The organism is Streptomyces sp. SID486, assembly GCF_009865385.1.
Classification (GTDB): Bacteria; Actinomycetota; Actinomycetes; order Streptomycetales; family Streptomycetaceae; genus Streptomyces.
The window spans coordinates 1-42,266 of sequence record NZ_WWJT01000143.1 but is presented as its reverse complement, the minus strand read 5'-3'; the positions used below and the strand labels follow the sequence as shown (position 1 = coordinate 42,266).

The 42,266-nt window shown below is 71.6% G+C and carries 34 protein-coding genes and 2 pseudogenes; 14 read left to right on the top strand and 22 right to left on the bottom strand.

The window, feature by feature from the left end:
* Positions 1 to 116 precede the first annotated feature (116 nt).
* Positions 117 to 617, top strand: a complete 501-nt coding sequence (locus tag GT045_RS07200; protein WP_161333650.1) for a ferritin-like domain-containing protein — start codon at positions 117 to 119, stop codon at positions 615 to 617.
* Between the two features lie 278 nt (positions 618 to 895).
* The gene (locus tag GT045_RS07195) at positions 896 to 1,798 is read left to right on the top strand and encodes an aminoglycoside phosphotransferase family protein (protein ID WP_161333649.1); all 903 of its coding nucleotides are present in this window, start codon (positions 896 to 898) and stop codon (positions 1,796 to 1,798) included.
* Positions 1,799 to 1,888: 90 nt separating this feature from the next.
* Here GT045_RS07195 and GT045_RS07190 read toward each other — a convergent pair whose 3' ends face one another.
* The 6 genes from GT045_RS07190 to dxr all read right to left on the bottom strand — a co-directional run bounded on the left by GT045_RS07190 (position 1,889) and on the right by dxr (position 9,306).
* Positions 1,889 to 3,592 carry a proline--tRNA ligase gene (locus GT045_RS07190; protein ID WP_161333648.1) on the bottom strand — a complete coding sequence of 568 codons (1,704 nt, stop codon included), beginning with the start codon at positions 3,590 to 3,592 and terminating at the stop codon, positions 1,889 to 1,891.
* Positions 3,593 to 3,701: 109 nt separating this feature from the next.
* A complete protein-coding gene (locus tag GT045_RS07185) occupies positions 3,702 to 4,232 on the bottom strand; it encodes a GNAT family N-acetyltransferase (RefSeq protein ID WP_161287616.1) in 531 nt (176 codons plus the stop codon).
* Positions 4,233 to 4,252: 20 nt separating this feature from the next.
* A complete protein-coding gene (locus tag GT045_RS07180; protein WP_161287617.1) occupies positions 4,253 to 5,101 on the bottom strand; it encodes a GNAT family N-acetyltransferase in 849 nt (282 codons plus the stop codon).
* A gap of 308 nt (positions 5,102 to 5,409) precedes the next feature.
* On the bottom strand, positions 5,410 to 6,567 hold the full coding sequence (gene ispG / locus GT045_RS07175; RefSeq protein WP_161333647.1) for a flavodoxin-dependent (E)-4-hydroxy-3-methylbut-2-enyl-diphosphate synthase: 1,158 nt from the start codon (positions 6,565 to 6,567) through the stop codon (positions 5,410 to 5,412).
* Positions 6,568 to 6,736: 169 nt separating this feature from the next.
* The gene (locus GT045_RS07170) at positions 6,737 to 8,038 is read right to left on the bottom strand and encodes a site-2 protease family protein (RefSeq protein ID WP_161294446.1); all 1,302 of its coding nucleotides are present in this window, start codon (positions 8,036 to 8,038) and stop codon (positions 6,737 to 6,739) included.
* Positions 8,035 to 9,306, bottom strand: coding sequence for a 1-deoxy-D-xylulose-5-phosphate reductoisomerase (gene dxr, locus GT045_RS07165; RefSeq protein ID WP_161294444.1), 1,272 nt, complete (start codon positions 9,304 to 9,306; stop codon positions 8,035 to 8,037). Before dxr ends, GT045_RS07170 begins: the two co-directional genes overlap by 4 nt.
* 187 nt (positions 9,307 to 9,493) lie before the next feature.
* Here dxr and GT045_RS07160 point away from each other — a divergent pair, with 187 nt between their 5' ends.
* Positions 9,494 to 9,952, top strand: a complete 459-nt coding sequence (locus tag GT045_RS07160; protein WP_161333646.1) for a lamin tail domain-containing protein — start codon at positions 9,494 to 9,496, stop codon at positions 9,950 to 9,952.
* Between the two features lie 16 nt (positions 9,953 to 9,968).
* Here the strand turns inward: GT045_RS07160 and GT045_RS07155 are convergent, their stop codons facing one another.
* From GT045_RS07155 to GT045_RS07140, 4 genes are all read right to left on the bottom strand, one after another.
* Entirely contained in the window at positions 9,969 to 11,906 is a 1,938-nt protein-coding gene (locus tag GT045_RS07155; protein WP_161333645.1) for an acyl-CoA dehydrogenase family protein, read from the bottom strand.
* Positions 11,907 to 12,266: 360 nt separating this feature from the next.
* Complete coding sequence (locus GT045_RS07150; RefSeq protein ID WP_161333644.1) at positions 12,267 to 13,712, bottom strand: aldehyde dehydrogenase family protein; 1,446 nt, start codon at positions 13,710 to 13,712, stop codon at positions 12,267 to 12,269.
* A 483-nt stretch (positions 13,713 to 14,195) separates the two neighbouring features.
* Positions 14,196 to 15,773 (bottom strand): PucR family transcriptional regulator, encoded by a 1,578-nt coding sequence (locus GT045_RS07145; RefSeq protein WP_161333643.1) that lies wholly within the window; start codon positions 15,771 to 15,773, stop codon positions 14,196 to 14,198.
* Positions 15,774 to 15,880: 107 nt separating this feature from the next.
* Entirely contained in the window at positions 15,881 to 18,355 is a 2,475-nt protein-coding gene (locus GT045_RS07140; protein ID WP_161333642.1) for an ATP/GTP-binding protein, read from the bottom strand.
* Between the two features lie 290 nt (positions 18,356 to 18,645).
* On the opposite strand from GT045_RS07140, the gene gabT reads away from it, so the two are divergent.
* The 3 genes and pseudogenes from gabT to GT045_RS40660 all read left to right on the top strand — a co-directional run.
* Complete coding sequence (gene gabT / locus GT045_RS07135) at positions 18,646 to 19,980, top strand: 4-aminobutyrate--2-oxoglutarate transaminase (protein WP_161291886.1); 1,335 nt, start codon at positions 18,646 to 18,648, stop codon at positions 19,978 to 19,980.
* Positions 19,981 to 20,103: 123 nt separating this feature from the next.
* A pseudogene (locus tag GT045_RS39525) lies at positions 20,104 to 20,302 on the top strand (phosphoesterase); the annotation flags it as partial.
* A gap of 504 nt (positions 20,303 to 20,806) precedes the next feature.
* A pseudogene (locus GT045_RS40660) lies at positions 20,807 to 21,049 on the top strand (hypothetical protein); the annotation flags it as partial.
* A gap of 79 nt (positions 21,050 to 21,128) precedes the next feature.
* Here GT045_RS40660 and GT045_RS07125 read toward each other — a convergent pair.
* From GT045_RS07125 to GT045_RS07090, 8 genes are all read right to left on the bottom strand, one after another.
* The gene (locus tag GT045_RS07125; protein ID WP_161333641.1) at positions 21,129 to 22,940 is read right to left on the bottom strand and encodes a glycoside hydrolase family 18 protein; all 1,812 of its coding nucleotides are present in this window, start codon (positions 22,938 to 22,940) and stop codon (positions 21,129 to 21,131) included.
* A gap of 85 nt (positions 22,941 to 23,025) precedes the next feature.
* Positions 23,026 to 23,484, bottom strand: coding sequence for a hypothetical protein (locus GT045_RS07120; protein WP_161291882.1), 459 nt, complete (start codon positions 23,482 to 23,484; stop codon positions 23,026 to 23,028).
* A 118-nt stretch (positions 23,485 to 23,602) separates the two neighbouring features.
* A complete protein-coding gene (locus tag GT045_RS07115; RefSeq protein ID WP_161333640.1) occupies positions 23,603 to 25,033 on the bottom strand; it encodes an FAD-dependent oxidoreductase in 1,431 nt (476 codons plus the stop codon).
* A gap of 35 nt (positions 25,034 to 25,068) precedes the next feature.
* Positions 25,069 to 25,869: an ABC transporter permease gene (locus GT045_RS07110; RefSeq protein WP_161291877.1), complete on the bottom strand. Its 801-nt coding sequence runs from the start codon at positions 25,867 to 25,869 to the stop codon at positions 25,069 to 25,071.
* Positions 25,870 to 26,799 carry an ABC transporter permease gene (locus GT045_RS07105; RefSeq protein WP_161291876.1) on the bottom strand — a complete coding sequence of 310 codons (930 nt, stop codon included), beginning with the start codon at positions 26,797 to 26,799 and terminating at the stop codon, positions 25,870 to 25,872. It lies immediately after the preceding gene.
* Entirely contained in the window at positions 26,799 to 27,953 is a 1,155-nt protein-coding gene (locus GT045_RS07100; protein ID WP_202527395.1) for an ABC transporter ATP-binding protein, read from the bottom strand. Before GT045_RS07100 ends, GT045_RS07105 begins: the two co-directional genes overlap by 1 nt.
* 5 nt (positions 27,954 to 27,958) lie before the next feature.
* On the bottom strand, positions 27,959 to 29,206 hold the full coding sequence (locus GT045_RS07095) for a spermidine/putrescine ABC transporter substrate-binding protein (RefSeq protein WP_161333638.1): 1,248 nt from the start codon (positions 29,204 to 29,206) through the stop codon (positions 27,959 to 27,961).
* Between the two features lie 34 nt (positions 29,207 to 29,240).
* Positions 29,241 to 30,794: a gamma-aminobutyraldehyde dehydrogenase gene (locus tag GT045_RS07090; protein WP_161333637.1), complete on the bottom strand. Its 1,554-nt coding sequence runs from the start codon at positions 30,792 to 30,794 to the stop codon at positions 29,241 to 29,243.
* 208 nt (positions 30,795 to 31,002) lie between these two features.
* Between GT045_RS07090 and GT045_RS07085 the strand changes: the two genes are divergently transcribed.
* Positions 31,003 to 31,572, top strand: coding sequence for an NADAR family protein (locus GT045_RS07085; protein ID WP_161333636.1), 570 nt, complete (start codon positions 31,003 to 31,005; stop codon positions 31,570 to 31,572).
* Between the two features lie 93 nt (positions 31,573 to 31,665).
* Here the strand turns inward: GT045_RS07085 and GT045_RS39520 are convergent, their stop codons facing one another.
* Entirely contained in the window at positions 31,666 to 32,733 is a 1,068-nt protein-coding gene (locus GT045_RS39520) for a DUF4190 domain-containing protein (protein WP_237538401.1), read from the bottom strand.
* A 98-nt stretch (positions 32,734 to 32,831) separates the two neighbouring features.
* Between GT045_RS39520 and GT045_RS07075 the strand changes: the two genes are divergently transcribed.
* The 3 genes from GT045_RS07075 (at position 32,832) to GT045_RS07065 (ending at position 34,991) form a co-directional block, all read left to right on the top strand.
* Positions 32,832 to 33,956 (top strand): adenosine deaminase, encoded by a 1,125-nt coding sequence (locus tag GT045_RS07075; protein ID WP_345942570.1) that lies wholly within the window; start codon positions 32,832 to 32,834, stop codon positions 33,954 to 33,956.
* A gap of 58 nt (positions 33,957 to 34,014) precedes the next feature.
* Complete coding sequence (locus GT045_RS07070) at positions 34,015 to 34,704, top strand: glycerophosphodiester phosphodiesterase (RefSeq protein ID WP_161298287.1); 690 nt, start codon at positions 34,015 to 34,017, stop codon at positions 34,702 to 34,704.
* Between the two features lie 98 nt (positions 34,705 to 34,802).
* Positions 34,803 to 34,991 carry a hypothetical protein gene (locus GT045_RS07065; RefSeq protein ID WP_237538399.1) on the top strand — a complete coding sequence of 63 codons (189 nt, stop codon included), beginning with the start codon at positions 34,803 to 34,805 and terminating at the stop codon, positions 34,989 to 34,991.
* On the opposite strand, the gene GT045_RS07060 is transcribed toward GT045_RS07065, so the two are convergent.
* Positions 34,981 to 35,493, bottom strand: coding sequence for a hypothetical protein (locus tag GT045_RS07060; RefSeq protein ID WP_161298288.1), 513 nt, complete (start codon positions 35,491 to 35,493; stop codon positions 34,981 to 34,983). The two genes, GT045_RS07065 and GT045_RS07060, sit on opposite strands and share 11 nt — an antisense overlap.
* Before the next feature lie 263 nt (positions 35,494 to 35,756).
* Between GT045_RS07060 and GT045_RS07055 the strand changes: the two genes are divergently transcribed.
* Entirely contained in the window at positions 35,757 to 36,209 is a 453-nt protein-coding gene (locus tag GT045_RS07055) for a hypothetical protein (protein ID WP_161333635.1), read from the top strand.
* Positions 36,210 to 36,331: 122 nt separating this feature from the next.
* On the opposite strand, the gene GT045_RS07050 is transcribed toward GT045_RS07055, so the two are convergent.
* A complete protein-coding gene (locus GT045_RS07050; protein ID WP_161298063.1) occupies positions 36,332 to 37,525 on the bottom strand; it encodes an extracellular solute-binding protein in 1,194 nt (397 codons plus the stop codon).
* Positions 37,526 to 37,696: 171 nt separating this feature from the next.
* Complete coding sequence (locus GT045_RS07045; protein WP_161298062.1) at positions 37,697 to 39,136, bottom strand: gamma-aminobutyraldehyde dehydrogenase; 1,440 nt, start codon at positions 39,134 to 39,136, stop codon at positions 37,697 to 37,699.
* A gap of 204 nt (positions 39,137 to 39,340) precedes the next feature.
* On the opposite strand from GT045_RS07045, the gene GT045_RS07040 reads away from it, so the two are divergent.
* From GT045_RS07040 to GT045_RS07030, 3 genes are all read left to right on the top strand, one after another.
* Positions 39,341 to 39,859 (top strand): Lrp/AsnC family transcriptional regulator, encoded by a 519-nt coding sequence (locus GT045_RS07040; RefSeq protein ID WP_161298061.1) that lies wholly within the window; start codon positions 39,341 to 39,343, stop codon positions 39,857 to 39,859.
* Entirely contained in the window at positions 39,844 to 41,226 is a 1,383-nt protein-coding gene (locus tag GT045_RS07035) for an aspartate aminotransferase family protein (protein WP_161298060.1), read from the top strand. Before GT045_RS07040 ends, GT045_RS07035 begins: the two co-directional genes overlap by 16 nt.
* A 209-nt stretch (positions 41,227 to 41,435) precedes the next feature.
* A complete protein-coding gene (locus tag GT045_RS07030; protein WP_161333634.1) occupies positions 41,436 to 42,176 on the top strand; it encodes an ATP-binding cassette domain-containing protein in 741 nt (246 codons plus the stop codon).
* Positions 42,177 to 42,266 lie beyond the last annotated feature (90 nt).

The window sequence follows — 42,266 nt, the reverse complement described above, 5'->3', positions numbered from 1 at the left end:
CTGGCCGACCGCCGCGCCGGGGAGCTGCTGACGGTGCCGGGCGAGCTGGCGCGGCTGCTGGCGTCGGTCGCGGCGGCCGGTGCCGCGCACGCGTACCTGCTGACGGAGGGTGCCAGGTGAGCGGGGGAACGGACCGGGCCGGGCAGTCCGAGGTCACCGCGCTGCAGGCGGCGCTGGCGGCCGAGCACGCGACGGTGTACGGCTACGGCGTCGTCGGCGGGCTGGTCGGCGCGCGGCACCGGGCCGAGGCGCGGGCGGCGTACGACGCCCACCGGGCCCGGCGGGACGCGCTGGTGCGGGCGGTGCGGGACCTGGGCGGCACACCGGTGGCCGCGAGCGCCGGGTACGCGCTGCCGTTCCCGGTCCAGGACGGTACGGCCGCGGTGCGGCTGGCCGCGCGGCTGGAGGAGCGGGTGGCCGGGGTGTACTCGGACCTGGTGCGGGCGACGGCCGGCGCGCGGCGGGCCGACGCGGCCGGGGCGCTGCGGGAGGCCGCGGTGCGGGCGGTGCGCTGGAGCGGGGAGAGCGTAGCCTTCCCTGGGCTCACCGAACGGTCCGGCGAGCACACGGGCGCCGCGGGCGCGACCCCGACGGCCACCGCCGCGGCGGACCGGTAGGCACGGGCACGGCGGACCGCCTAGGCAACGGCACGGCGGTCCGGGCCGGTGCGACAGGCGGGCCCGACAGGCCCGGACAGGCCGAAAGGCCCGTACAGGCCCGGACAGGTCAGTAGGCCCGGACAGGCGGACGCCCGGACAGACCGACAGGCCGACGCCCGGACAGGCCGACAGGCCCCGACAGGCGGAAGCCCGGACAGGCCCGACAGGCCCGACAGGCCCGACAGGCCGACGCCCGGACAGGCCGGCAGGCCCCGACAGGAGGGAACGACTCGCGCATGGCTTTCGAACCGCCGCCGCGTCTGGTGCGTGCGCTCGGTGAGACGGCGCCGGACGGGGACCACTGGCTGGCGCAGCTGCCCACGGCGGCCGAGCGGGCCGTCGCCGCGCGCGAGTTGACCGTGGAGCGGGTGCAGGTGCCCGGCGGGCGCAGCAGCCTGGTGGTGCTCGTGCGGCAGCCGGACGGCACCCCGGCCGTGCTGAAGCTGGCGCCGCCCCGTGCCCGCCCGGAGAGCGAGCGGGCGGCCCTGGCGCACTGGGCCGGACGCGGCGCCGTACTGCCGCTGGAGGCCGCCGCGGACGACGGGGCGCTGCTGCTGGAGCGGCTGCACCCGGACGTGTCCGTGCGCTCGCTGCCGGAGGCGAAGGCGCTGCTGGAAGCGGCGGGAACGCTGCGCAGGCTGTGGGTGGCGCCGCCGGCCGGGCACACCTTCGAGACCGTCGCCGAGCGCACCGGGCGGCAGGCCGTGGCCATGCAGGCGAGCGCCGGGACGGATCCGGAGACCGCCGCCCTGGTGGAGCCGGCGCTCGCCGCCCGCGAGGAGCTGCTGGCCGGGCCGCCCGAGCAGTTGCTGCTGCACGGCACGTTCCGGCAGAGCAAGGTGCTCGCGGGCGAGCGGATGCCATGGCTCGCCGTGGGCCCGGACCCGGTGGTCGGCGAGAGCGCCTTCGACCTGGCGCGACTGGTCCGGGACCGGGTGGAGGACCTCATCGCGACATCGTCCGGTCCGGCCACCACCCGGCGCCGGATCAAGCGGCTCGCGGAGTCCCTGGAGGTCGACCAGGAGCGGTTGCGGGGGTGGACGCTGTTCCGGGCTGTGGAGTCGGGTGTGCGTGCGCTTCGCGTGGGACGGCCGAAGGACGCGGAGCTGCTGCTGGAGTTCGCCGGCTGGCTCTCCTGACCCGCGGATCGCGCGCGGCGGCGGGCAGCAGCGCCGGTGGGCGGGACGGTGCACGGCCCGGTGGGCCGGGCCGTGCGGGGTGTGCGCGGATCAGGCCGTGAGGCGGGCGATCGCGTCCTCGACCGTGAGTTCCTCGCGCTCACCGGTCCTGCGGTCCTTCAGCTCCACCACGCCCTCGCCGGAGCGGCGGCCGGCGACCAGGATCTGCGGGACGCCGATCAGCTCGGCGTCGGTGAACTTCACGCCCGGGGAGACCCCGGCCCGGTCGTCCACCAGGACGCGGACGCCCGCGGCGGCGAGCTTCTCGGCGACGTCCAGCGCCAGTTCGGTCTGCAGGACCTTGCCGGCGGCGACGACGTGCACGTCGGCCGGGGCGACCTCCTTGGACCACACCAGGCCCTTGTCGTCGGCGGTCTGCTCGGCGAGCGCGGCGACGGCGCGGGAGACGCCGATGCCGTAGGAGCCCATGGTGACGCGGACGGGCTTGCCGTTCTGGCCGAGGACGTCGAGCTTGAGGGCGTCGGTGTACTTGCGGCCGAGCTGGAAGATGTGGCCGATCTCGATGGCGCGGTCCAGCTTCAGGCCGGTGCCGCACTTCGGGCAGGGGTCGCCGTCCTGCACGACCACGACGTCCACGTACTCGTCGACCTCGAAGTCGCGGCCGGCGACGACGTTCTTCGCGTGCGTGTGCTCCTTGTTGGCGCCGGTGATCCAGCCGGTGCCGGGCGCCACGCGCGGGTCGGCGATGTACTTCACCTTCTCGCCGAGGCCCTGCGGGCCGACGTAGCCGCGGACCAGGTCGGGGCGCTCGGCGAAGTCCGCCTCGGTGACCATCTCGACGGCGGCCGGGGCGAAGTGCGCCTCGACCTTGTCCAGGTCCACCTCGCGGTCGCCGGGCACGCCCACGGCGACGATCTCGCCGTCGACCTTGACCAGCAGGTTCTTCAGCGTGGCGGAGGCGGGGACGCCGAGCGAGGCGGCGAGCGTCTCGATGGTCGGGGTGTCCGGGGTGGGGATCTCCTCCAGCGCGGGCACGGCCGAGCCGTCGACGGGGTTCAGCGCGTAGGTGATCGCCTCCGTGTTGGCGGCGAAGTCGCAGTTCGGGCAGTCCGCGAAGGTGTCCTCGCCGGCCTCGGCCGGGGCGAGGAACTCCTCCGACTTGGAGCCGCCCATGGCGCCGGCGGTGGCGGCGCAGATGCGGTAGTCGAGGCCGAGGCGCTCGAAGACGCGCTGGTACGCCTCGCGGTGCAGGGCGTACGACTTCGCGAGGCCCTCGTCCTCCGTGTCGAAGGAGTACGAGTCCTTCATCAGGAACTCACGGCCGCGCAGGATGCCGGCGCGGGGCCGGGCCTCGTCGCGGAACTTGGTCTGGATCTGGTACAGGATCACCGGCAGGTCCTTGTAGGACGTGCACTGGTCCTTGACCAGGAGGGTGAAGATCTCCTCGTGGGTGGGGCCGAGGAGGTAGTCGCCGCCCTTGCGGTCCTTGAGCCGGAACAGCTCCTGGCCGTACTCGTCCCAGCGGCCGGTGGCCTCGTAGGGCTCGCGCGGCAGCAGGGCGGGCAGCGTGACCTCCTGGGCGCCGATCGCGTCCATCTCCTCGCGGACGATGCGCTCGACGTTGGCGAGGACCTTCTTGCCCAGGGGCAGCCAGCTCCAGATGCCGGCCGCCGTGCGGCGGACGTAGCCGGCGCGGACGAGGAGCTTGTGGCTGAGGACCTCGGCGTCGGCCGGGTCGTCGCGCAGCGTCTTCGCCATCAACTGGGACATGCGCTGGACCGGTGCGTTCGCCATGGTTGTCGTACTCCTGCCGGATGGTGGTCCCCCCGCGCGGGCCACGCCGAGCGTGGGGAGGGTGATGGCATAGGAGGTTAGCCGGGCGGCCTGGGCCGGTGGAAATCGGTTAGCGCCTGCGCAGGGGCAGGGGGGCGCCCATGACGGCGTACGGCCGTGGTGCGCTCGGGAAGTGGACCTGGCGGGCGAGGTCGGCGTAGCCGAGGGAGTGGTACAGCCCGCGGGCGGGGCTGTCGGTGTCGATCGCGGAGAGGATCGAGCGGGGTTCGGCGGCGCTGTCCGTGATGGTGGTGATCAGGCGCCGGCCGATGCCGCGGTTCTGGTGGTCGGGGTGGACGTGCAGCTCGGTGATGACGAAGGAGTCGTCGAGCCAGTGGTCGTTGCCGCCCGCGCGGAGGTAGGGCTCGACGACGGTGGACCACCAGTGGGTGCGGCTGTTGGGCATGCCGTAGACGAATCCGACGAGCCGGCCGCGGCTGGTGGCACCGAGGGCCCGGGCGCCCTGGTACTGCATGTGGCGCTGGACGATCTGACGGCGTACGGCGATTTCGTCCGGGCCGAGCCCGAAGGCGAGGGCTTGCACGGCCAGGGCCTCGTCGATGTGGGCTGCGAGGTCCAGAGGGCCGATCACGAGGTCCATGCCGGGAGGGTACAGGGACATCAGAACAGCACGCTCATGAAGGCTCCCACCTCCTGGAAGCCCACCCTGCGGTAGGTCCTGCGGGCCGCCGTGTTGAAGTCGTTCACGTACAGGCTGACGACCGGGGCCACGTCCGCCAGGGCGTAGCGCAGCACCGCCGCCATGCCGGGGGCCGCCAGGCCCTTCCCCCGGTACTCGGGGGCCACCCACACCCCCTGGATCTGGCAGGCGTCGCGGGTCGCCGCGCCGATCTCCGCCTTGAACACGACCCGGCCCCGGTCGTCGACGCGGGCGAAGGAGCGCCCGGAGCCGACGAGTTCGGCGACCCGGGCCTGGTAGAGCAGGCCGCCGTCGCCGGACAGCGGGGAGACGCCGACCTCCTCGGTGAACATCGCCACGCACGCCGGCATGATCGTGTCCATCTCGTCCTTGCGGACGCGGCGGACGTAGGGGTCGGGGGCGATGTCGGCCGGCATGCTGTCGGTGACCATCAGCGGCTGCCGGGCGCGGACCTCGCGGGCCGGCCCCCAGTGCGGCTCCAGCAGCCGCCAGAGCTGGGTGGTGGCTTCCGCGGGGCCGACGATGGAGGAGCAGCGGCGGCCGGCCCGGCGGGCGCGGTCGGCGAAGGCGCGCACGGCGCGCGGGGTGGCGCAGATGGGGACGAGGTTGGCGCCCGCGTAGCACAGGGACGTGAGCATGCCGTCCTCGTACCAGCCCCACATCTCGCCGCCGAGGCGCCAGGGGTCGAGACCCGCGACCTGGACCCGGGAGGACACGAAGGCGTTCGCGACGGGCTCGCGGCCGAGGACGGCGAGCGCGGCGTCGAGGTCGCTCGGTTCGAGCACCCGGGAGGTGGTCTGGGTCAACACGTACGGGGCCTCACCCTGGGGTTCTGCTGGTCCCGGCACTATAACTGCGCCGCCTTGGCCGTGCGCAGTCGAAGTTCAGGAGCCGCGGTCCGCCTGCGCCGCCTCGGCCGTACGCGGCCGGACCCGGGAGCCGCGGTCCGCCTGCGCCGCCTCGGCCGTACTCGGCCGAAGTCAGGAGCCGTGACCCGCCAGCGCCGCCTCGGCCGGACCCGGCAGCCGCGGTCCGCCTGGGCGTACCGGCCCGGCATGGTCGCGGGTGTCGTCCGCTGCGGCCGGACGGAGGCGGCCCCCGGCGCCGCCGGGACGGATCAGCCCGCCACCGACACCGACGGCTCGCCCGAGGTGACGCCGTCGGCCTCCATCTGCTCGGCCAGCTTCATGGCCTCTTCGATGAGCGTTTCCACGATCTTGGACTCGGGGACGGTCTTGATGACCTCGCCCTTGACGAAGATCTGGCCCTTGCCGTTGCCGGAGGCGACGCCGAGGTCGGCCTCGCGGGCCTCACCGGGGCCGTTGACGACGCAGCCCATGACGGCGACGCGGAGCGGGACCTCCATGCCGGTGAGGCCGGCGGTGACCTCTTCGGCGAGCTTGTAGACGTCGACCTGGGCCCGGCCGCAGGAGGGGCAGGAGACGATCTCCAGGCCGCGCTGCTTGAGGTTCAGCGACTCCAGGATCTGGATGCCGACCTTGACCTCCTCGGCCGGCGGGGCCGACAGGGAGACGCGGATGGTGTCGCCGATGCCCTCGGACAGGAGCGCGCCGAAGGCGACGGCCGACTTGATGGTGCCCTGGAAGGCGGGGCCGGCCTCGGTGACGCCGAGGTGGAGGGGGTACTCGCACTGGGCGGCGAGCTGGCGGTACGCCTCGATCATGACGACCGGGTCGTTGTGCTTCACCGAGATCTTGATGTCGCGGAAGTCGTGCTCCTCGAAGAGGGACGCCTCCCACAGGGCGGACTCGACCAGGGCCTCGGGGGTCGCCTTGCCGTACTTCTGGAGCAGGCGGCGGTCCAGGGAGCCCGCGTTGACGCCGATGCGGATCGGGGTTCCGTGGTCCTTGGCGGCCTGGGCGATCTCCCTGACCTTGTCGTCGAACTGCTTGATGTTGCCGGGGTTGACGCGGACCGCGGCGCAGCCGGCCTCGATGGCGGCGAAGACGTACTTGGGCTGGAAGTGGATGTCCGCGATGACGGGGATCTGGGACTTCTTCGCGATGGTGGCGAGGGCGTCGGCGTCGTCCTGGGTGGGGCAGGCCACGCGCACGATCTGGCAGCCGGAGGCGGTCAGCTCGGCGATCTGCTGGAGGGTGGCGCCGATGTCGGACGTGCGGGTCGTGGTCATCGACTGGACCGAGACGGGCGCGTCTCCGCCGACCGCCACGCTTCCGACCTGGATCTGCCGGCTCTTCCGGCGCTCGGCAACCTTGGTCGGAACGGTCGGCATGCCGAGAGAAATCGCAGTCATCTGCTGTGCAACCCCATGTCGTGGATCGAGATCCGGTCCCGTGAAGCGCGGGCTCCAAGGTCCGAGATTACGGCACGGGGGCAGGCGCCAGCACATCCGATCCGCAAACCCACCCGAAGGAAGACGGCCCGGAACCAGAGGGTTCCGGGCCGTCCAGGGCGTCGTACGGCTAGGAGATCTTGACCGGGTTGACCACGTCCGCGATCAGCACCAGGACGGTGAAGCAGACGAAGATTCCGGCCACCACGTACGCCACCGGCATCAGCTTGGCGACGTCGAACGGACCGGGGTCCGGCCGGCGCAGCACGCGGGCCACGTTCCGCCGCAGCGCCTCCCACAGCGCGCCGGCGATGTGTCCGCCGTCGAGCGGGAGCAGCGGGAGCATGTTGAACAGGAACAGGGACAGGTTGAACCCGGCGAGCAGCATCACGAACATCGCCACCTGCTGGGAGGCGGGGATGTCGAGCGTGGCGATGTCGCCGGTGATGCGGGCCGCGCCGACGATGCCCACCGGTGAGTCCGCCTCGCGCGGGCCGTCACCGAAGGCGGCGTCCCACAGGGCGGGGATCTTGGCGGGCAGGGCGGCGAGGGAGTCGACGGCGTCGCCGACCCGGTCGGTCATCCAGGACACGGACCCGCCGAAGTCCTGTCTGACGACCCCGGTGGCGGCGCTGAAGCCGAGGAAGCCGGCCTCGACGTAGCCGTCGGTGTACTGGCCGGCGGCGTCCTTCTTGGCGACCTTGTTCGTGGTGATCGTCGTGTGCAGGGTCAGCTCGCGGCCGTCGCGGTCGACGACGATCGCGACGTGCTTGCCGGCGCTGTTGCGGATGCGGTCCGAGAGCGTGTTCCAGTCCTTGGTCGGCACGCCGTCGAAGGAGACGATCCTGTCGCCCGCCTTCAGGCCGCCCTTGGCCGCCGGGGAGACGGGGTCGGACTTCTGGCAGGTGTCGCGGTGCTCGCTCTGTTCGATGGAGCAGGGTGAGACGGAGGCGACGGTGGTGGTCTGCTGCTGGATGCCGAAGCCCATGAGCACGGTGAGGAACAGGGCGACCGCGAGCACCAGGTTCATGAACGGGCCCGCGAACATGACGATGACCCGCTTCCACGGCTTGCGCGTGTAGAACATGCGCGTCTCGTCACCCGGCTTGAGTTCCTCGAAGGCCGCCGAGCGGGCGTCCTCGATCATGCCGCGCCACGGTGAGGTGGAGCGGGCGGAGACCCGGCCCTGGTCGTCGGGCGGGAACATGCCGATCATGCGGATGTAGCCGCCCAGCGGGATGGCCTTGATGCCGTACTCGGTCTCGCCCTTGTTGCGCGACCACACGGTCGGGCCGAAGCCGACCATGTACTGCGGGACGCGGATGCCGAAGAGCTTGGCCGTGGACAGGTGCCCCAGCTCGTGCCACGCGATCGAGACGAGCAGGCCCACCGCGAAGACCGCTATGCCGAGGATGAACATCAAGGTCGTCATGCACGCGCCTCCGCGGTCGCCGTCGTGGCTGTGAGTTCACGGGCCCGGGCTCTGGCCCAGGTCTCCGCTTCGAGGACGTCCGACACGGTGAGTGAGGTTCCCGTGCCCGGGGTGCCGTGCTCCTCGACCACCCGGGTGACGGTCTCCATGATCCCGTTGAAGGGCAGCGCGCCGCCCAGGAAGGCTTCGACGCACTCCTCGTTGGCCGCATTGAACACCGCCGGAGCCGTCCCCGCGAGCTGCCCCACGTGCCGGGCCAGGGCCACCGAGGGGAAGGCTTCGCCGTCGAGCGGGAAGAACTCCCAGGTGGACGCCTTGCTCCAGTCGAAGGCGGGCGCCGCGTCGGGAACACGTTCGGGCCAGCCCAGGGCGACGGCGATCGGCCCGCGCATGTCGGGGGGCGTCGCCTGGGCGATCGTGGATCCGTCGGTGAATTCGACCATCGAGTGGACATACGACTGCGGGTGCACGACCACCTCAATGCGGTCGAAGGGAATGTCGTAGAGGAGGTGCGCCTCGATGACCTCCAGTCCCTTGTTGACCAGGGTGGCGGAGTTGACCGTGATCACCGGGCCCATCGCCCAGGTGGGATGGGCGAGCGCGTCCTGGACGGTGACGTGCGTCAGCTCGTCCCGGGTCCGCCCGCGGAAGGGGCCCCCGGAGGCGGTGACGACGAGCTTGCGTACGTCGGCGCGGGTGCCGGCGGCGAGCGCCTGGAAGAGGGCCGCGTGCTCGGAGTCCACCGGGATGATCTGGCCCGGCTCGGCGCGCGCGGTGACCAGCGGGCCGCCGACGATCAGCGACTCCTTGTTGGCGAGCGCGAGCGTGCGGCCCGCCTCCAGGGCGGCCAGGGTGGGGGCGAGGCCGATGGAGCCGGTGATGCCGTTGAGCACGGTGTGGCAGTCGGCGGCGGCCAGCTCGGTGGCCGCGCCGGGTCCGGCGAGGATCTCGGGCAGCGGCTCCCGGCCGCCGTACTCGGCGGCGAGCGCCTCCCGCAGGGCGGGGACGACCTCCTCGCGGGCGACCGCGACGCTCTTCACCCGCAGCCGGCGGGCCTGCTCGGCGAGGAGGGCCACCCGGCCCCCGTTGGCGGAGAGGGCGGTGACCCGGAAGCGGTCGGGGTGGCGCAGCACGAGGTCGATGGCCTGGGTGCCGATGGATCCGGTGGAGCCGAGGATCACCACGTCCTTGGGGCCGTCACCGTGGACGGGGTCGTAGACGAGGTGCGGGTCGGCCAGGGGCGCCGGACTGGCGGGACTGTCGGTCATCCCCCCATTGTTGCCGCAACCGGTGACGGCCTGGACAGTGCGTCCCCCGGGCGGGTGCACAGGCGGCTTCACCCGCGGAACGGAGCGGTTCTCCCCCGGTTCCCCCGATGTGGAGTCACCGTGAAGATCATGTGATAACACTTTCTTCCAGATGATTTCGCGGACGACATCCTGGGGGGATCTCTCCATGCGTACTGTGCGGCTGCGCACAGCCCTGCCCGCCCTCGCCGGCGCGGCCCTGGTCACCGGCACCCTGCTCAGCACTCCGGCCGAGGCCGCCGGGGGCGTGAAGATCCACCACGTGTGGTTCGACAGCCCCGGCTCGGACAACCGTTCCACCAAGAGCCTGAACGGCGAATGGGTCCAGCTGCGCAACACCGGCCGCTCGGCGGTCTCGCTCAAGGGCTGGGTGCTGAAGGACGCCTCCAACCACCGGTACGTCTTCCCGGACGTCCGGATCGGCGCCGGGAAGTACCTCAAGGTGCACACGGGCAGCGGCTCGGACACCGCGTCGGACAAGTACCAGGACCGGCGTGCCTACGTCTGGAACAACGACAGGGACACGGCCACGCTGACCAGGGCGAGCGGCACCAAGGTCTCCTCCTGCTCCTGGACGACGCGGGACCCGAGCGACAAGTACTGCTAGCCGTCCGGCCGGCCGGCTAGCCGCCGTAGGGCCGGCGGGCGTTGTCGTGGGCCGAGGGACCGGGGGTCGCGTCGGCGATCCACGGGCCCTCCCCCGAGGGGTCGAGGATGCCCTCCTCCAGCCAGGTGTAGGTCCCGCCGAGCACGCCCCTGACCACCTTGCGGTCCAGGTCGTCGGTGTTGGTCCACAGGCGGGCGAAGAGTTCGTCCACCCGGATGCGGGCCTGGCGGCAGAAGGCGTCGGCGAGCTGGTACGCCTCGCGGCCGTGCTCGCCCTCGCCGCGCAGCCGCTCGGCGCGGACGCAGGCCGCGCTCATCGCGAACAGCTCGGCGCCGATGTCCACGATCCGGCCGAGGAAGCCCTGCTTGGTCTCCATCCGGCCCTGCCAGCGGGACATGGCGTAGAAGGTGGAGCGGGCCAGCTTGCGGGCGGTGCGCTCGACGTAGCGCAGGTGACCGGAGAGATCGACACCCTGCCTGAACTGCCCGTACGACGTCGGAAGCTGGCCGGGTCCGGCGACCAGCTTCGGCAGCCACTTGGCGTAGAAGACGCCCGCGCCCGCGCCCGCCCGCGCCTTGTCGGCCAGGGACTTGTCGGGGTCGATCAGGTCACCGGCCACCGAGAGGTGGGCGTCCACGGCCTCCCGCGCGATCAGCAGGTGCATGATCTCGGTGGAGCCCTCGAAGATGCGGTTGATGCGCAGGTCGCGCAGGATCTGCTCGGCCGGGACCGGGCGTTCGCCGCGCGCCTTCAGGGACTCGGCCGTCTCGTAGCCGCGTCCGCCGCGGATCTGGACCAGGTCGTCGGCCATCCGCCAGGCCATCTCGGAGCCGTAGAGCTTGGCGAGGGCGGCCTCGATACGGATGTCGTTGCGGTCCTCGTCGGCCATCTGGGAGGCCAGGTCGAGCACGGCCTCCAGCGCGAACGTGGTGGCCGCGATGAAGCTGATCTTGGAGCCGACGGCCTCGTGGAGCGCGACCGGCTTGCCCCACTGCTCACGCTCGGCCGCCCACTCGCGGGCGATCTTCAGGCACCACTTGCCGGCCCCCGCGCACATGGCGGGCAGCGACAGCCGGCCCGTGTTCAGCGTGGTGAGCGCGATCTTCAGTCCCGCCCCCTCGGGGCCGATCCGGTTGGCGGCCGGTACCCGGACCCGGTGGAAGCGGGTGACGCCGTTCTCGATGCCGCGCAGGCCCATGAAGGCGTTGCGGTGCTCGACGGTGATGCCCTCGGCGGCCGCCTCCACCACGAACGCGGTGATGCCGCCCTTGTGCCCGTCGGACTTCGGTACCCGTGCCATCACCACGAGCAGGTCGGCGACCACCCCGTTGGTGGTCCACAGCTTCACCCCGTCGAGGACGTAGTCGTCGCCGTCGGGCACGGCCGTGGTGGCGAGGCGGGCCGGGTCGGAGCCCACGTCCGGCTCGGTGAGCAGGAACGCGGAGATGTCGGTGCGGGCGCAGCGGGGCAGGAAGGCGTCCTTCTGCTCCTGGGTGCCGAACTGCTTCAGCGGCTGCGGTACGCCGATCGACTGGTGGGCGGAGAGCAGCGCGCCGACGGCGGGGCTGACGGAGCCCACCAGGGCGAGGGCCTTGTTGTAGTACAGCTGGGTGAGGCCGAGGCCGCCGTACTTCGGCTCGATCTTCATGCCGAGGGCGCCCAGTTCCTTCAGGCCCGCCACCACCTCGTCGGGGATGCGGGCCTCCCGCTCGATGCGGGCGGGGTCGATCACCGTCTCGCAGAACGTGCGCAGCTTCGCCAGGAACTCCTCGCCGCGCCGGACGGACTCGGCGTCGGGCAGCGGGTGCGGGTGGATGAGGTCGAGCCGGAAGCGCCCGAGGAACAGCTCCTTGGCGAAACTGGGTTTGTGCCAGTCCTGCTGCCGGGCGGCCTCGGCCACCTGACGTGCCTCGCGTTCGGTGACGGTGGTGCGTTGGGTGGTGGGGGCGGACATGAGGCTCACCTCGCCGCGGAGAGGGATGATTGCGGACCGTTCCATACCGACCGGTGCTACTGGATCGTTGGTACCTGAAACGGGCCGCACCCACCACCCCTCGCGGGCCGATCGGGTCACCCGGACCCCGGCCCCACCACCCCTCGCGGTCCGACAGGGTCACCCGGTCCCCGGTCCCACCACCCCTCGCGGTCCGATCGGGTCACCCGGTCCCGGCCCCGGCCGCTCACCCGCCGGTCGTCACAGCAGGAGGGCAGGGCAAGGTCACCGGCCGCGAGTGCCGCCGACCGGAAAGCCGAACGGCCGCAGCCCCCGCACAGTGGGCTGCGGCCGTCCGGTTCCTGACCTGTCCGTGGCAGGTCAGAGCGCGAGACCGGTGAGGACCAGCACGCGCTCGTAGGTGTAGTCCTCCATCGCGAACCGCACGCCTTCGCGGCCGACGCCGGACTGCTTGGCGCCGCCGTAGGGCATCTGGTCGGCGCGGTAGGACGGGACGTCGCCGATCACCACGCCACCGACCTCCAGGGCGCGGTGGGCACGGAAGGCGACCTGCAGGTCGTGGGTGAACACGCCTGCCTGGAGGCCGTACTTGGAGTCGTTGACCGCGTCGAACGCCTCGGCCTCGCCGTCCACCTTGCGCACGGTGAGGACGGGTCCGAAGACCTCCTCGCAGGCGAGGGTGGTGTCCGCCGGTACGTCGGTGAGGACGGTCGGCGCGTAGGAGGCGCCGTCGCGGTCACCGCCGGTGAGCAGCGTGGCGCCGGCCTCGACGGCCTCCTTCACCCACGACTCGACGCGCTTGGCGGCGTCCTCGCTGACCAGCGGGCCGACGTCGGTCTTGGCGTCCGACGGGTCACCGGTCACCTGGGCCTCGACGGCGGCGACGATGCGCGGCAGCAGCCGGTCGTACACGGCGGCGTCGGCGATCACGCGCTGCACCGAGATACAGGACTGGCCGCCCTGGTAGTTGGAGAAGGTCGCGATGCGGGTCGCGGCCCAGTCCAGGTCGGCGTCGGAGGCGTAGTCGCCGAGGACGACCGCGGCTCCGTTGCCCCCCAGCTCCAGCGTGCAGTGCTTGCGCGGCACCGAGTCCATGATCGCGTAACCGACCTTCTCGGAACCGGTGAAGGAGATGACCGGCAGGCGCTCGTCCTGGACCAGGGCGGGCATCTTGTCGTTGGCGACCGGGAGGATGCTCCAGGAACCGGCCGGCAGGTCGGTCTCGGCGAGCAGGTCACCGAGGATCAGGCCGGACAGCGGGGTGGCCGGGGCCGGCTTCAGGATGATCGGGGCGCCGGCGGCGATCGCCGGGGCGACCTTGTGCGCACAGAGGTTCAGCGGGAAGTTGAACGGCGCGATGCCGAGCACGACACCCTTGGGGAAGCGCCGGGTGAGCGCCAGGCGGCCCTGGCCGCCGGCGTCGGTGTCGAGGCGCTGGGCCTCGCCGCCGTTGAACCGGCGGGCCTCCTCGGCGGCGAACCGGAACACGGAGACCGCGCGGCCGACCTCGCCCCGGGCCCACTTGATCGGCTTGCCGTTCTCGGCGGAGATCAGCTGGGCGATCTCCTCCGTGCGCTCGACCAGCCGCTTGCTGACGTGGTCGAGGGCGGCGGCACGGACATGGGCCGGGGTGGCGGCGAACTCGTCCCGCACGGCGTACGCGGCGGCCACGGCCTCCTCGACCTGGGCGTCGGTCGGCACGCCGACCTTGCCGACGAGCCGGCCGTCCCACGGGGAGGTGACGTCGAAGGTGTCCTCGCCGGTGACCTGGCGGCCGGCGAGCCAGAAGGCATGGGTGGAAGTCATGTACGAGTCCCGGCCCTTCCGCGTTGGGGGGTGTGCTTGGTTTGCGTGCTCCACGGTAGGGCGGGGGCGGCCGGGCGGCGCTTGTCCGACTCGTAGCAGTGGGCCTACCGGCCACTACTGTTTGGACTATTCGGCGCCTGCGCGACCGCCCCGACGGGATCCGCGACTGCCCGCTACCGCCCTGCACGAACCCCGGGGGGGTGACCGGTCCGGCGGGGACCTGTCCGATCCGGCCGGGACTCGTGCGGTTCGGTCGGCGGGGGTCTGTGCGTTTCGGTCGACCGGGACTCGTGTGGTCCGCTCGGCGGGGGTCTGTGCGTTTCGGTTGGCCGGGCCCTGTGCGTTTCGGTCGGCGGGGTCTGTGCGTTCGGTCGGCCGGGCCCTGTGCGTTCGGTCGGCCGGGCCCTGTGCGTTTCGGTCGGCCGGCCCCTGTGCGGTCCGGTCGGCCGGGACTCGGGCGCTCCCGTCGGTGGTCGTCGTGGTCTAGTCGGTGGCCGTCGCCTTGAGGGCCAGCCACAGCTCCATGCGGACGTCCGGGTCGTCCAGGCTCCGGCCCAGGATCTCCTCGACCCGGCGCATCCGGTACCGCAGCGTGTGCCGGTGGACCCCCAGGTCGGCCGCGGCGGCGTCCCACTGCCCGTGCCGCGACAGCCACGCCCGCAGCGAGGCGACCAGATCCCCCCGGCCGGTCGCGTCGTGCTCGTACAGCGCCCGCAGCAGCCCGTCGGCGAACGCCCTCACCGCGTCGTCGGCCAGCAGCGGCAGCACCGACCCCGCCGCCAGCTGCTCGTGCTCCACGAACACCCGGCCCCGCCGCCGCGCCACCGACAACGCCTGCTCGGCCTGCTTGTACGCCGCTGCCGCCGCGATCGGCCCCGAGGGCGCCGACAGCCCGACGACCAGCTCGTCCTCGTCCGTACGCCCCTGGTCGGGCACCGCCCGCTCGGCCTCCCGCGCCGTCGCGTACGCGGCGCACGCGGCCACCGCCGTGCCCTCGTCGCCGGCCAGCACCACCAGCCGCTCCCCCTCAGGGACGACCAGCACGGCCTCTCCGGAGCGGGCCGCGGCGGACTCCACGGTCTCCGCCAGCTCGCTCAGCGCCTCACCCGCCGGGCCGGAACCGGCCTCGGCGACGATCATCCGGAAGGGGGCGTCCAGCAGCCCGCCGTACAGGTCCCCCGCGACGGCACGGGCGTGATCGGGCTGACCGGCCAGGAGCATGCGCAGCACCGCGGTACCGACCCGCTGCTCGGCCGCGTGCAGGGAGCGGGAGCGCTCGGTGGTGAGGGTGAGCAGGGCGATGGCGGAGTGGACGGCGTACCGCTCGGCGGTGCCGAGGGCGGCGGCCGTCCCCACGGCGAGGGCGGCGCGCGGACGCCGGCCGGTGCCCAGGGAGTGCAGCTCGACCCGGTCCTCGTGCTCGGGACCGCCGACCACGGAGGAGGCGGGGGCGGCCCGCTCCCGGAGCCGTTCGACCTCGGCGGTGAGGCGGGCGGCGCGGCGGCCGGCCCACTCCGGGGCGGCGGCGACGACGGAGCCCGAGGCGTCGTACAGCGCCGCCCAGCCGTCGACCTGGGCCGCGAGGGCGGTGAGGACGCCTTCGGGGCCGGTGTTGAGTGCCTGCTTGGTCAGCTCGCGCTGGGCGGCGAAGCCGGCGGTGACCGCGCGGTACTGGTCGGCGGCGATCGCCGCGGAGACGGCCTTGCTGATGGCGAGGAAGGGGGTGCGGCGGGGCACCTCCAGCAGGGGCAGCCCCTCCTGTGCGCAGGCGTCGACGAGGGCCTGAGGGGTCTGCTCGTAGTTGACGCCGACGGCGAAGCCGAGACCGACGACTCCCGCGCCGGCCAGCCGCCGTACGTACCGCAGCATCGCCTCGGGATCCTCCGCGTCCAGCTTCAGCGCGGTGATCAGCAGCAGCTCGCCGCCCTCCATGTAGGGCACCGGGTCGGCCAGCTCACTGACGTGCGCCCAGCGGACGGGCACGTCCAGGCGGTCCTCGCCGGCGCGCACGGTCAGCTTGAGCGCGGAGTGGTTGACGAGCGAGGCGAGAGTCGGGGGCATGGGGCCTTCACGGTGAGGGTGATCCGGCGATCGCGGTGATCTTTTGGCCGCCGCGTATGAACGGCCTACGCCGATTCTGCCTCACCGTACGACGGCCCGCTGGCGGCTCAGGCCCGCAGATCCACGAGCAACGGGGGTGCGTGCTCGCCCTGCACGGTGGTCAACGACAGCACGGCGTGCCCCGGCGGCACCCCATGAGCCAACTCGGAAGCCGACCACCGCTCCCGCTCGACCTGCCGGACGGTGACGGCCTCCGTTGTCACCGCCTTTCCGGTCACCAGCTTGCGCAGGGCGTGGATCGCCCGGGTCATCGGCTGGTCCGCGAAGACGGTGTGCCGGGCCACGTCCCGCGTCTCCACCCACTGAGTCCCCCAGGCGTCCGCGAACCGGCTGCCGTCCCAGGTGGTGACTCCGGAAAAGGCCATGCGGCAGCCCACGGCCGCGTACAGCGGACCGTGCAGGGCCTCGGACATGTCCCCTACGGTGCGCAGGGCGAGCACCACGCCCGCGTTCCGGGAACGCAGACGCTGGATGCGCCGTACCGACTCGGCCGTGACGACGCCGGTGGCGTCGTCCAGGACGAGACAGGCGAAATGTGTCCGTTCGCCTGTCGCCACCACGGCTGCGAACTGGGCGAGCAGAAGCCGGGTGATGAGCCGCGACGCCTCGTCGTATCCCCGGTCGGGCAGCTCGATCCTGACCCGCAGCGGGTGCTGGCCGACGGCACTCAGTGAGAACGGCCGGACCTTCCCACGGTCCGCGCCGAAGAATTCGGCGAAGGCGGGCCGGTCCAGCACGGCCAGGCGGTCGGCCAGGACCGGGCCGGGATCACCCGCGCTGCCCGTCTGCCGAGCGCGCGCGTCGAGTTCGCGGCGCATCGCGATGTGTTCGTCCCCTACCAGCTCCGCGCGCAGCGCGGCCAGGACCGAGGGGTCGCCTTCCAGCAGTTCCCGGAGCCGGGGCAGCGAAGGGAAACGTCCGTACGCAGCCCGGTACGGGCCGAGGAGCTGGGCCAGGGCCGTGACGGCCCGGTGCCCGCTGACCGCGTCCAGGTCACCTGCCAGGCTTTCCGCCAGGAAGGCCGCGACCTCGTCGGGATCGTCGGAGTCCGCGTACGGGTCGAGGTCGTACCGGGACGCCGGGTCCCCGAGGCGTACGACGACGTCGAAGGCGGAGTCGGGGCCGAGCGGGGTGCCGGCCGAGCAGACGGTGATCACAGCGCACCGTCCGGCCAGGGCCTGCAGGCCGAGAGATTCGACGACGGGCCGGATCAGGTGGTGCGTCTTGCCGGATCCGGAGGGGCCCACGGCCAGCAGCGAAGTGCCAAGAGTGTCCGGTCCGAGTGCCGCCCCGGCTCCGCCGTAGGCGAGCGGGGTGCGCTCTCCGGCCGACCACTGCCCGATCCGCACCTGCCCGGACAGCAGGTCGTGCCGGGCGGAGCGGCCCGACAGGTCACGATCACCGGAGGGGTGTGTCCATGCGGCGGCTCCTTCGCGCAGTACTGTCTCGGTGAACGACGTGAGCCGTGCACGGGCGCGGGCCACGGCCCACATGTGGCCGACCCTCGTGCAGTCCACGTCGTTCATCCGGCCGGCGTGCAGCTCACTGGTGAGCACGTCCGCGGCCTGGTGCTGGCCGGCCTCGCGCAGCTCGGGCCAGTGCGACGGCCGGCGCTCGGCGGCCGGCTCGCCGACCTGGGGGGCTTCGGGCCGCCCGCGTGCGGCGACCGTCTCCTTCGCGAGGCTCCACCAGCCGCCGACGCGGGCGAACGGCCACAGCACCAGCAGGGTGATCAGTGCGTACAGGCCGTCCGTGAGCAGCACCGACCCGAACACCTCGTAGTCGCCGGTGATCAGCACGATGAGGGAGAACAGCGGATCCTGCACCGGCAGCGCGTTCCAGCCGAGGCCGAAGGCGCTGGGGAAGACGAAGGCGAGGGCGACCAGCGCGCCCAAGGCCGCGGTCAGGGCACGGCCGGGCTGCGCGCGGCGGGTGACGATGTGCCGGATGATGTCGGACCAGCTGCCGAGGCGCGCCATGGCGAAGAGGAGGATCGCGAAGAACACGCCGTCGGCGACCGTGACGGCCTCAGCACCCTGGTAGCCCTTCGGCGACGTGGTGCCGGCCCACCACCAGTCGTCCGGAGTGAGGAGCTTCAGGACGGCCCACTGGTAGGGGACGCTGCCGTGCCGCCACAGGGACCACACGAACAGCCCCACCGCGAGGGGGACGAAGAAGCCCACAATGGTGACGGGGGCGAGGCGCTGCTCCCGGTGCGCGGCTCCGGGCCGCCGGTAGCCGTATCGCCAGATACCGGGTTCGGCCGCCGGGCGCGGTTCGTCGAGCCAGTCGGCGACCGGCGAGCGGGGCGGCGCGGCGTAAGGCGGCAGGCTGCCCGGTGCCTGTGTGCCCGGGGCCCGTGTCGGCCTCGGCGGCACGCTGAGGTGGCCGTGCGGGGCGGCGCCGCCGGTGTACGGCGGCGGCGCGTCCGGTGGCACCGGCGGCACGTCAGCCGGCGCCGCAGGCCGCGGTACGGCGTTCGGTTGGGTGCCGCGGGCGTCCCGTGTGCCGTCGCTTTCCATCGACTTGCCCCCTGACCAGCCGTTCCGTCCGCCGTGTCGTTCACCGTCAGCGAGCCAATCTAACGCCCCGGCAAGGGGAGTTCACCGCTTACGCGGCCGACGGGAGCCGCAGCCGCCCGAGCGGCCTATGTCCATCGCGGACAAGGGCGGCCGCCGACAACGCCCACATGGAGCATGCCCACCCCCTGGAACCGGTCTTAGCCTGCGAGAAAAGAAGGTATGCGTCCGTAAACGCACCGCCCGGAACCGCCCGGGACCGCCCGGTACGCAAGATCATCAGGGAGCCCCCCATGACCGCACTTCCGCAGGAGCGCCGCGTCGTCACCGCCATCCCCGGCCCGAAGTCGCTGGAGCTTCAGGCTCGCCGCAGCGCCGTGGTCGCGCAGGGCGTGGGCTCCGTGCTGCCCGTGTTCACCGCGCGCGCGGGCGGCGGCGTCATCGAGGACGTCGACGGCAACCGGCTGATCGACTTCGGTTCCGGCATCGCCGTGACCTCCGTCGGCGCCTCCGCCGAGGCCGTGGTGCGGCGCGCGAGCGCCCAGCTCGCCGACTTCACCCACACCTGTTTCATGGTCACCCCGTACGAGGGCTACGTGGAGGTCGCGGAGGCCCTGGCCGAGCTGACCCCGGGCGACCACGCCAAGAAGTCCGCGCTGTTCAACTCCGGCGCCGAGGCCGTCGAGAACGCCGTGAAGATCGCGCGTGCGTACACCAAGCGGCAGGCCGTGGTCGTGTTCGACCACGGCTACCACGGGCGCACCAACCTCACCATGGCGCTGACGGCGAAGAACATGCCGTACAAGCACGGCTTCGGGCCGTTCGCGCCCGAGGTGTACCGCGTCCCGGTGGCGTACGGCTACCGCTGGCCGACCGGTGCCGAGAACGCCGGCCCCGAGGCCGCCAAGCAGGCCATCGACCAGATCACCAAGCAGGTCGGCCCGGACAACGTCGCCGCGATCATCATCGAGCCGGTCCTCGGCGAGGGCGGCTTCATCGAGCCGGCCAAGGGCTTCCTGCCGGAGATCGTGAAGTTCGCCAACGACAACGGCATCGTCTTCGTCGCCGACGAGATCCAGTCCGGCTTCTGCCGGACCGGCCAGTGGTTCGCCTGCGAGGACGAGGGCATCGTCCCGGACCTCATCACCACCGCCAAGGGCATCGCCGGCGGTCTGCCGCTCGCCGCCGTCACCGGGCGCGCGGAGATCATGGACGCCGCGCACGCCGGCGGCCTCGGCGGCACCTACGGCGGCAACCCCGTCGCCTGCGCCGGTGCGCTCGGTGCCATCGAGACCATGAAGGAGCTGGACCTCAACGGCAAGGCCAAGCGCATCGAGGAGGTCATGAAGGGGCGCCTGTCCGCCATGGCCGAGAAGTTCGACGTGATCGGTGACGTCCGTGGCCGCGGCGCCATGATCGCCATCGAGCTGGTCAAGGACCGCGGCACCAAGGAGCCGAACCCGGAGGCCACCGCCGCGCTGGCCAAGGCCTGCCACGCCGAGGGCCTGCTGGTCCTGACCTGCGGCACCTACGGCAACGTGCTCCGCTTCCTGCCGCCGCTGGTCATCGGCGAGGACCTGCTGAACGAGGGCCTCGACATCATCGAGCAGGCTTTCGCGCGCATCTGAGCGACCGGTCCGCACCTCTGAAGGGCGCCTGCGGCAGGGTGTGTGAAGAAGGTGTGCGGGGTGGATGACGGGAGCGGATTCCGTCTGCCCAAGCGCCTCGGCCTGCCGTAGGTTCTTCCCGAGATGAGAGATACACCCCGCCCACAGGGGACTGTGGGCGGCGCCGGGCCGGGGCCTCCCCAGCTTCGACCTGGTCGTGCCCTCGCGCACACAACCGGCGCCTGACGCCGGGATCTCCTCACCGATCGGACGGTCGCCGCCCCAAACCCCCCGGGGCGCGCGACGTTCCGGTCCGGTCGGCCGCCCCGGAACCACCCCCCCCTGTTCCGGGGCGGCCGACCTCCTTCCCCCCTCCGTACGTCCGGGTCTGACTTCCTTCTCCGCACGTCCGGGTCCCACTGCCTTCTCCGTGCGTCCAGATCCGGGCTCCCCCTCCGTACGTCCGGGTCCGGCCTCCCTCTCCGCGCTCCCCGCGTGTCCGGGTCCGACCCCTTCTCCGGCCTCCTTCTCCGTGCGTCCGGGTACATCTGCCAAGCTGGGCGCCGTGTCGACCGTCGTCCGCCGTGTCCTGCTTCTGGTCCTTCCGGCCGTGCTCCTCGCCCTGATCACCTGGCAGGTCGTGGCCGACGGCCCGCTGCTCGGCCTGGACGCGCGGCTGAGCCGGGCCCTCGTCCGTCCGGACCGGTTGTCCGAGCTGCTGTCCGACCTCGGGAACATCCAGGTCGCCGTCCCGGTGCTGGTGCTCGCTCTGGTCCTGGCCGCGTGGCGGGGCCGGGCGGCCGGCGCGGACCGCTGGTGGCTGCCGCCGCTCGCCGCGGCCGTCCTGATGGCGCTGGTCCCGGCGGTCGTCGTCCCGCTGAAGGAGTGGACCGCCCGGCCGGGGACCGCCGTGGTGCCCCCGGCGGTGGGCTACTTCCCCTCCGGGCACACGGCCACGGCGGCCGTCGCCTACGGCTCCGCGACCCTGGTCCTGCTCCCCTGGCTCCGTTCGGCGGCCGCCCGCCGCTCGCTGGTGGCCGGCTGTGCGGCTGCGGTGCTCGGGGTGTCGTACGGCCTGGTCCGCCGGGGCTGGCACTGGCCGCTGGACGTGGTGGCCAGCTGGTGTCTGTGCACCGTGCTGCTGACCACCCTGTCCCTCGTCTGCGGGCTCAGCCGAAGTAGGCGTCGAAGTTCTTCTGGAACTCCCAGTTCGCGAACCGGTCCCAGTTCACCGACCAGGTCATCAGACCGCGCAGGGCGGGCCAGGTCCCGTGGGTCGCGTACGAGCCGCAGTTCGTCCGCTTCGTCAGGCAGTCCAGGGTCCTGGTGACCTCGGCCGGGGAGACGTAGCCGTTGCCCGCGTTCGTCGACGCCGGCATGCCGATGGCGACCTGGTCGGGGCGGAGCGGCGGGAAGACGTTGGACGGGTCGCCGGCGACCGGGAAGCCGGTGAGGAGCATGTCGGTCATGGCGATGTGGAAGTCGGCGCCGCCCATGGAGTGGTACTGGTTGTCCAGGCCCATGATCGGGCCCGAGTTGTAGTCCTGGACGTGCAGCAGGGTGAGGTCGTCGCGCAGGGCGTGGATGACCGGGAGGTAGGCGCCGCAGCGCGGGTCCTGGCCGCCCCACTTGCCGGTGCCGTAGAACTGGTAGCCGTTCTGCACGAAGAACGTCTCCGGTGCCATGGTGAGCACGAACCTGGCGCCGTACTCGGCCTTCAGTGTCTTCAGCGCGGAGATGAGGTTGACGATCACGGGGGTGGTGGGGTTCTTGAAGTCCGTGTCGTTCGCGTTCAGCGACAGCGAGTGGCCTTCGAAGTCGATGTCGAGGCCGTCGAGGCCGTAGGTGTCGATGATCTTCGAGACCGAGGAGACGAAGGTGTCGCGGGCCGCGGCGGTGGTCAGCTGGACCTGCCCGTTCTGGCCGCCGATCGAGATCAGCACCTTCTTGCCCGCCGCCTGCTTGGCCTTGACCGCCGCCTTGAAGTCGGCGTCGCTCTCCACGTTCGGGCACTCGGTGACGGGGCAGCGGTTGAAGCGGATGTCGCCGGAGGTGACCGAGGTGGGCTCGCCGAAGGCCAGGTCGATGACGTCCCAGCTGTCGGGTACGTCGGCCAGGCGGGTGTAGCCGGCGCCGTTGGCGAAGCTCGCGTGCAGGTAGCCGACGAGCGCGTGGGCGGGGAGGTCCGCGGAGCCGCCGCCGCCGCTGCCGGCACCGGTCGTCGCGGTCACGGCGGTGGACTTCGCGGACTCGCCGGCGTCGTTGACCGCGGTGACCTGGAAGCTGTACGCGGTCGAGGCCGTGAGGCCGGACACGGTCGCTGAAGTACCGGTCACCGTCTGCGCCTTGACCCCGTCGCGGTAGACCGCGTAGCTCGTCGCGCCGGTCGCCGCCGACCAGGAGAGGCCGACGGAGGACGCGGTCACGGAGGTGGCCCTGAGGCCGGCCGGCGGGGCGGGCGGCTGGCCGGTGCCGCTGCCGCCGGGGCCGATCAGGCTGATGTCGTCGGCCTGGTAGGCGCCGGTGCCGTACCAGCCGTGGGTGTAGACGGTGACCTTGGTGGTGGCCGCGCCGGTGCGGAAGGTGGTGCTCAGCTTCTGCCAGTCGGGGGCGGACTGGGTCCAGGCGGAGACGTCGGTGGTGCCGGTGCCGCTCGCGCCGAGGTACACGTAGGAGCCGCGGACGTAACCGGACAGGGTGTACTGCGCGTTCGGCTGGACGCTCACCGTCTGGGAGCACTGGGCGGCGTCGCTGCCCGCCGGGGTCGCCTGGAGGGCGGAACTGCCGCTGTGTACAGGTGAGTTCACCGTCGTGCCGGCGGTGCAGGTCCAGCCGGTCAGGCCGGACTCGAAGCCGCCGTTGGTCGCGACGTCCGCGTCGGCCGCACGGGCGGCCGACGAGAGCGCGGTGATGCCGGGCACGGCCAGCAACGCGGCCGTGAGCACGGCGAGAACGGATCTGGGACGTCTGGCGCGGTCCACAAGGGCCTCCGGAGTCGGGGGAGTTGGAGGAGCGGAGCGCACACAATTTGGTCCAGACCAATTCTCTTGTCAAGGTGTCCGGACGCTACCCGCCCCCGCCCCCCTCCCGGGCCGGCCCCGCCGCCGCCTCGTGCATCGCCAGCTCCAGCAGCGCCGGATCGGTCAGCATGCCCGAACCGTCCGGCGCCACCAGCCAGCGCACGCCGTGGGTCGCCCGGCCGGGATACGGCACCACGATCCAGGTCCCCGCCCCGGCGGTGCGGATGCCGGTGCCGAGCCAGCGGGCCGCGGTGCCCGCGGGCACGAAGAACCCGACCCGGTTGTCGCCGAAGTCGACGAGCACCGGGCCGGGCCTGTCCAGCACGCGGGTGAGGACGTCCAGGGTGGGATAGCCGAGGTCACCCGGCAGGATCAGGACGTCCCACGCCTTGCCGGCGGGCAGCAGGGCGACCCCCAGGGGATTGCGCTCCCACTCCCAGCGGCAGGCGTCGGGATCCGGCGCCACGGACACCAGCCATTCGACGGCCGTCTTCGCCCCAGTCATCGATGAGCCTCCCTCTCTCGTGCTCTCGTACGACGCGGTCGCGCCAGGAGGAGAGAGGGAGGCCCCCCGCGCGGCATTACGCGGGTTCGCTCGACCCGTTGGTGTGAGCCGGCTCACGTCAGCTGTCGAAGCCCAGCCCCAGCCGGTCCATCGTCCGCAGCCACAGGTTGCGCCGGCCGCCGTGTGCGTCCGCGCGGGCCAGGGACCACTTGGTGAGGGCGATCCCGGTCCAGGCGAAGGGCTCCGGCGGGAACGGCAGCGGCTTCTTGCGGACCATCTCCAGCTCGGTCCGCTCGGTGCGCTCCCCGGCCAGCAGGTCCAGCATCACGTCCGCGCCGAACCGGGTCGCGCCCACGCCGAGGCCCGTGTAGCCCGCGGCGTACGCCACGCGCCCGTCGTGGGCGGTGCCGAAGAACGCCGAGAAGCGCGAGCAGGTGTCGATCGCGCCGCCCCAGGCGTGGGTGAAGCGGACGCCCTCCAGCTGCGGGAAGCAGGTGAAGAAGTGGCCCGCGAGCTTGGCGTACGTCTCGGGCCGGTCGTCGTACTCCGCGCGCACCCGGCCGCCGTACGGGTAGATCGCGTCGTAGCCGCCCCACAGGATGCGGTTGTCGGCGGACAGCCGGAAGTAGTGGAACTGGTTGGCGCTGTCCCCGAGCCCCTGCCGGTTCTTCCAGCCGATCTCGGCCAGCCGGCTCTCGCTCAGCGGCTCGGTCATCAGCGCGTAGTCGTAGACCGGCACGGTGTACGACCGCACACGCTTGAGCAGGCTCGGGAAGATGTTGGTGCCGAGCGCGACGCGGCGCGCGTGGACGGCGCCGTACGGGGTGCGTACGGCCATCCCGGCGCCGTAGCTCTTCAGGGTGAGGGCGGGCGTGTGCTCGTACACCCGCACCCCGAGCCGCAGGCACGCCCGCTTCAGGCCCCACGCCAGTTTGGCCGGGTTCAGCATGGCCACGCCCCGGCGGTCCCACAGACCCGCCTCGAAGGTGGGCGAGTTCACCTGCTCGCGCACGGCGTCGGCGTCCAGGAACTCGACGCCGTCGGCGAGCCCCTTCTCCTCCAGCTCGCGGTGCCAGTCCCTGAGTTCCCACGCCTGGTACGTCTCGGTGGCGACGTCGATCTCGCCGGTGCGCTCGAAGTCGCAGTCGATGCCGTGCCGGGCGACCGCGGCCTCGATCTCGTCGAGGTTGCGCCGGCCCAGCTCCTCCAGTCTGTGGATCTCGTCCGGCCAGCGGGCGAGGCCGTTGGGCAGGCCGTGGGTGAGGGAGGCGGCACAGAAGCCGCCGTTGCGGCCGGAGGCGGCCCAGCCCACCTCGCGGCCTTCCAGGAGGACCACATCGCGCTGCGGGTCCCGCTCCTTGGCGTTCAGCGCGGTCCACAGCCCGCTGTAGCCGCCGCCGACGACCAGCAGGTCGCAGGTGTCGGTGCCGGTGAGGGCGGGTTCGGCGTGCGGCTTGCCGGGGTCTTCCAGCCAGTACGGGACCGGCTGGGCTTCGGAGAGTGAGGCGATCCACTTGTCTGTGCCACGGCTCATGGCGCTTGGGGCCATGATTTCAACTCCCTACAGAGGACGTGCGGAAAAGGCTATGCCTTTTGCTTGTTGCGGCGGTTGCCGAGGACCATCGAGGTCAGGACGAGGAGAACGGCGACGAGGAACATGGCCGTGCCGATCACGTTGATCTGCACGGGTGTTCCGCGCTGCGCCGAGCCCCAGACGAACATCGGGAAGGTGACGGTCGAACCGGCGTTGAAATTGGTGATGATGAAATCGTCGAAGGAGAGCGCGAACGACAGCAGCGCGCCCGCCGCGATCCCGGGTGCAGCGATGGGCAGGGTGACCCGCAGGAAGGTCTGCACCGGACCGGCGTAGAGGTCGCGGGCGGCCTCTTCCAGGCGCGGGTCCATCGACATCACGCGCGCCTTGACCGCGGTGACGACGAAGCTGAGGCAGAACATGATGTGGGCGATCAGGATCGTCCAGAAGCCCAGCTGGGCGCCCATGTTGAGGAACAGGGTGAGCAGCGAGGCGGCCATGACGACCTCGGGCATCGCCATCGGCAGGAAGATCAGCGAGTTCACGGCGCCGCGCGCGCGGAAGCGGTAGCGGACCAGCGCGAAGGAGATCATCGTGCCGAGGACGGTGGCGCCGACCGTCGCCCACACGGCGATCTGGAGGCTGATGGACAGCGAGCCGCACATGTCGGCGACGCCGCAGGGGTCCTTCCAGGCGTCCGTGGAGAACCGCTGCCACTCGTAGTTGAAGCGCCCCTTCGGTTTGTTGAAGGAGAACACCGTGACGATGACGTTCGGCAGCAGCAGATAGGCGAGCGTCAGCAGTCCCGCGATGACGACGAGACGGCGCTTGAGCCAGTTGACGAAGGGCATTTAGACGAGATCCTCCGTCCCGGACCGGCGGATGTAGATCGTGACCATGGCCAGGATGGCGGCCATGAGGATGAAGGACAGGGCCGCGGCGGTCGGGTAGTCCAGGATGCGCAGGAACTGCGTCTGGATGACGTTGCCGATCATGCGGGTGTCGGTGGAGCCGAGGAGTTCGGCGTTCACGTAGTCGCCGGCCGCCGGGATGAACGTCAGCAGCGTGCCGGAGACCACGCCCGGCATGGACAGCGGGAAGGTGACCTTGCGGAAGGTGGTCCACGGCTTGGCGTACAGGTCGCCGGCCGCCTCGTGCAGCCGGCCGTCGATCCGCTCCAGGGAGGTGTACAGCGGCAGGATCATGAACGGCAGGAAGTTGTACGTCAGGCCGCAGACGACCGCGAGCGGGGTGGCCAGGACGCGGTCCCCGGCCGTCCAGCCGAGCCAGTTGGTGAGGTCCAGTACGTGCAGCGCGTTCAGGGTGTGCACGACGGGTCCGTTGTCCGCGAGGATCGTCTTCCAGGCCAGGGTGCGGATGAGGAAGCTGGTGAAGAACGGCGCGATCACCAAGATCATGATCAGGTTCTTCCAGCGGCCGGCGCGGAAGGCGATGAGATAGGCCAGCGGGTAGCCGAGCAGCAGGCACAGCACGGTCGCGCCGGCGGCGTAGAACACCGACCGCAGGAACTGCGGCCAGTACTCGGTGAGCGCGTGCCAGTAGGTCGCGAAGTGCCAGGTGACCTTGTAGCCCTCCTCCAGCGAGCCCTGCTGCACGGAGGTGGACGCCTGGTAGATCATCGGCAGGGCGAAGAAAACGACCAGCCACAGCAGGCCGGGCAGCAGCAGCCAGTACGGGGTGAACCGGCCGCGCTTGCGGGGGGCCTTCCGCTCCGGCTCGGCCGGGGCGAGCGGCGGGGGTGCCTCGGTGAGCGTCGACATCAGGCCGCCGCCTCTTCCTCGATGCCCGCGTCGATGTCCTGGTCCGCGTCCAGGCCGAAGGTGTGGGCCGGGCTCCAGTGCAGGACGACGTCGGCACCGGGAACGAGCCGGCCGTCGCGCTCGACGTTCTGGACGTAGACCGCGAACTCGTCGCAGACCGGGGTGTCGATCACGTACTGCGTCGAGACGCCGATGAAGCTGGCGTCGGCGATCTTGCCGGTGACGCGGTTGCGGCCCTCGGGTACGGTGCCGGCGTCGTCGGCGTGGGTGAGGGCGATCTTCTCGGGGCGGATGCCGACCAGCACCTTGCCGCCGGCCGTGGTCGGGCCCGAACATCGCGCTTCGGGCAGCACCAGCTTGCCGCCGCCCGCCCGGAGCACGATGTCGTCGCCGCTCCTGGTGTCGACCTCGGCCTCGATCAGGTTGGAGGTGCCGAGGAAGTTCGCGACGAACGTGGTCCGCGGGTTCTCGTACAGGTCGGTGGGCGCGCCGAGCTGCTCGACCCGGCCCCCGTTCATCACGGCGACCGTGTCGGCCATGGTCATGGCCTCCTCCTGGTCGTGCGTGACGTGTACGAAGGTGATGCCGACCTCGGTCTGGATGCGCTTGAGCTCCAGCTGCATCTGGCGGCGCAGCTTGAGGTCGAGGGCGCCGAGCGGCTCGTCCAGCAGGAGGACCTTCGGGTGGTTGATCAGCGCGCGGGCCACGGCGACGCGCTGCTGCTGGCCGCCGGAGAGCTGGTGCGGTTTCTTGCGCGCCTGCTCGCCGAGCTGCACCAGCTCCAGCATGTCCTCGACCTGCTTCTTCACGCTCTTGATGCCGCGCCGGCGCAGGCCGAAGGCGACGTTCTCGAAGATGTCGAGGTGGGGGAAGAGGGCGTAGGACTGGAACACCGTGTTGACCGGCCGCTTGTACGGCGGCAGGTGGGTGACGTCCTGGTCGCCGAGGCACACGGTCCCGGAGGAGGGCTCCTCCAGGCCGGCGATCATGCGCAGCGTGGTCGTCTTGCCGCAGCCGGACGCGCCGAGCAGGGCGAAGAAGGAGCCCTGCGGCACGGTCAGGTCCAGCGGCTGCACGGCGGTGAAGCCGTTGTCGTAGGTCTTGGAGATACCGGAGAGGCGGACGTCGCCGCTGTTGTCTGGTGTCGTCTTCATCGTCGTCACGCCCCTGTGAGCTTCGCGAACTTCTCTTCGTAGGCCGTCTCTTCCTTCTGGCTCAGGGAGCGGAAGGCATGGGACCTCGCCTGCATGGCCTTGTCGGGAACGATCAGCGGATTGTTCGCCGCATCCTTGTCGATCTTCGCAAGGTAAGGCTTCACCCCGTCGACCGGAGTGACGTAGTTGATGTAGGCGGCGAGCGCTGCGGCCTGCTCGGGTTCGTAGTAGAAGTCGATCAGCCGCTCGGCGTTCGTCTTGTGCCGGGCCTTGTTGGGGACGCACAGGTTGTCGGTCGACGTCATGTAACCGCTGTCGGGGATGACGAAGTCGACGTCCGGGCTGTCGGACTTCAGCTGCACCACGTCACCGGCCCAGGCGACGCAGGCGGCGAGGTCGCCCTTGGTGAGGTCGGAGGTGTAGTCGTTGCCGGTGAAGCGGCGGATCTGGCCCTTGTCGACGGCCTTCTGCAGGCGGGCGATGGCCGCGTCGTAGTCGTCGCCGGTGAAGCGCGCCGGGTCCTTGCCCATGTCGAGCAGGGTCATGCCCATGCTGTCGCGCATCTCCGACAGGAAACCGACGCGCCCCTTGAGGCGGGGGTTGTCGAGCAGGTCGGAGACGGACTTCACCTCGATGCCGTCCAGTGCCTTCTTGTTGTAGGCGATGACGGTGGAGATGCCCTGCCAGGGGTACGAGTACGACCGCCCGGGGTCCCAGTCCGGGTCGCGGAACTGGGGCGACAGGTTGCTGTAGGCGTGCGGCAGGTTCGCCGGGTCCAGTTTCTGGACCCAGCCGAGGCGGATCAGCCGGGCGGCCAGCCAGTCCGTGAGGACGATGAGGTCCCGGCCGGTGTCCTGGCCCGCGGCGAGCTGCGGCTTGATCTTGCCGAAGAACTCGTTGTTGTCGTTGATGTCCTCGGTGTAGTCGACCCTGATCCCGGTCCGCTTGCGGAAGGTCTCCAGCGTCGGGTGGTGCTTGCCGCTGTCGTCGACGTCGATGTACTCGGTCCAGTTGGAGAAGTTCACGGTCTTCTCCCGGACCGAGTGGTCCTCGGCCGGGATGCCGCCCTGGGTCTTGCCCGCCGCGGGGATGCCGCAGCCGCTCAGCGCCCCGAGACCACCGGCCGCGAGCGCGCCGCCCGCGGTGGCCCGCAGCAGCGAACGGCGGGTGAGGGCGGCCCGGCCGCTTCGCATGCTGCGTCGCACGGCGGCCACTTGGGGCGGGGTCAGGCGGTCGGGCTCGTACTGCTCCATGCGCGTGGTGGCCTTTCGGGAGGGTTCGGCCTGGTCATCGGCCTGTCGTTCGCTGGCGGTCCCCGAAGATCGTGCGGTGCCAGTCCTTCTCGGCCACCGCCGTGTTGTCGAACATTACGTGCTTGACCTGCGTGTATTCCTCGAAGGAGTACGCCGACATGTCCTTGCCGAAGCCCGACGCCTTGTAGCCGCCGTGCGGCATCTCGCTGATGATCGGGATGTGGTCGTTGACCCAGACGCAGCCCGCCTTGATCTCACGGGTGGCCCGGTTCGCGCGGTAGACGTTCGTGCTCCACGCGGAGGCGGCGAGACCGTACGGAGTGTCGTTGGCCAGCCGGATCCCCTCATCATCGCTGTCGAACGGCAGTACGACCAGTACCGGACCGAAGATCTCGGACTGGACGATCTCGCTGTCCTGGGCGGCGTCGGCGACCAGGGTGGGCCGGTAGTAGGCGCCGTCCTCGAGGTCGCCCCGGGGGGCTTCGCCGCCGGTCACCACGCGCGCGTAGGCGCGGGCACGGTCCACGAAGCCGGCGACCCGGTCGCGCTGGGCGTGCGAGATCAGCGGTCCGAGGTCGGTACCGGCCGCGAACGGGTCCCCGAGCCGCACGGTCTCCATCAGCGCGGCCGTCCGCTCCACGAACGCGTCGTAGAGCGGGCGCTGTACGTACGCGCGCGTGGCGGCCGTGCAGTCCTGCCCGGTGTTGATGAGCGAGCCCGCGACCGCGCCGTGCGCGGCGGCCTCCAGGTCGGCGTCGTCGAAGACGACGAAGGGCGCCTTGCCGCCCAGCTCCAGGTGCAGCCGCTTGACGGTGGCAGTGGCGATCTCGGCGACGCGCTTGCCGACGCCCGTGGACCCCGTGAAGGAGGTCATGGCGACGTCGGGGTGCCCGACGAGGTGCTCCCCGGCCTCCTTGCCGGTCCCGGTGACGATGTTGATCACGCCGTCCGGGATGCCCGCGTCCGTGGCGGCCTGGGCGAACAGCAGCGAGGTCAGCGGGGTCAGCTCGGCCGGCTTCAGGACGACCGTGTTGCCGGCGGCGACCGCCGGGAGGATCTTCCACGCGGCCATCTGGAGCGGGTAGTTCCAGGGCGCGATGGACCCGACGACCCCGATGGGCTCGCGCCGGACGTACGACGTGTGGTCGCCGGAGTACTCACCGGCGGACTGTCCCTGCAGGTGCCGGGCGGCGCCCGCGAAGAAGGCGGTGTTGTCGATGGTGCCGGGGACGTCGAACTCGCGGGTCAGCTTGAGCGGCTTGCCGCACTGGAGCGACTCGGCGCGGGCGAAGTCCTCGGCGCGCTCGGCGAGCACGGCGGCGAACCGGTGCAGGGCGTCCGACCGCTCGCCCGGCGTGGCGGCGGCCCAGGCCGGGAACGCCGCGCGGGCGGCGGCGACGGCCGCGTCCACGTCGTCGGGGCCGGCCAGCTCGTAGGTGTAGACCTCCTCGCCGGTGGCGGGGTCGATCACGGCGTGGTGGCGGCCCGAGGTCCCCTTGGTCAGGCGTCCGGCGATGAACTGCGCGCCGTCCGCGAACCGGTCCTGCGCGGGGAATCGTTCCGGGGTGGCGGTGCCCGGGTTGTGCATGTCGCTCTCCTCCGCCGTTGTCCCCGTCCCGGGGGTGGGTGGCGTAGCTCCAGCTCGATTTGAGTGCCGATCCTGACAGAGCAATAGGACTCCAACAAGTGATTCCGTTGTTGCCTTTTGGTTACGCGACGGAATCTGTTGACCAGATGTCGAGTCAGGGGAGAAAAGGCCGGACGGAGTGTCCGTGGTGCGTGCCACACTCGCGTGCATGGGAAAGATCGACGGACGGGAAGCCCTGATCAGGGAGGTCCGGGCCGGCTCCCGGATCAGATATCTCCACTTCTGGGGCCACCGGCCGCGGCCGGACGGCCGGATCGGCGCGGGTTGTCTGAGCCAGTGGTGGCCGTCACCCTTCGTGGTCGACGGCGTGGAGTACGCGACGGCCGAGCACTGGATGATGGCGGGCAAGGCCCGGCTGTTCGGGGACGCGGAGGCGGAGCGCCGGGTGCTGGCGGCGGAGCATCCCGCCGAAGCGAAGAAGGCCGGGCGGCTGGTCCGGGACTTCGACGAGGAGGCGTGGGCGCGTGCGCGCTTCGCGCTGGTGGTCGAGGGCAGCGTGCACAAGTTCACGGCCCATGACGACCTCCGGCGGTTCCTGCTGGGAACCGGGGACCGGGTGCTGGTGGAGGCGAGCCCCGTGGACCGGGTGTGGGGCATCGGGCTGGCGGCCGACGACGAGGCGGCCGCGGACCCGGAGCGGTGGCAGGGGCCGAACCTGCTGGGCTTCGCGTTGATGGAGGCGCGCGAGCGGTTGTCCTGCGCAGCCCCGGCCCGGTGACGCGGTTCGCCGCCGTCAGAGGTGCGGGCTCGGCCGGGGCCGCGGGTCCCGGCCCTCACTCCGTGCCGGGAGGGGCCCGGCCGACCGCCGGGATCAGGTGTTCACCACGACGACGAGGACGAAGAAGCCCACCGCCAGTACGAGGCCCGTGGCCCCGCAGATGATTCCCGCCAGGGCCATGCCCGGATTCGTGGCCTCGCCCCGCTTCGCCTTCCCGCGGCCGAGCGAGCCGAAGACGACGGCCAGGATGCCCAGCACCAGGGCGATCGGCCAGGCCAGGAACCCGACCGCGGACAGGATGCCCAGCACCAGCGCGGCCGTCCCCATCCCGTTGCTCGGCAGGGGCGGCATGCCGGGCCAGCCGTAGCCGTACCCGGCGGGACCGGGAGCGTATCCGGCCGGACCGGGAGCGTAACCGGCGGGACCGGGAGCGTGCGGCGCGCCCGGATAGCCGTACGCCGCCTCGGTGCCCGGGTAGCCGTACGGCACCTGACCGGGACCGTCGGGGGCGATGGGCGGCGGGGGCACCGGTTCCGTCCAGCCGTACGGTCCGGCGGGGGGCGCCGGCGGGGCGAAGTGGTTCGCGGGAGCCGCGGGCGCGGGCGCGGGGGGTGCGAAGGGGTTCACGTTCGCGTCGGGCGCCGGGGGCGCGTAGGGGTCCTGGTGCAGGGGGGTGGAGACCGGGGGCGCGACGGGGTCCGGCTGCTGTCCGGGATTCGGGGCCGCGAAGGGGTCCGGCTGCTGCGGGGCGGCGGCCGGGGGTGCGAACGGGTTCGGCTGCGGGGCGGGGGCCGGGGGTGCGAAGGGGTCCGGCTGCTGTCCGGGGTTCGGGGTCGCGAACGGGTCCGGCTGCTGCGAGGCGGCGGCCGGGGGTGCGAATGGGTTCGGCTGCGGGGTGGGGGCCGGGGGCGCGAGGCCGCCGGTGGGACTCGCCCACGGTGCGGGGGCGGTGTCGGCGGGCGCGGCCGGGGCCTTCGGCGCCGGCGGCGAGGTCGGGGTCCGCCGGTCGTGGACGGGTTCGGCGGCCGGGCTCGCGTCCCGCGCCGGTGCCTCGTCCGCCGTCGGCTCCACCGCTGCCTTCTCCAGGGACACCGGGGGTATCGCGGACCGGTGCCCGGCGGCCTGCTCCGCCGGTGTCGACTGCGGCACCTCGTCGGACATGGTGGAAGAACCCCTCTGGTGGACGTCCCGTCATGCTACGGGCCGGGTGGGACGCCCAGGCCCGGGGCCTACGATGATCTGGCGCCACCGATCAGCCGATCACCGCGCCCGGACCACGCCAGCGGTCCGCGGGCGCCGTCCCCGGGGAGGACCCCTTGACCGACACCTCCGTACCCGCCGTCGGCACCGCCGACCGCGACCTGCGCACCTTCATCGCCGGACTGCCCAAGGCCGAACTGCACGTGCACCATGTCGGCTCCGCCTCCCCCCGCATCGTCTCGGAACTGGCCGCCCGCCACCCCGACTCCAAGGTCCCCACCGACCCCGAGGCCCTGGTCGACTACTTCACCTTCACCGACTTCGCGCACTTCATCGAGGTGTACCTGTCGGTCGTGGACCTCATCCGCACCCCGGAGGACGTCCGGCTGCTCACCTTCGAGGTGGCCCGTGACATGGCGCGCCAGCAGGTCCGGTACGCCGAACTGACCCTGACCCCCTTCTCGTCCACCCGGCGCGGTATCGACGCACGGGCCTTCATGGACGCGATCGAGGACGCCCGGAAGGCCGCCGAGGCCGAGTTCGGGACCGTACTGCGCTGGTGCTTCGACATCCCCGGCGAAGCCGGTACGGCGGCGGCCGAGGAGACGGCACGGCTGGCCACCGACGACCGGCTCCGCCCGGAGGGCCTGGTCTCCTTCGGGCTCGGCGGCCCGGAGATCGGCGTGCCCCGGCCGCAGTTCAAGCCGTACTTCGACCGGGCTATCGCCGCCGGGCTGCGCTCCGTGCCGCACGCCGGGGAGACCACCGGCCCGGAGACGGTGTGGGACGCGCTGACCGAGCTGCGCGCCGAGCGGATCGGACACGGCACGAGTTCCGCGCGGGACCCGAAGCTGCTCGCCCACCTCGCCGAGCACCGGATCCCGCTGGAGGTGTGCCCGACCTCCAACATCGCCACCCGCGCGGTGCGCACCCTGGAGGAGCACCCGATCAAGGAGTTCGCGCGGGCCGGGGTGCTGGTGACGGTCAACTCCGACGACCCGCCGATGTTCGGAACCGACCTGAACAACGAGTACGCGGTGGCCGCCCGCCTCCTGGAACTCGACGAGCGCGGCCTGGCCGGCCTCGCGAAGAACGCCGTCGAGGCGTCCTTCCTGGACACGGCCGGCAAGGCGCGGATCGCGCGGGAGATCGACACCTACACCGCCGCCTGGCTCGCCCACTGAGCCGACGCGACTCCCCCGTGGGCCCGCCCGGTCCCACGGGACGGCCACAATGGGGGCCATGCAGACCGTGACCGCCGTGGCCCACCGCGGCGACCCCTACCGTTTCCGTGAGAACACCGTCGGCTCCCTGCGTTCCGCGCTCGACCGGGGCGCGGACGCCGTCGAGATCGACGTACGGCTCACCCGTGACGGCGTGCCCGTGCTGCTGCACGACGAGACGCTGCGGCGGCTGTGGGAGGTGGACCGGCCGCTGGGCACGCTGTCCGCCGAGGAACTGCGCGGGCTGACGGCCGGCGGTGTGCCGACGCTGGCGGAGGCGCTGTCCGCGACCGGTGACAGCCGGGTGATGGTGGACCTGTGCGGGCGGGTCGACCGCCGGACGGTCGAGCGGACCCTGGACGTGGTCCGGGCGTGCGGGGCCCGCGACCGCGTCCTCTACAGCGCGCACGCGGAGGCGATGCTGGCCGTCCGGGCCGCCGACCCGGGCGCCGAGATCGCCCTGACCTGGACCACCCTGGCTCCGCCGCGGCCCGCGCTGCTTGCCGCGGTCCGCCCGCGCTGGCTCAACTACCGCTTCTCCCTGGTGAGCCGGGAGCTCGCGGCGCGCGTCCACCGGGACGGGTACCTGCTGTCCGTGTGGACCCCGGACACCCGCCGCTCGCTGACGCGCCTGCTGGACCTGGGCGTCGACTCGATCACGACGAACCGGATCGGCCTGCTGCACGCCCTGCGCACGTCGGACCGGTAGCAGCGCGCCGACCCGTTGCCGTAAGGGCGAACCCGTCCGACTTCCCTGACCGCGAAGGCGGTTACCCGGAGTTGAGCGGGGGGCGTACGCCCTCCTCGGTGAGGATCCGGGTGGTGTCCCGGCGCCACTGGATGATCACGCAGCTTCAGCCGATCGCCCACGCCTCAGTGATCGCCGCGACCCGGGACCTGTCCCGCACCCTGGTGTACGCGGTGGGGCCCACGGACGCGAAGGGCGACGGCCTGCCCCTCGCCCAGCGCTTCGGGTACCCCGCGTTCAGCCGCTGACGGCGGGGGCGCCGAGCGCCTCCAGCCGCTTGATCCGCTTCCGTACGACGTACAGCGGGATGACGCCGAAGATCCCGAAGGACATGTCGATCAGGCTCCACCAGAAGGGGATCCCGCGGACGGGTCCGCAGACGAGGGCGAGCGGGATGATCCCGGCACAGGCGATCATCCCGAACTCGACGACCCAGACGTTGCGGACGGGATCGCGGTACGGGCCGTAGAACGCGACCGCGATGACGAGGTGGGCGAAGGCGAGCCAGTCGGTGCCGTACAGGACGAAGGGGTAGTCGGAGTCGACGGTGTCCAGCCCGTCCCGCACGCGGGAGATCCACTCCATGAGACCGGGCAGGTACCGGGGCACCGACAGGGCGCGCAACGCGCCCTCGGTCCAGCGCAGTTCGTGGACCAAGGGAAAGGCGGTCGCTCCACTGAGGACCAGGCAGACGACGAAGAGTGCCAGCCAGACACGGATGCCCTTGAGCAGGGCGGCTCTGTCGCTCATGGCAGGAGCGTACGCCCGAAGTTGAACATGTTCAAAAGCCCCCGGCACCCGCTCACCGCCGACGACCGGGCGCGGCGGGGTCCGAAAGGCCGTCAGGAGACGGTCCGGCGACGCGCGCGGGCGTCGGACACCGTGGTCACGACGCGGGTCTCCGAAATGAAGGTGACGGTGAGGGGACCTGCCGCTCAGTATCGACCCGTCGCCGACGGATCCGGCGGAAGCGCCGCCCTCACCTTCTTCCCGGCCGAAACGAGCTGGACCTCGTGATCACCTTTCAGTTCACCGTACGGCCCGGCCAAGGCGATCCTCACGGGTTCGACATGGGTGACATGGTCGTCACCGGGGACCTCGGTACGGCGGACTCGTCCGGTCACGTGCCCGACCGAGGCATGATGATCTACCTCTCGGTCGTCGGCCTGCTGGACGCCCTGCTCCCCTTTCTCCGGAGCGACACCCGCTCACTCACCTACTCCGGTGCCGACACCTCGTTCAAGCTTGTGGTGCGGCGCGCCCGGGGCGGCCTGTCGGTCGCCGACGAGAACGGCGTCATCGCCCGGACAACCGCCGCGGAGCTCGCCTCCGCTGTGCTGCGGGCGGCCGAGGAGCTCGGGCGCTCCCTCCCCCGGCAGGACCCGGTCGCGTCCGACTGGGAAACCGTCCTCACGGCGTTCCGTCCCCTCGTGCCAGACGGTGACGGCCCACGTGCCGGACGGTGACGGCCCACGTGCCGGACGGTGATGGCCCTCGTGCCGGACGGTGACGGTCCTCGTCCGGACGGTGACGGCTGACGGCGGGGCTCGTCACCGCCCGGTGTGAGGCCCTCGGTCTGGTGGTGTTCTCACAGTCCCACGATCTTGTTCCACCGCTGCGCGTACTCCGTGCGTTCCGTGGAGCCGATGTCCCGGGCGATGGCGAGGCGCTTGCGCATGCCGGCGTCCGGGAAGATCAGGGTGTTGTCGGCGAGGGCGGCGGTGTCCGCGTCCTTGGCGTCGGCCAGGACGTCCCGCGCCGCCGGGACCGGGCAGACGTAGTTGACCCAGGCGGCGAGCCTCGCGGCGACCTCGGGGTCGTAGTAGTAGTCGACCAGGCGCTCGGCGTTGGCCTTGTGGCGGGCCCGGTTGGGGATCATCAGGGAGTCCGACCACAGCTCGGCGCCCTCCTCGGGGACGACGAAGCGGATGTCGGGGTTGTCCGCCTGGAGCTGGATGACATCGCCCGAGTACGCCTGGCAGGCGAGGACGTCCCCGCTGACCAGGTCCTTGGTGTAGTCGTTGCCGGTGAAGCGGCGGATCTGGCCGCGGCGCACCTCCCGTTCGACCTGGTCGCAGACCTCGTGGAAGTCGTCCGCGGTCCAGCGGGTGATGTCGACGCCGTTGCCCTGCATGAGCAGCGCGAAGGACTCGTCCAGGCCGGACAGCAGGGTGACGCGGCCCTTGAGGTCCTTCGCCCACAGGTCCCGCACGCTCCGGATCTCACGGCCGAGCTTGCGGCGGTCGTAGGCGATGCCGGTGATGCCCGACTGGTAGGGCACCGTGCAGCGGCGGCCCTTGTCGAAGGCGGGCGAACGGAGCAGCGGGTCCAGGTACCTGGCCACGTTCGGCTGCCGGGCGCGGTCCATCTCCTGGACCCACCCCAGCCGGACGTACCGGGCGCACATCCAGTCACTGATGACGATCAGGTCGCGGCCGGTGGACTGGTGGTTCATCAGCGCGGGGCTGATCTTGCCGAAGAACTCGTCGTTGTCGTTGATCTCCTCCACGTAGTCGACGGATATCCCGGTGCGCTTCTCGAACCCCTCCAGCGTGGGCCGCCGGTTGGGGTCGTCGTCGTCGGTGTCGATGTAGAGCGGCCAGTTCGCCCAGGTCAGCTTCTTGTCGGCCGCGGACTCGTCGGTGACGGCGCGGTCGCCGGGACGGACGTAGGCGGCGGGCACCCCGCAGCCGGCCAGGGCGCCGAGCGCTGCCGTGCCGCCGAGGGCGCGCAGCAGGGAACGGCGGGAGGACACGGTCGTACGAGCAGATGTCTGGGCCACCCCGGAAGCATGCCGTCCCGCCGGGCGGCCGGACAATCGACGCTGCGTCGAGCGGGCCGGTGCCTGGCCGACACCTTGTCGACACCTGGTGGGCGCCGGGAAGCCGAGGGGCGGCAACGCGGCGGCCCCGGACGGGTGTTCCCGTCCGGGGCCGCGTCGCCGTACCGGTGATCAGCCGTCCAGGGACGTCATCACGTGCTTGATGCGCGTGTAGTCCTCGAAGCCGTAGGCCGACAGGTCCTTGCCGTAGCCGGACTTCTTGAAGCCGCCGTGCGGCATCTCGGCGACCAGCGGGATGTGGGTGTTGATCCACACGCAGCCGAAGTCGAGCTTCTTGGACATCCGCATGGCGCGGGAGTGGTCCTTGGTCCACACCGAGGAGGCGAGGGCGTACTCGACGCCGTTGGCCCACTCCACGGCCTGGTCCTCGTCCGAGAAGGACTGGACGGTGATGACCGGCCCGAAGACCTCGTTCTGGATGATCTCGTCGTCCTGCTTCAGGCCGGAGACGACGGTCGGGGCGTAGAAGTAGCCCTTGTCGCCGACCTGCTGGCCGCCCGTCTCGACCTTGGCGTGGGCGGGCAGCCGGTCGATGAAGCCGGCGACCTGCTTGAGCTGGTTGGGGTTGTTCAGCGGGCCGAAGAGGACGTCCTCGTCGTCCGGCTGGCCGGTCTTCGTCTCGGACGCCGCCTTCGCCAGCGCGGACACGAACTCGTCGTGGATGGACTCCTGGACGAGGACGCGGGTCGCGGCCGTACAGTCCTGGCCGGCGTTGAAGAAGCCCGCGACGGAGATGTCCTCGACGGCCTTGGCGATGTCGGTGTCCTCGAAGACGACGACCGGGGCCTTGCCGCCCAGCTCCAGGTGGACCCGCTTGACGTCCTTGGAGGCGGACTCGGCCACCGAGATGCCCGCGCGCACGGAGCCGGTGATGGAGGCCATCGCCGGAGTCGGGTGCTCGACCATCGCGCGGCCGGTGTCACGGTCGCCGCAGATGACGTTGAAGACACCCTTGGGCAGGATCGAACCGATGATGTCGGCCATCAGCACGGTGGAGGCGGGGGTGGTGTCCGACGGCTTCAGGACGACCGTGTTGCCCGCGGCGATGGCCGGGGCGAACTTCCACACGGCCATCATCATCGGGTAGTTCCACGGGGCGACCTGCGCGCACACGCCGACCGGCTCGCGGCGGATGATCGAGGTCAGGCCCTCCATGTACTCGCCGGCCGAGCGGCCCTCCAGCAGCCGGGCCGCACCCGCGAAGAAGCGGATCTGGTCGACCATCGGCGGGATCTCCTCGGAGCGGGTCAGCCCGACCGGCTTGCCCGTGTTCTCCACCTCGGCCGCGATCAGCTCCTCGGCGCGCTCCTCGAACGCGTCCGCGATCTTCAGCAGGGCCTTCTGCCGCTCGGCCGGCGTGGTGTCGCGCCAGGCGGGGAAGGCACGGGCGGCGGCCTCCATGGCGGCGTCCACGTCCGCCTGCCCGGACAGCGGCGCCGTGGCGTACGCCTCGCCCGTCGCGGGGTTGACCACCTCGGTGGTCCGTCCGTCGGCGGCGTCCCGGAACTCACCGTCGATGTAGTTGCGCAGACGACGCAGCTCGGTGCTCACTGCCGGCCTCCTGATCTGGTTCGAGGGTTCGAGCGGTTCAGCCGGCCAGCCTCTTCCGGCTGTCCGAACGCTGAGACACCCACCCTAGTCGCCGTACCCACGTTTTCAACACCCCCACCGGCATCGGTTCTGCGAAATCCGCACAGTGAGGTGTCTCAAACGACGAATTTCATCGATCCGGCCTTGCGAAACTGTCGAGACGTCGTGCACAGTGAGGTCGTGGCCAGTCGAAGCGCAGACCAGAGGGACTCGTCCCGCGAGTCCAGGAACGGCACTCCTACCTTGGACGCCGTCTCCCTCGCCATCATCCAGCAGCTCCAGGAGGACGGCCGCCGGCCGTACGCCGCCATCGGCAAGGCCGTCGGTCTGTCCGAGGCGGCCGTGCGCCAGCGCGTCCAGAAGCTGCTGGACCAGGGCGTGATGCAGATCGTCGCCGTCACGGACCCGCTCACCGTGGGCTTCCGGCGGCAGGCGATGGTCGGGATCAACGTCGAGGGTGATGTCGAGTCGATCGCGGACGCGCTGACTGACATGTCGGAAGTCGAGTACGTGGTGATGACCGCGGGCTCGTTCGACATCCTCGCCGAGATCGTCTGCGAGGACGACGACCACCTGCTGGGCGTCATCAACAAACGCATCCGGGCCCTGCCCGGCGTGCGCTCCACCGAAAGCTTCGTCTACCTGAAGCTGAAGAAGCAGACCTACATGTGGGGAACCCGATAACCGTGAGTTCAAAGGACCTCAGCAAGACCGCGTACGACCACCTGTGGATGCACTTCACCCGCATGTCCTCGTACGAGAACTCCCCCGTCCCGACCATCGTCCGGGGCGAGGGCACCTATATCTACGACGACAAGGGCAAGCGCTACCTCGACGGTCTCGCGGGTCTGTTCGTGGTCCAGGCCGGTCACGGCCGCACGGAACTGGCCGAGACCGCCTTCAAGCAGGCCCAGGAGCTGGCCTTCTTCCCGGTGTGGTCCTACGCCCACCCCAAGGCCGTCGAGCTGGCCGAGCGCCTCGCCGACTACGCCCCGGGCGACCTGAACAAGGTCTTCTTCACCACCGGCGGCGGCGAGGCCGTCGAGACCGCCTGGAAGCTGGCCAAGCAGTACTTCAAGCTCCAGGGCAAGCCGACCAAGTACAAGGTCATCTCCCGCGCGGTCGCCTACCACGGCACCCCGCAGGGCGCCCTGTCCATCACCGGTCTGCCGGGCCTGAAGGCCCCCTTCGAGCCGCTGGTGCCGGGCGCGCACAAGGTGCCGAACACCAACATCTACCGCGCGCCGCTCTTCGGCGACGACCCCGAGGCCTTCGGCCGCTGGGCCGCCGACCAGATCGAGCAGCAGATCCTCTTCGAGGGCCCGGACACCGTCGCCGCGGTCTTCCTGGAGCCCGTGCAGAACGCCGGCGGCTGCTTCCCGCCCCCGCCCGGCTACTTCCAGCGCGTGCGCGAGATCTGCGACCAGTACGACGTCCTGCTCGTGTCGGACGAGGTCATCTGCGCCTTCGGCCGCCTCGGCACGATGTTCGCCTGTGACAAGTTCGGCTACGTCCCGGACATGATCACCTGCGCCAAGGGCATGACCTCGGGCTACTCCCCGATCGGCGCCTGCATCATCTCCGACAAGCTCGCCGAGCCGTTCTACAAGGGCGACAACACCTTCCTGCACGGCTACACCTTCGGCGGCCACCCGGTCTCCGCCGCGGTGGGCGTGGCCAACCTCGACCTGTTCGAGCGCGAGGGCATCAACCAGCACGTGCTGGACAACGAGGGCGCCTTCCTGCAGACCCTGCAGAAGCTGCACGACCTGCCGATCGTCGGCGACGTCCGCGGCAACGGCTTCTTCTACGGCATCGAGCTGGTGAAGGACAAGAACACCAAGGAGTCCTTCAACGACGAGGAGACCGAGCGCGTCCTGTACGGCTTCCTCTCCAAGGCGCTGTTCGACAACGGCCTGTACTGCCGCGCCGACGACCGTGGCGACCCGGTCATCCAGCTCGCCCCGCCGCTGATCTCCAACCAGGAGACCTTCGACGAGATCGAGCAGATCCTGCGCGCCACCCTCACGGAGGCGTGGACGAAGCTCTGAGCCGCCGACGGCGACTGTGATCATCCGACCGGATGATCGACCCGGCCCCGGTGCCGTCCGTTCGAGTGAGAACGGCGGCCCGGGGCCGTGTGCTGTCCGGCCTCCCGGTGACGGCTGCCTAGCGTTCCAGTGACCGATCAGCCCGGCCTTCGTTCCCCCGGACGGGGGAACAGGCACGGGAAAACGGATCAGAACCGAGGTGTACGCCCATGGAGGCTCCGCCGGACAACGACGTGCTCTGGGCACGCTCCCTGCACTTCACGCACCGCGACGGCTCCCCCGGACTCGCCGGGGTCTCCCTCGGCGTACGGGAGGGCGAGATCCTCGCCGTCAGCGGACCGCGCGGCAGCGGCAAGACGACTCTGCTGCGCTGCCTGTCCGGCCTGGTGCCGGTGCGCTGCGGGGAGGTCTGGTTCAACAGCTCCCCCGTGCACACCCTCGGCCCGATGGCCCGCGAGCGGCTGCGCCGGGACCGCTTCGGCTGGATCGACCCCGAGCCGGTCCTGGTGCCCGAACTGAACGTCTGGGAGAACGCCGCGCTCCCGCTGATGCTGCGCGGCGCCGGCCGCCGCCGTGCCAAGGCGGCGGCGCTGGAGTGGCTGGAGCGCCTGGACGTCGGCGACAAGGCCCGCAGCCGCCCGCACGAGCTGCGGCACGCCGAACGCCAGCGGGTCGCCATCGCCCGCGCGATCGCCCCCGGCCCCACGGTCCTCTTCGCCGACGAGCCCACGGCCCCCCTGCACCGCGCCGACCGCACCCACGTGCTGCGCACCCTGACCTCGGCCGCCCGCTCGCACGGCATCACCGTCGTCCTCGCCACGCACGACCCCGACACCGCCGCCCTCGCCGACCGCACCGTGCTCCTGCTGGACGGGCGGCGCGTCCACACCGTGCACCTGCCCGAGGCGCCCGACCCGGAAGGCCGGGCCGCGTGCTCGCTCTCCGTCTGACCCGCGCCGCCCGGCCCGCCGTCCAGCTGCGCCGCCTGCTGGTGGCCGCGGCCTCGGCGGGCACCGGGTTCCTGCTCCTGGCCTGCCTCG

Excerpts from the sequence above, each read along its gene's own strand:
- GT045_RS07195 (WP_161333649.1), top strand. The coding sequence starts at position 896 with ATGGCTTTCGAACCGCCGCCGCGTCTGGTGCGTGCGCTCGGTGAGACG.
- GT045_RS07190 (WP_161333648.1), bottom strand. The coding sequence starts at position 3,592 with ATGGCGAACGCACCGGTCCAGCGCATGTCCCAGTTGATGGCGAAGACG.
- GT045_RS07185 (WP_161287616.1), bottom strand. The coding sequence starts at position 4,232 with ATGGACCTCGTGATCGGCCCTCTGGACCTCGCAGCCCACATCGACGAG.
- ispG (WP_161333647.1), bottom strand. The coding sequence starts at position 6,567 with ATGACTGCGATTTCTCTCGGCATGCCGACCGTTCCGACCAAGGTTGCC.
- GT045_RS07170 (WP_161294446.1), bottom strand. The coding sequence starts at position 8,038 with ATGACGACCTTGATGTTCATCCTCGGCATAGCGGTCTTCGCGGTGGGC.
- dxr (WP_161294444.1), bottom strand. The coding sequence starts at position 9,306 with ATGACCGACAGTCCCGCCAGTCCGGCGCCCCTGGCCGACCCGCACCTC.
- GT045_RS07160 (WP_161333646.1), top strand. The coding sequence starts at position 9,494 with ATGCGTACTGTGCGGCTGCGCACAGCCCTGCCCGCCCTCGCCGGCGCG.
- GT045_RS07155 (WP_161333645.1), bottom strand. The coding sequence starts at position 11,906 with ATGTCCGCCCCCACCACCCAACGCACCACCGTCACCGAACGCGAGGCA.
- GT045_RS07150 (WP_161333644.1), bottom strand. The coding sequence starts at position 13,712 with ATGACTTCCACCCATGCCTTCTGGCTCGCCGGCCGCCAGGTCACCGGC.
- GT045_RS07145 (WP_161333643.1), bottom strand. The coding sequence starts at position 15,773 with ATGCCCCCGACTCTCGCCTCGCTCGTCAACCACTCCGCGCTCAAGCTG.
- GT045_RS07140 (WP_161333642.1), bottom strand. The coding sequence starts at position 18,355 with ATGGAAAGCGACGGCACACGGGACGCCCGCGGCACCCAACCGAACGCC.
- gabT (WP_161291886.1), top strand. The coding sequence starts at position 18,646 with ATGACCGCACTTCCGCAGGAGCGCCGCGTCGTCACCGCCATCCCCGGC.
- GT045_RS07120 (WP_161291882.1), bottom strand. The coding sequence starts at position 23,484 with ATGACTGGGGCGAAGACGGCCGTCGAATGGCTGGTGTCCGTGGCGCCG.
- GT045_RS07115 (WP_161333640.1), bottom strand. The coding sequence starts at position 25,033 with ATGGCCCCAAGCGCCATGAGCCGTGGCACAGACAAGTGGATCGCCTCA.
- GT045_RS07110 (WP_161291877.1), bottom strand. The coding sequence starts at position 25,869 with ATGCCCTTCGTCAACTGGCTCAAGCGCCGTCTCGTCGTCATCGCGGGA.
- GT045_RS07105 (WP_161291876.1), bottom strand. The coding sequence starts at position 26,799 with ATGTCGACGCTCACCGAGGCACCCCCGCCGCTCGCCCCGGCCGAGCCG.
- GT045_RS07100 (WP_202527395.1), bottom strand. The coding sequence starts at position 27,953 with ATGAAGACGACACCAGACAACAGCGGCGACGTCCGCCTCTCCGGTATC.
- GT045_RS07095 (WP_161333638.1), bottom strand. The coding sequence starts at position 29,206 with ATGGAGCAGTACGAGCCCGACCGCCTGACCCCGCCCCAAGTGGCCGCC.
- GT045_RS07090 (WP_161333637.1), bottom strand. The coding sequence starts at position 30,794 with ATGCACAACCCGGGCACCGCCACCCCGGAACGATTCCCCGCGCAGGAC.
- GT045_RS07085 (WP_161333636.1), top strand. The coding sequence starts at position 31,003 with ATGGGAAAGATCGACGGACGGGAAGCCCTGATCAGGGAGGTCCGGGCC.
- GT045_RS39520 (WP_237538401.1), bottom strand. The coding sequence starts at position 32,733 with ATGTCCGACGAGGTGCCGCAGTCGACACCGGCGGAGCAGGCCGCCGGG.
- GT045_RS07070 (WP_161298287.1), top strand. The coding sequence starts at position 34,015 with ATGCAGACCGTGACCGCCGTGGCCCACCGCGGCGACCCCTACCGTTTC.
- GT045_RS07060 (WP_161298288.1), bottom strand. The coding sequence starts at position 35,493 with ATGAGCGACAGAGCCGCCCTGCTCAAGGGCATCCGTGTCTGGCTGGCA.
- GT045_RS07030 (WP_161333634.1), top strand. The coding sequence starts at position 41,436 with ATGGAGGCTCCGCCGGACAACGACGTGCTCTGGGCACGCTCCCTGCAC.